General features: G+C 73.2%; 53 protein-coding genes and 3 riboswitches (1 of these 56 only partly in view). Of the genes, 20 read left to right on the forward strand and 33 right to left on the reverse strand.

Annotation, left to right across the window (positions count from 1 at the left end; all coding sequences use genetic code 11):
• Positions 1 to 104: 104 nt before the first annotated feature.
• The 3 genes from AB0O91_RS22950 to AB0O91_RS22960 all read right to left on the reverse strand — a co-directional run bounded on the left by AB0O91_RS22950 (position 105) and on the right by AB0O91_RS22960 (position 2,310).
• Positions 105 to 494 carry a DUF3040 domain-containing protein gene (locus AB0O91_RS22950; RefSeq protein WP_363436058.1) on the reverse strand — a complete coding sequence of 130 codons (390 nt, stop codon included), beginning with the start codon at positions 492 to 494 and terminating at the stop codon, positions 105 to 107.
• A 439-nt stretch (positions 495 to 933) separates the two neighbouring features.
• On the reverse strand, positions 934 to 1,686 hold the full coding sequence (locus AB0O91_RS22955; protein ID WP_363436059.1) for a methyltransferase domain-containing protein: 753 nt from the start codon (positions 1,684 to 1,686) through the stop codon (positions 934 to 936).
• A 45-nt stretch (positions 1,687 to 1,731) separates the two neighbouring features.
• Positions 1,732 to 2,310 carry an SAV_6107 family HEPN domain-containing protein gene (locus AB0O91_RS22960; RefSeq protein WP_363436061.1) on the reverse strand — a complete coding sequence of 193 codons (579 nt, stop codon included), beginning with the start codon at positions 2,308 to 2,310 and terminating at the stop codon, positions 1,732 to 1,734.
• Between the two features lie 572 nt (positions 2,311 to 2,882).
• Here AB0O91_RS22960 and AB0O91_RS22965 point away from each other — a divergent pair.
• Together AB0O91_RS22965 and AB0O91_RS22970 are read left to right on the forward strand one after the other, a co-directional pair.
• Complete coding sequence (locus AB0O91_RS22965; protein ID WP_363436063.1) at positions 2,883 to 3,500, forward strand: DUF4126 domain-containing protein; 618 nt, start codon at positions 2,883 to 2,885, stop codon at positions 3,498 to 3,500.
• 9 nt (positions 3,501 to 3,509) lie between these two features.
• A complete protein-coding gene (locus tag AB0O91_RS22970) occupies positions 3,510 to 5,003 on the forward strand; it encodes an FAD-dependent oxidoreductase (protein ID WP_363436064.1) in 1,494 nt (497 codons plus the stop codon).
• A gap of 32 nt (positions 5,004 to 5,035) precedes the next feature.
• Here AB0O91_RS22970 and AB0O91_RS22975 read toward each other — a convergent pair whose 3' ends face one another.
• A complete protein-coding gene (locus tag AB0O91_RS22975) occupies positions 5,036 to 5,902 on the reverse strand; it encodes a hypothetical protein (RefSeq protein ID WP_363436066.1) in 867 nt (288 codons plus the stop codon).
• Between the two features lie 166 nt (positions 5,903 to 6,068).
• The gene (gene metF, locus AB0O91_RS22980) at positions 6,069 to 6,983 is read right to left on the reverse strand and encodes a methylenetetrahydrofolate reductase [NAD(P)H] (RefSeq protein WP_363436068.1); all 915 of its coding nucleotides are present in this window, start codon (positions 6,981 to 6,983) and stop codon (positions 6,069 to 6,071) included.
• Positions 6,984 to 7,157: 174 nt separating this feature from the next.
• Here metF and AB0O91_RS22985 point away from each other — a divergent pair, with 174 nt between their 5' ends.
• Positions 7,158 to 8,264 (forward strand): polyprenyl synthetase family protein, encoded by a 1,107-nt coding sequence (locus AB0O91_RS22985; protein ID WP_363436070.1) that lies wholly within the window; start codon positions 7,158 to 7,160, stop codon positions 8,262 to 8,264.
• Positions 8,265 to 8,289: 25 nt separating this feature from the next.
• Here AB0O91_RS22985 and thiE read toward each other — a convergent pair whose 3' ends face one another.
• The 3 genes from thiE to AB0O91_RS23000 are packed head-to-tail and all read right to left on the reverse strand — an operon-like array spanning position 8,290 to position 10,547.
• Positions 8,290 to 8,943, reverse strand: coding sequence for a thiamine phosphate synthase (thiE, locus tag AB0O91_RS22990; RefSeq protein WP_363436072.1), 654 nt, complete (start codon positions 8,941 to 8,943; stop codon positions 8,290 to 8,292).
• Positions 8,943 to 9,308 carry an Rv2175c family DNA-binding protein gene (locus AB0O91_RS22995; protein ID WP_363436074.1) on the reverse strand — a complete coding sequence of 122 codons (366 nt, stop codon included), beginning with the start codon at positions 9,306 to 9,308 and terminating at the stop codon, positions 8,943 to 8,945. The genes thiE and AB0O91_RS22995 overlap by 1 nt, the downstream gene beginning before the upstream one ends.
• Positions 9,309 to 9,341: 33 nt before the next feature.
• Complete coding sequence (locus AB0O91_RS23000) at positions 9,342 to 10,547, reverse strand: FAD-dependent oxidoreductase (protein WP_363436075.1); 1,206 nt, start codon at positions 10,545 to 10,547, stop codon at positions 9,342 to 9,344.
• A 97-nt stretch (positions 10,548 to 10,644) separates the two neighbouring features.
• Positions 10,645 to 10,757, forward strand: a riboswitch (TPP riboswitch).
• Between AB0O91_RS23000 and thiO the strand changes: the two genes are divergently transcribed.
• From thiO to pknB, 4 genes are all read left to right on the forward strand, one after another.
• Positions 10,752 to 11,936: a glycine oxidase ThiO gene (gene thiO / locus AB0O91_RS23005; RefSeq protein ID WP_363436076.1), complete on the forward strand. Its 1,185-nt coding sequence runs from the start codon at positions 10,752 to 10,754 to the stop codon at positions 11,934 to 11,936. (Overlaps the previous riboswitch by 6 nt.)
• Positions 11,933 to 12,142 carry a sulfur carrier protein ThiS gene (thiS, locus tag AB0O91_RS23010; RefSeq protein WP_363436077.1) on the forward strand — a complete coding sequence of 70 codons (210 nt, stop codon included), beginning with the start codon at positions 11,933 to 11,935 and terminating at the stop codon, positions 12,140 to 12,142. The genes thiO and thiS overlap by 4 nt, the downstream gene beginning before the upstream one ends.
• Positions 12,143 to 12,145: 3 nt before the next feature.
• On the forward strand, positions 12,146 to 12,952 hold the full coding sequence (locus AB0O91_RS23015; RefSeq protein WP_363436079.1) for a thiazole synthase: 807 nt from the start codon (positions 12,146 to 12,148) through the stop codon (positions 12,950 to 12,952).
• 132 nt (positions 12,953 to 13,084) lie between these two features.
• A complete protein-coding gene (gene pknB / locus AB0O91_RS23020) occupies positions 13,085 to 14,863 on the forward strand; it encodes a Stk1 family PASTA domain-containing Ser/Thr kinase (protein ID WP_363436222.1) in 1,779 nt (592 codons plus the stop codon).
• 13 nt (positions 14,864 to 14,876) lie between these two features.
• Here the strand turns inward: pknB and AB0O91_RS23025 are convergent, their stop codons facing one another.
• Positions 14,877 to 15,506 (reverse strand): sulfite oxidase-like oxidoreductase, encoded by a 630-nt coding sequence (locus AB0O91_RS23025; protein WP_363436081.1) that lies wholly within the window; start codon positions 15,504 to 15,506, stop codon positions 14,877 to 14,879.
• Between the two features lie 231 nt (positions 15,507 to 15,737).
• Between AB0O91_RS23025 and bfr the strand changes: the two genes are divergently transcribed.
• Positions 15,738 to 16,217 carry a bacterioferritin gene (gene bfr, locus AB0O91_RS23030; RefSeq protein WP_363436082.1) on the forward strand — a complete coding sequence of 160 codons (480 nt, stop codon included), beginning with the start codon at positions 15,738 to 15,740 and terminating at the stop codon, positions 16,215 to 16,217.
• 28 nt (positions 16,218 to 16,245) lie between these two features.
• Here the strand turns inward: bfr and AB0O91_RS23035 are convergent, their stop codons facing one another.
• The gene (locus tag AB0O91_RS23035; protein WP_363436084.1) at positions 16,246 to 16,566 is read right to left on the reverse strand and encodes a (2Fe-2S)-binding protein; all 321 of its coding nucleotides are present in this window, start codon (positions 16,564 to 16,566) and stop codon (positions 16,246 to 16,248) included.
• A gap of 168 nt (positions 16,567 to 16,734) precedes the next feature.
• Positions 16,735 to 18,084, reverse strand: a complete 1,350-nt coding sequence (locus tag AB0O91_RS23040; protein WP_363436086.1) for a class II 3-deoxy-7-phosphoheptulonate synthase — start codon at positions 18,082 to 18,084, stop codon at positions 16,735 to 16,737.
• A 302-nt stretch (positions 18,085 to 18,386) separates the two neighbouring features.
• Between AB0O91_RS23040 and AB0O91_RS23045 the strand changes: the two genes are divergently transcribed.
• A complete protein-coding gene (locus AB0O91_RS23045; RefSeq protein ID WP_363436088.1) occupies positions 18,387 to 20,321 on the forward strand; it encodes an anthranilate synthase family protein in 1,935 nt (644 codons plus the stop codon).
• Between the two features lie 90 nt (positions 20,322 to 20,411).
• Here the strand turns inward: AB0O91_RS23045 and AB0O91_RS23050 are convergent, their stop codons facing one another.
• The 3 genes from AB0O91_RS23050 to AB0O91_RS23060 are packed head-to-tail and all read right to left on the reverse strand — an operon-like array spanning position 20,412 to position 23,222.
• Positions 20,412 to 21,092 carry a response regulator transcription factor gene (locus tag AB0O91_RS23050; RefSeq protein ID WP_363436223.1) on the reverse strand — a complete coding sequence of 227 codons (681 nt, stop codon included), beginning with the start codon at positions 21,090 to 21,092 and terminating at the stop codon, positions 20,412 to 20,414.
• Positions 21,093 to 21,103: 11 nt separating this feature from the next.
• Entirely contained in the window at positions 21,104 to 22,363 is a 1,260-nt protein-coding gene (locus tag AB0O91_RS23055) for a DUF5931 domain-containing protein (RefSeq protein ID WP_363436090.1), read from the reverse strand.
• A gap of 34 nt (positions 22,364 to 22,397) precedes the next feature.
• Complete coding sequence (locus tag AB0O91_RS23060) at positions 22,398 to 23,222, reverse strand: lysophospholipid acyltransferase family protein (protein WP_363436092.1); 825 nt, start codon at positions 23,220 to 23,222, stop codon at positions 22,398 to 22,400.
• A 175-nt stretch (positions 23,223 to 23,397) separates the two neighbouring features.
• On the opposite strand from AB0O91_RS23060, the gene AB0O91_RS23065 reads away from it, so the two are divergent.
• Both AB0O91_RS23065 and AB0O91_RS23070 read left to right on the forward strand, forming a co-directional pair.
• A complete protein-coding gene (locus AB0O91_RS23065) occupies positions 23,398 to 24,192 on the forward strand; it encodes an alpha/beta fold hydrolase (protein ID WP_363436093.1) in 795 nt (264 codons plus the stop codon).
• 10 nt (positions 24,193 to 24,202) lie between these two features.
• A complete protein-coding gene (locus AB0O91_RS23070) occupies positions 24,203 to 24,976 on the forward strand; it encodes a hypothetical protein (protein WP_363436094.1) in 774 nt (257 codons plus the stop codon).
• A 10-nt stretch (positions 24,977 to 24,986) separates the two neighbouring features.
• Here the strand turns inward: AB0O91_RS23070 and AB0O91_RS23075 are convergent, their stop codons facing one another.
• The 5 genes from AB0O91_RS23075 to AB0O91_RS23095 form a co-directional block, all read right to left on the reverse strand.
• A complete protein-coding gene (locus AB0O91_RS23075) occupies positions 24,987 to 25,736 on the reverse strand; it encodes an endonuclease/exonuclease/phosphatase family protein (RefSeq protein ID WP_363436096.1) in 750 nt (249 codons plus the stop codon).
• Positions 25,737 to 25,967: 231 nt separating this feature from the next.
• Complete coding sequence (locus tag AB0O91_RS23080) at positions 25,968 to 26,909, reverse strand: ROK family glucokinase (protein WP_363436098.1); 942 nt, start codon at positions 26,907 to 26,909, stop codon at positions 25,968 to 25,970.
• Between the two features lie 192 nt (positions 26,910 to 27,101).
• Positions 27,102 to 27,542: a DUF5304 family protein gene (locus AB0O91_RS23085; RefSeq protein WP_363436099.1), complete on the reverse strand. Its 441-nt coding sequence runs from the start codon at positions 27,540 to 27,542 to the stop codon at positions 27,102 to 27,104.
• 93 nt (positions 27,543 to 27,635) lie between these two features.
• On the reverse strand, positions 27,636 to 28,808 hold the full coding sequence (locus AB0O91_RS23090; protein WP_363436101.1) for an ArsA-related P-loop ATPase: 1,173 nt from the start codon (positions 28,806 to 28,808) through the stop codon (positions 27,636 to 27,638).
• A 24-nt stretch (positions 28,809 to 28,832) separates the two neighbouring features.
• Positions 28,833 to 29,267 (reverse strand): SRPBCC family protein, encoded by a 435-nt coding sequence (locus tag AB0O91_RS23095; protein WP_363436103.1) that lies wholly within the window; start codon positions 29,265 to 29,267, stop codon positions 28,833 to 28,835.
• A 345-nt stretch (positions 29,268 to 29,612) separates the two neighbouring features.
• Between AB0O91_RS23095 and AB0O91_RS23100 the strand changes: the two genes are divergently transcribed.
• Complete coding sequence (locus AB0O91_RS23100) at positions 29,613 to 31,406, forward strand: AMP-dependent synthetase/ligase (protein ID WP_363436105.1); 1,794 nt, start codon at positions 29,613 to 29,615, stop codon at positions 31,404 to 31,406.
• 51 nt (positions 31,407 to 31,457) lie between these two features.
• Here the strand turns inward: AB0O91_RS23100 and AB0O91_RS23105 are convergent, their stop codons facing one another.
• Positions 31,458 to 32,594, reverse strand: coding sequence for a glycosyltransferase family 4 protein (locus AB0O91_RS23105; RefSeq protein WP_363436107.1), 1,137 nt, complete (start codon positions 32,592 to 32,594; stop codon positions 31,458 to 31,460).
• A gap of 212 nt (positions 32,595 to 32,806) precedes the next feature.
• Here AB0O91_RS23105 and AB0O91_RS23110 point away from each other — a divergent pair, with 212 nt between their 5' ends.
• The gene (locus AB0O91_RS23110) at positions 32,807 to 34,180 is read left to right on the forward strand and encodes a glycosyltransferase 87 family protein (RefSeq protein WP_363436109.1); all 1,374 of its coding nucleotides are present in this window, start codon (positions 32,807 to 32,809) and stop codon (positions 34,178 to 34,180) included.
• Positions 34,181 to 34,208: 28 nt separating this feature from the next.
• On the opposite strand, the gene AB0O91_RS23115 is transcribed toward AB0O91_RS23110, so the two are convergent.
• From AB0O91_RS23115 to AB0O91_RS23140, 6 genes are all read right to left on the reverse strand, one after another.
• Positions 34,209 to 35,366, reverse strand: coding sequence for a hypothetical protein (locus tag AB0O91_RS23115; protein WP_363436110.1), 1,158 nt, complete (start codon positions 35,364 to 35,366; stop codon positions 34,209 to 34,211).
• Between the two features lie 53 nt (positions 35,367 to 35,419).
• Positions 35,420 to 36,466 (reverse strand): NlpC/P60 family protein, encoded by a 1,047-nt coding sequence (locus AB0O91_RS23120; protein WP_363436112.1) that lies wholly within the window; start codon positions 36,464 to 36,466, stop codon positions 35,420 to 35,422.
• Between the two features lie 241 nt (positions 36,467 to 36,707).
• Positions 36,708 to 37,835 (reverse strand): NlpC/P60 family protein, encoded by a 1,128-nt coding sequence (locus AB0O91_RS23125; protein ID WP_363436114.1) that lies wholly within the window; start codon positions 37,833 to 37,835, stop codon positions 36,708 to 36,710.
• A 10-nt stretch (positions 37,836 to 37,845) separates the two neighbouring features.
• Positions 37,846 to 38,002, reverse strand: a riboswitch (cyclic di-AMP (ydaO/yuaA leader).
• Between the two features lie 336 nt (positions 38,003 to 38,338).
• Positions 38,339 to 39,373 (reverse strand): NlpC/P60 family protein, encoded by a 1,035-nt coding sequence (locus tag AB0O91_RS23130; RefSeq protein WP_363436115.1) that lies wholly within the window; start codon positions 39,371 to 39,373, stop codon positions 38,339 to 38,341.
• A 199-nt stretch (positions 39,374 to 39,572) separates the two neighbouring features.
• Complete coding sequence (locus tag AB0O91_RS23135; RefSeq protein WP_363436225.1) at positions 39,573 to 40,874, reverse strand: NYN domain-containing protein; 1,302 nt, start codon at positions 40,872 to 40,874, stop codon at positions 39,573 to 39,575.
• 273 nt (positions 40,875 to 41,147) lie between these two features.
• Complete coding sequence (locus AB0O91_RS23140) at positions 41,148 to 41,411, reverse strand: hypothetical protein (RefSeq protein WP_363436117.1); 264 nt, start codon at positions 41,409 to 41,411, stop codon at positions 41,148 to 41,150.
• Positions 41,412 to 41,611: 200 nt separating this feature from the next.
• Here AB0O91_RS23140 and AB0O91_RS23145 point away from each other — a divergent pair, with 200 nt between their 5' ends.
• Together AB0O91_RS23145 and AB0O91_RS23150 are read left to right on the forward strand one after the other, a co-directional pair.
• Complete coding sequence (locus tag AB0O91_RS23145) at positions 41,612 to 42,394, forward strand: rhomboid family intramembrane serine protease (RefSeq protein WP_363436119.1); 783 nt, start codon at positions 41,612 to 41,614, stop codon at positions 42,392 to 42,394.
• A gap of 41 nt (positions 42,395 to 42,435) precedes the next feature.
• On the forward strand, positions 42,436 to 42,717 hold the full coding sequence (locus AB0O91_RS23150) for an Lrp/AsnC ligand binding domain-containing protein (RefSeq protein ID WP_030060206.1): 282 nt from the start codon (positions 42,436 to 42,438) through the stop codon (positions 42,715 to 42,717).
• Between the two features lie 10 nt (positions 42,718 to 42,727).
• Here the strand turns inward: AB0O91_RS23150 and AB0O91_RS23155 are convergent, their stop codons facing one another.
• From AB0O91_RS23155 to AB0O91_RS23165, 3 genes are all read right to left on the reverse strand, one after another.
• Entirely contained in the window at positions 42,728 to 44,092 is a 1,365-nt protein-coding gene (locus AB0O91_RS23155) for an aminotransferase class V-fold PLP-dependent enzyme (protein WP_363436121.1), read from the reverse strand.
• A gap of 51 nt (positions 44,093 to 44,143) precedes the next feature.
• Positions 44,144 to 44,261, reverse strand: a riboswitch (SAM riboswitch).
• A 142-nt stretch (positions 44,262 to 44,403) separates the two neighbouring features.
• Positions 44,404 to 45,480, reverse strand: a complete 1,077-nt coding sequence (gene trpD / locus AB0O91_RS23160) for an anthranilate phosphoribosyltransferase (RefSeq protein WP_363436123.1) — start codon at positions 45,478 to 45,480, stop codon at positions 44,404 to 44,406.
• A 119-nt stretch (positions 45,481 to 45,599) separates the two neighbouring features.
• Positions 45,600 to 46,025, reverse strand: a complete 426-nt coding sequence (locus AB0O91_RS23165) for a hypothetical protein (protein ID WP_188303996.1) — start codon at positions 46,023 to 46,025, stop codon at positions 45,600 to 45,602.
• Between the two features lie 396 nt (positions 46,026 to 46,421).
• On the opposite strand from AB0O91_RS23165, the gene AB0O91_RS23170 reads away from it, so the two are divergent.
• From AB0O91_RS23170 to AB0O91_RS23190, 5 genes are all read left to right on the forward strand, one after another.
• On the forward strand, positions 46,422 to 47,042 hold the full coding sequence (locus AB0O91_RS23170; protein ID WP_363436125.1) for a heme-copper oxidase subunit III: 621 nt from the start codon (positions 46,422 to 46,424) through the stop codon (positions 47,040 to 47,042).
• Between the two features lie 187 nt (positions 47,043 to 47,229).
• On the forward strand, positions 47,230 to 48,039 hold the full coding sequence (locus tag AB0O91_RS23175; protein WP_363436127.1) for a c-type cytochrome: 810 nt from the start codon (positions 47,230 to 47,232) through the stop codon (positions 48,037 to 48,039).
• Between the two features lie 8 nt (positions 48,040 to 48,047).
• Entirely contained in the window at positions 48,048 to 49,100 is a 1,053-nt protein-coding gene (locus AB0O91_RS23180; protein ID WP_363436128.1) for a Rieske 2Fe-2S domain-containing protein, read from the forward strand.
• Positions 49,097 to 50,755: a ubiquinol-cytochrome c reductase cytochrome b subunit gene (locus AB0O91_RS23185; RefSeq protein WP_363436130.1), complete on the forward strand. Its 1,659-nt coding sequence runs from the start codon at positions 49,097 to 49,099 to the stop codon at positions 50,753 to 50,755. The genes AB0O91_RS23180 and AB0O91_RS23185 overlap by 4 nt, the downstream gene beginning before the upstream one ends.
• A gap of 116 nt (positions 50,756 to 50,871) precedes the next feature.
• Complete coding sequence (locus tag AB0O91_RS23190; protein ID WP_363436132.1) at positions 50,872 to 51,243, forward strand: GntR family transcriptional regulator; 372 nt, start codon at positions 50,872 to 50,874, stop codon at positions 51,241 to 51,243.
• A 19-nt stretch (positions 51,244 to 51,262) separates the two neighbouring features.
• Here AB0O91_RS23190 and AB0O91_RS23195 read toward each other — a convergent pair whose 3' ends face one another.
• The 4 genes from AB0O91_RS23195 to coxB form a co-directional block, all read right to left on the reverse strand.
• Positions 51,263 to 52,519 (reverse strand): Ig-like domain-containing protein, encoded by a 1,257-nt coding sequence (locus AB0O91_RS23195; RefSeq protein ID WP_363436134.1) that lies wholly within the window; start codon positions 52,517 to 52,519, stop codon positions 51,263 to 51,265.
• A 187-nt stretch (positions 52,520 to 52,706) separates the two neighbouring features.
• The gene (locus AB0O91_RS23200) at positions 52,707 to 53,123 is read right to left on the reverse strand and encodes a cytochrome c oxidase subunit 4 (protein WP_363436136.1); all 417 of its coding nucleotides are present in this window, start codon (positions 53,121 to 53,123) and stop codon (positions 52,707 to 52,709) included.
• Positions 53,123 to 54,898, reverse strand: coding sequence for a cytochrome c oxidase subunit I (gene ctaD, locus AB0O91_RS23205; RefSeq protein WP_363436138.1), 1,776 nt, complete (start codon positions 54,896 to 54,898; stop codon positions 53,123 to 53,125). The genes AB0O91_RS23200 and ctaD overlap by 1 nt, the downstream gene beginning before the upstream one ends.
• A protein-coding gene (gene coxB, locus AB0O91_RS23210) for a cytochrome c oxidase subunit II (RefSeq protein WP_363436140.1) crosses the window boundary here: on the reverse strand, positions 54,895 to 55,488 show its 3' portion. The gene runs 261 nt beyond the window's last position; only the last 594 of its 855 coding nucleotides appear in the window; its start codon lies off the right edge, out of view; it ends in the stop codon at positions 54,895 to 54,897. The genes ctaD and coxB overlap by 4 nt, the downstream gene beginning before the upstream one ends.

Raw genomic sequence — 55,488 nt, forward strand, 5'->3', positions numbered from 1 at the left:
GCGCACTCGGCGACCACCGCCAACTACGCGGTGCTCTCCGCCCTGTTGAACCCCAGTCGATCGACTGCCCGCCCCGGCTCCCGTCACGTCCTCGGTGGGGCTGCTCAGAAACCGCCGGTCTGCTCGTCCCGACGGCGCTGCCAGCGCTGCTCCACCCGGTCCATCATCCCGGCCTTGCGACGCGGGGCGGCGGCCTGCCGGGGACCCGAGCCCTGACCCGCGGGAGCACGGCGCCAGCCGGTCACCGCGAACACCGCGCACCCGAGCATCACCAGGAAGCCCACGACGCTGACCCAGATCTGGTCCGGTACGACCATGCCGCCCATCAGCAGGCCGACCCCCACCACGAAACCGGCGACGGCCAGGTAGACCCGCCGACGGGTGAAAGTGCGCAGCCCGGTTCCCTCGAGCGCCGACGCGAATTTGGGATCTTCGGCATACAGCGCTCGCTCCATCTGGTCGAGCAGTCGCTGCTCGTGCTCCGAGAGCGGCACGGAGTCCTCCTACTCGTCGGTCGCGGGTGCGACCGGTCCGCCACCCCGGTCGGGGAGGCCAGTCCAATCAGCCTTGGGCATGCGGTCGGACGCCCGTGCGGGGGACCCGGCCCGTGTCGTCCATATGCCCCACGCATCCGGCTGTCATGCTTTCCGGCTTTACCCAGATCATACGGTCCGTGGGCCGGTTACGGAGTGGTCTGCGCCGCGTGGGCCGGGCCACTTCGACCGGGCGGGGCCGCACCCGGGTCAACGCCGGGGGCCTCGGACAAGTGCCCGACCTGTTGGAATCGGTCCGGACCTGGGGAGCACCGGGGGCGCACCGGGGCGAGCAGCAGGCGTGCGGCGGCCGTCCGGGAGACGAACCGCCGCCGCACGGTGGGTGAACCGTACGGCGGCGGGCCGGGGCTCCGGGGCCCGGGCGGAGCGGTGATCCGGGTCAGACCAGGGTGGCCAGCAGGTGCAGCTGGGTCGCGACGGCGTGGAAGGCGGGCTGCGCGGCGGCGGCCTCCTCCAGCTTCAGCAGCGCCTCCATCGCGCCCGGCTCGGTGTCCACCAGCACCCCGGGCACCAGGTCGGCGAAGACCCGGACGCCGTGCACCGACTCCACCCGCAGGCCGGCGCCCTCGGCCAGCCGGCCCAGCTCCTCGCCGGTGAACCGGCGCGGCATCGGGTCCTGCTCGCCCCAACGGCCGTCGGCGGCGGACAGCACCGTACGGGCCTCGGTGAAGTGGCCGGCCAGCGCGCGGGCCAGCACGGCGCCGTTGCGGTTGGCGGCCAGCAGGCTCACCAGCCCGCCCTTGCGCAGGGTGGCGGCCAGGCTGCCGAGCGACTCGGCCGGGTCGTCCACGACCTCCAGCACGCCGTGGCAGAGCACCGCGTCCACGCTGCCGGGGGCGATCAGCTCGGGCAGCGTCTGGGTGTCGCCCTGGACGGCGCGGACCAGGTCCGTCACGCCGGCCTCGGCGGCCCGGCGCTCCAGCGCGAACAGGGCGTCCGGACTCGGGTCGACCACGGTGACCCGGTGGCCGAGCTTGGCCACCGGCACCGCGAAGTTGCCGGTGCCGCCGCCGGTGTCGACCACGTCGAGCACCGGCTGGTCCAGCTCGGCCGCCCGGTTCTCCAGGGCTGCCCGCACCACCTCCCAGACCACGGCGGTACGCAGGGCACTGCGGGGACGCGTCGGGTACAAGGTGGGACTCCTCGGCACGTGCAGATCGATCAGGATGCCTCCACCTTAGGGCCTGGTGGCCGCGCCGTTCGCGCCCGGGGAGTCGTCGCCGACGAGCGGCAGCCGGGGCGCGGGCGGGGTCGCGCGCAGGCCGAGCAGCCGTTCGACCAGACGCAGGAAGAGGGCCGAGTTGCGGATCAGGTCGTCGGCGTCGCGGGCCGAGGCGGCGCCCCGGATCCCGGCCTCGGCGGCGGCCCGGCGGCGGGCGCCGGCACCGTAGTAGAGCGCCCATTCGGCCAGTTCGGGGGCCACCTCGGGCAGCACCTCCCAGGCGCTGCGGATGGCCTTGCGCCGTCGCGGGTTCTTCTCCGGCCGCCCGCGGACGGCCAGCACGGCCGCCACCGTGCGCAGCGCGGCGAGGTGGGCGGTGGCGTAGCGCTCCAGCGGGTCCTCCAGCAGCCGGGCGCGGGCCAGCGTGCGGTGGGCGTCGGCGAGCAGGTCGAGGGCGGCGGGCGGCGCGGTGCTCCGGCGCAGCACGGGATGGACGTCCCGCGCGGCGGGGCGTCCGCCGACCGGGCCGGGGTCGTGGGGCAGGGCGGCGGAGTGGAGGCGGGCGGTGACGGGCTCCGGATGGCTGATGGTCATGGTCTCCCCCGTTCCGAGGCAGCGCCCGGGCCGGGTGGCCCGTGCGCCTCCATCGTGAACGGCCCCACTGACAATCCGGCCCCGGGAACGGGCGTACCGGCGGCGGGCGCGGTCCCCCCGGTCCGCGCCGCCGCCGTCTGCCGTCGCCCCGCCCACCCCCCACCGGGCGGCGGAGGCGAACTCCCCCGTTCTCCCCCGTACGGTGACCGGCCTCCCCCCGGCCCGCTCCGCCGCCCCGTGCCGGCGGTGCGGGGCCCGGAACCGGCGCCCGACGGACGGACCCCCGCCCCCGGGCCCTCCGGGCCGGTGGTCGGACGGATCCGCCACCCGGGCGGCCGGCGCCCGACGCGCCGTCCTCCCGGGTGCCACCACTCTCCCGTCCCGGCAGGTCGGCGGGCCATCCGCTGACGTACTCAACCGCGGATCTGAGTACCCGTACTCAGTCGGCCGCGGCCGGGCGGGCACGGAACCGCGGCGGCGGCCCACCGCGTCCCGGGTCCGGGTACGGTACGGCGGGGCCGGGCGGTCCCGGCCGGGGCCGCGGGCCCCGGGACGACGAGGAGGGGAACCCCATGACGGTCCTGCCGCTGATCTTCACCAGCGGCCTGGCCAGCGGCATCAACGCGTACGCGGTGGTGCTGCTGCTCGGTCTGCTGGGCCGGTTCGCCGGGGCGGACTCGGTACCGCACGCGCTGGAGCGCACCGACGTGCTGATCGCGGCGGCCCTGCTGTTCCTGCTGGAGGCGGTGGCCGACAAGATCCCGTACGTGGACACCGTCTGGGACGCCGTGCACACCGTGATCCGGCCGGTCGCCGGCGCCGTGGTCGGCGTGCTGATCGCGAGCAACGACCCGGGCTCGCTCAGCGAGGTCGCGGCCGGCGCGATGGGCGGCACCACGGCCCTGGTCACCCACCTGGTGAAGGCCTCGCTGCGGATGGCCGTCAACACCACGCCGGAACCGTTCAGCAACATCGCGGTCAGCCTGACGGAGGACCTCTCGGTGGCCGGCCTGGTCACCCTGGCGATCTTCCACCCCTGGGCGGCCGCCTCGATCGCCGCCGTCCTGCTGCTGGCCGGCCTGCTGCTGGTCCGGCTGGCGGTCAACCGGATCCGGGCCTTCCGCGCCCGGCGGCGCGAGCGCAGGGCCGCCCGGGCGGCCGCTGAACGGCCGTCCGCAGGTCAGCCCTAGGATCGGGGCATGGCACGGATCGTCATCATCGGCGCAGGAATGAGCGGGCTCGCGGCGGCCTCCCGGCTGGCGACCCTCGGACACCGGGTGACGGTCTGCGAGGCGGGCGGCACGTACGGCGGCATGGTCGGCCGGTACGAGCGGGACGGCTTCGCCTTCGACACCGGGCCCGGCCTGCTCGCCCTCCCGGCGGTCTACCGCGACCTCGCGCTGAAGACCGGCCGGGAGCCGCTGGAGGAGCTGGTCGACCTGGCGCCGGTGGACCCGGAGAGCCGGCACCTGTTCCCGGACGGCACCGCCGTCACCCTGCCCAACGCCTCGCGCGGCGGCGTCAGCCAGGCCCTGGACGCCGCCTTCGGCGCGGGCTCCGGCGCCCGCTGGAGCGCGGTGATGAACCACGGCCGGACGGTCTGGGAGGCGACCCGCCGCCCGCTGCTGGAGGAGCCGCTCCCGGCCGACCCCGCCCTGTTGCACGCCGACCCGTACCCCGTCCCGCCCGGGCGCGGCCTGGCCCGGCTGCGCCGCCCCCGGCCCTGGACCCTCCGGGACGTCGCCGAGCGCGAACTCGGCGCCCACCCCGGGCTGACCGCCCTGCTGTCCGAGGCCGCCGTCCGGTACGGCTTCGCCCCCGGCCGGGCGCCGGCCGGGGCCACCGTGCTGCCGTACATGGAGCAGTCCTTCGGCGTCTGGTACGTCCGGGGCGGCCTGCGGGCCCTGGCGGAGGCCGTGTACCGGCGCTGTGAGCTGCGCAAGGTCGGGTTCCGCTTCGACACCCCGGTCACCCGGGTGGTCGTCGAGGACGGCCGGGCCCGCGGGGTGGAGACGGCGGACGGCCGGATCGACGCCGATCTGGTGCTCTCCGCGATGGACGCCGGGGCCCTGCACCGCCACGGCCTGGTCGAGTGGCCCGGCCTGCCGCCCGAGCGGTCGGAGCCACACGGGGTGCCCGGCCGGTTCAGCGTGCTGCTGGCGCTGCGCGGGCCCCGCCCGGAGGGCACCGCGCACCGCACGGTGGTGCACGCGGCCGACCCGGCCGCCGAGGAGGCGTCGCTGACCGGCTCCGCCCCGCCCTGCGAGCGCCCCACCGTCCAGGTGCTGCGCCCCGACGACCCGGCGCTCCGGCCGGACGACGCCCACGAGGCCGTGGTGCTGTCGGCGACCGTCCCGGCCCAGGGCGAGGTCGACTGGACGGCCCCGGGCGTCGCCGACCGCCACGCCGACCGGCTGCTCGCCCACGTGGACGCGGCCGGTCTGAACCTGCGCGAGCGGGTGCTGTGGCGGGTGGTGCGCACCCCGGAGGACACCCGCCGGGAGACCGGCGCCCCGGCCGGCGCGGTCGCCCGCCCGGTCCTGGCCGGCTCCTCGGGCGCGTGGCTGAAGGCCGCCAACGAATCCCCGGTGCCCGGCCTCTACCTGATCGGCGGCGCCGCCCACCCCGGTGGCGGACTCGCCCGGGTCGGCATGTCGGCCTGCATCACGGCCGGGCTGGTCGGCCCGGCGTAGGCCGCGGGGTTGTCGGGGCCGCAGCGCCGCGGTCAGCCCTGGTGCCAGGTGTTCTGCTGCTGGTAGCCGTAGTTCTGGTCGTACGCCGGCTGCTGCGGGATGCCCTGGCCGTGCTGGTCGGGCTGGGGCTGCCACTGCTGGTGGTCCTGCTGCGGGTGCTGCTGCTGTGCGTTCGGGTCCCAGCCCTGCTGCTGGTAGCCCGCGTACGGGTCCTGGGGCTGCTGCTGGTAGCCCGCGTACGGGTCCTGGGCCTGCTGCGGGTAGCCGCCGTAGGACTGCTGGTCGTAGGCGTAGGCGGGCTGCTGCTGGGGCTGCCACTGCTGCTGCTCGTAGCCGGGCTGGTAGGCCGGGGCGTACGGGTCCTGCGCCTGCTGGGCCTGCGGCTGCTCGTAGTACGAGGGGGCGTAGACGCCGTCCTGGGCGAGCTCCTGCATCTCGAAGGCGGCGGTCTGCTCGACCTCCGGGACCTCCTCGGCGACCGGCTCCGGGACGGGGGCCGTGGCGGCCGGGGTCTCCTCGACCGCGCTGACCTCGCCGACCCGCTCCTCCTCCGCCGCCGCCACGGCCGCGACCGCCGCGCCGCCGGTGAGGGCGCCGAGCAGGGGGACCTTGGCGAGCGGGCCGGGCAGGCTGCCGTCGGCCTTCCGCAGGGACCAGCCGCCCTGGTAGCCGCGCTTGACCGAGAGGGTGACGAAGGCCTGGCCGACCGCGAACAGGCCCGCGCCGGCGCCGATCACCAGGACCGAGCCGAGGCCCATCCCGGCCGCCACGGCCAGGAAGCCGGCCAGGGCCAGCGCCCGCCAGTGCACCGGGGCCCGGTTCTGCAGCAGCACCTCGGCGACCAGCCAGAGCGCCACCACCGCCAACGCGACGTACAGCAGCAGGTATCCGATGCCCATCCGCGCGCTACCTCCAGTCGCGTGCCCGCGCGCGCCGCGCGTGTGCGGCGACTGTACCGGTTCAACGGCCGGGGCACCGCATCGCGTTCCCGCCCCCGGGCGGCACCGGACGCACCCGCACGGGCCCGCCACCGCGTGGCGGTGACGGGCCCGTGAACAGCGGTGATCAGCGCTGGTGGAGCCCCAGGTTCTGGTAGATCTCCAGCGTCGCCGTCGAGTGGTTGAGCGTGATGAAGTGCAGGCCGGGCGCGCCCTCCGCGAGCAGCCGCTCGGCCATCGCGGTGGCGTGCTCGATGCCGATCGCGCGCAGCGCCGCCGGGTCGTCGACGGCCGCCCGCAGCCGGGCCTCCAGCTCCGCCGGGAAGGCCGAGCCGCTGAGCTGCGGGAAGCGCTCCAGCTGCTTGGCGTTGGTCACCGGCATGATCTCCGGGATGATCGGCGTCTCGCAGCCCGCGGCGGTGACCCGGTCGCGGAACCGCAGGTAGTCGTCCACCTCGAAGAACATCTGGGTGATCGCGTAGTCCGCGCCGGAGCGGACCTTCGCGATGAAGTGCCGGATGTCCTCGTCCCAGTCGGTCGAGCGCGGGTGCATGTTCGGCGAGGCCGCGACGCCGACGCAGAAGTCGCCGATGCCCCTGATCAGCTCCACCAGCTCGTACGCGTAGGTGACGCCGTCCGGGTGACGGACCCACTCGCCCATCGGGTCCCCGGGCGGATCGCCCCGGACCGCGAGGACGTTGCGCACGCCCTGGTCGGCGTACTGGCCGATGATGTTGCGCAGTTCGGCGACCGAGTGGTCCACGGCGGTCAGGTGGGCGACCGGGGTGAGCGTGGTCTCGGTGGCGATCCGGCCGACGATGTTGACGGTCCGCTCCCGGGAGGAGCCGCCGGCGCCGTAGGTCATGCAGACGAAGTTCGGGTCCAGCGGTTCGAGCCGACGGATGGCGTCCCAGAGCCGGTGCTCGCCGATCTCGGTGCGCGGCGGCATGAACTCGAAGGAGAAGGAGCGCCTTCCGGCCGCCAGGAGTTCGCGGACCGTCTGTGCGCGGTCCGGTCTCGTGGAAGCGATGCCGAGTGCCATGCTGGCAGGTTATCGGGCCTCCGAAGGGGGCGGACAACTCGATTCCACGATTCGGGACAAGTGGTGGACCGTTCTCCGCTTGCCCTCCCCCGCTCCCCCGGCCCCGCTCGCACAGCCGTTCCCCACCGCCCCGCTACGCTTGCTGCACCCCAGCGAACCCAGCGGAGCATCATCGTGACCTCGTCCAGCAACCGGTCGGCCAACCCCATCGACGTGGAGGACGTCCGCACGCGCGTCAACGCCGCCCTCACCGCGTTCATGGACGGGCAGTCCGCGCTGCTCGGCACGATCTCGCCGCAGCTGGTGCCCGCCGCCGACGCGCTGCGCGACTTCCTGCTGGACGGCGGCAAGCGGCTGCGCCCGGCCTTCTGCTACTGGGGCTGGCGCGCCGCGGGCGGTCCCGCCGACGGCGAGGGGATCGCCAACGCCGCGGCCGCGCTGGAGCTGCTGCAGGCCAGCGCCCTGGTGCACGACGACCTGATGGACCGCAGCGACACCCGCCGCGGCCTGCCCTCGGTCCACCGCCGCTTCGAGGCGCTGCACCGGGACAGCGGCTGGCGCGGCGACCGCGAGCAGTTCGGCTCCTCGGCCGCGGTGCTGCTCGGCGACCTGCTGCTGATCTGGTGCGACGAACTGTTCCTGCGCTCCGGCCTGGACCCGGCGGCGGTGCTGGCCGCGAAGCCGGTGTTCGACCTGATGCGCACCGAGGTCATGGTCGGCCAGTACCTGGACGTGCTGGAGCCGGTGGCCGGCGACTCGGCCGACCGGGGCGCCCTGGCCCGGGCGCAGACCGTCCTGCACTACAAGTCGGCGAAGTACACGATCGAGCGACCGCTGCAGGTCGGCGCCCTGCTGGCGGGGGCCGGACCGGAGCTGGTCGGGGCGCTCGGCGCGTTCGGGCTGCCGCTGGGCGAGGCCTTCCAGCTGCGGGACGACCTGCTCGGCGTCTTCGGGGACCCGGCCGTCACCGGCAAGCCCGCCGGGGACGACCTGCGCGAGGGCAAGCGCACCCTGCTGGTCGCGCACGCGATGCGCGCGCTGCCGCCGGCCGACGCCCGGCACCTGGACGCCCGGCTGGGCGCGCCCGACCTGGCCGCCGAGGAGGTCGCCGGGCTGCGCGGGCTGGTCGCCGGCTCCGGCGCGCCGGAGCTGGTGGAGCGCCGGATCGAGGAGCTGATGGAGCAGTCGCTGGCCGCGCTGGCGGCGGCCCCGCTGGCCGACGAGGAGGCGCGTGGGGTGCTGCTGGCGCTGGCCGAGGCCGCCACCGTCCGCAAGTACTGAGGGACGACGGCGGCCCCGGAGGCCGTCAGAGCGCCGTGCGCACCCGGCGGGCGAGCTCGGCGGCGGCCGCCCGCGGGTCCTCGGCCGCGGTGATCGCCCGGACCACCACGACCCGGCGGGCGCCGGCGGCCAGCACCTCGTCCAGGTTGCCGAGGTCGATCCCGCCGATCGCGAACCACGGCCGGTCGGTGGCCTGCGCCGCCGCGTACGAGACCAGGCCGAGGCCCGGCGCGTGCCGGCCCGGCTTGGTCGGGGTCGGCCAGACCGGGCCGGTGCAGAAGTAGTCGACGCCCGGCTCGGCGACGGCCGCGTCCACCTCGGACTCGGCGTGGCAGGAGCGGCCGATCAGCACGTCCTCGCCGAGGATCGCCCGGGCGGCCGGCACCGGCAGGTCGTCCTGGCCGAGGTGCAGCACGTCCGGCCGGGCCGCGTGGGCGACGTCGGCGCGGTCGTTGACCGCCAGCAGCTTGCCGTGGCGGCGGCAGGCGTCGGCGAAGACCTCCAGCGCCGCCAGCTCCTGCCGGGCCTCCAGGCCCTTGTCCCGGAGCTGGACGATGTCCACCCCGCCGGACAGCGCCGCGTCCAGGAACTCGGCCAGGTCGCCCTGCTCGCGCCGGGCGTCGGTGCACAGGTACAGCCGGGCGTCGGCCAGCCGGGCGCGCAGGGTGTCGGCCGCCATCAGATCAGCATCGCCTGGGCGCGGCGCTTGACCTCGGTGCCGCGGTTCTCCCGCAGCGCCTGGATCGGGCTGCCGGGCAGCGACGGGTCCTCGGTGAAGAGCCACTCCAGGATCTCCACGTCGTTGTACCCGCAGTCGCGCAGCAGGTTCAGGGTCCCGGACAGGTGCTTGACCAGCCCCTGGCCGTCGATGAACGCCGCAGGGACCTGCAGCGACTTGTTGGGGCCGCGGCGCAGCGCGATCAGCTCACGCTTCCTGACCATGTCGCGGACCTCGGTGACCAGCACACCCCACTGCTCCGAGATGTCGGGGAGGTACATCCACTCGGGGACCAGGGCTTCAACATTGCTTTCGATCTCGCTCACGCCACCAGACTGCCACCTCGCCACTGCCCGGCGCTAAACGGTGGCCCCCTTGAGCGGCACCGCGGGGTCCGCGGCGAGCGTCCGGTCGAGCACCGCGCCGCGCTCGATCAGCTTCCGGCCCTGGGTGAGGTCGCGCGGCCGGTCCACCGCCAGCAGCGCGCTCGGCACCCCGCCGCGCAGCCAGAGCACCGACCAGGCGGCGTCCGACGGGCTGCCGCGCCACAGCAGTTCGTCGCCCTCGGCGTGCCGGCCGGCGTACTGGACCATCCGCCCGAACTGCTCGGACCAGAAGTACGGCACCGGGTCGTACGGCACGTCCGCGCCGAGCACCGAGGCCGCCGCGGCGCCGCCGGACTGCAGCGCGTGGTCCCAGTGCTGGACGGCCAGCCGGGCGCCGGAGCGGGCCGACGGGTAGCTGACGCAGTCCCCGGCGGCGAACACCCCGGGCAGGCCGGTGCGCAGCCGGCCGTCCACCACGACCGCGCCGGCGGCGTCCAGCTCGACGCCCGAGCCGGCCAGCCAGCCGGTCGCGGGCCGGGCACCGACGCCGACCACCACCTCGTCGGCCGGCAGTCGGGTACCGTCCGCCAGCAGCACCGCCCCGGGCTCGACGGCGGCCACGCCGACCCCGCAGCGCAGTTCGACCCCGGCCTCGGCGTACCAGGCAGCCATCGCCGCGCCGACCTCGGTCGGCAGCGCCCCGGGCACCGGTGCCGGACCGGCCTCGACCACGGTCACCGCGCAGCCCGCCTGCCGCGCGGCGGTGGACACCTCGGCCCCGATCCAGCCGGCGCCGACCAGCACCAGCCGCAGGCCGGGGCGCAGCAGGGCGCGCAGCGCCAGGGCGTCGTCCAGGGTGTGCAGCAGGTGGGCCCGCTCGGCGCCGGGCAGGGCGCGCGGGGTGGCGCCGGTGGCGATCACCAGCGCGTCGTAGCGCAGGTCGCCGCCGTCGGTGTGCAGCACGCCCGGGGCGAGCCCGGTGGCCCGGCGGCCGGTGAGCAGTTCGACGCCGAGGCCGTCGTAGTCGATGTCCAGGGTGGTGGCGTCGGCCTTGCCGAGCAGGACGTCCTTGGAGAGCGGCGGCCGGTCGTACGGCGCGTGCGCCTCCTCGCCGACCAGCAGGATCCGCCCGGGCCAGCCGCCCTCCCGCAGCTTCAGGGCGCACTGCGCCCCGGCCAGCCCGGCCCCGACGACGACCACCTGCTGCGTTGCGCTGCTCAGCTCTGCCACGCCCGTCACTGTACCCACGGGCCCGGCGGGCCCCGGGGGCGGCCGCCCGGCCCCGTCCCACGCCTCGTACGGCCCTTCGGCCGGGCCCACCCCCGGCGTTAAGGTGGGAGCACCACACGGGAGCCCGGCGTACCGGGCTGAGAGGCGGGCTGGCACGGCCCGCGACCGTCCGAACCTGATCCGGGTCATACCGGCGAAGGGAGAAGAGCAGCTTTGTCACGCTTGTCAGCAGGCAGCCACGCGGACGTGCTGGTGATCGGCGGGGGCGTCATCGGCCTCGCCGTGGCCTGGCGCGCCGCCCAGCGCGGGCTGCGGAACGTGATCGTGGTCGACCCCCGGCACGGCGGGGGCGCGGCCGGCGTCGCCGCCGGGATGCTCGCCCCGGTCACCGAGCTGCAGTACGGCGAGGAGCCTCTGCTGCACCTCGGGGTGGCCTCCAACCGGCGCTACGAGGGCTTCGCCGCCGAGCTCACCGAGGCGAGCGGCGGCCTGGACACCGGCTACCGCCGCTGCGGCACCATCGCCGTCGCGCTGGACTCCGACGACCGCGAGGAACTGCGCGAACTGCACGCCTTCCACCAACGGCTGGGCCTGGACTCGACCTGGCTGACCGGCCGGGAGGCCCGGCGGCTGGAGCCGATGCTCGCCCCGGGGGTGCGCGGCGGCCTGCACGTCGCGGACGACCACCAGGTGGACCCGCGCCGGCTGCTCACCGCCCTGGTCGCGGCCTGCGAACGGGCCGGCGTGCTGCTGCACCGGGCCGAGGCCGTCGAGCTGCTGGTCGAGGACGGCCGCGCGACCGGAGCCCGGCTGAGCACCCTGGAGACGGTGACCGCCGAGCAGGTGGTGCTCGCCGCCGGTCCGCACAGCCACCGGCTGCCCGGCCTGCCCGAGGGGGTGCTGCCCGCGGTGCGCCCGGTGAAGGGGCAGGTGCTGCGCCTCCAGGTCCCCGAGGTCTACCGGCCGTTCCTCTCCCGCAACGTCCGCGCCGTGGTGCGCGGTCAGCACCTCTACCTGGTGCCGCGCGAGAACGGCGAGCTGGTGATCGGCGCGACCACCGAGGAACAGGGCTACGACACCACCGTCACGGCCGGCGGGGTGTACGAACTCCTGCGCGACGCCCACGAGTTGGTGCCGGGCATCACCGAACTCCCGCTGCGCGAGACCGCGGCCGGGCTGCGCCCCGGCTCGCCGGACAACGCCCCGCTGCTGGGGCCGACCGCACTGCCCGGGCTGGTCGCCGCCACCGGCCACTACCGCAACGGCGTGCTACTCACCCCGGTGACCGCCGACCTGCTCGCCGACTACCTGGCGACCGGTGAAGTACCGGACCTGGCAAGGCCGTTCACGCCCACCCGGTTCTCCCCCGCATCCCCCCTGACGAAGGCCTGCGCATGACCGAGATCGAGCTGACCGTCAACGGCGAACCCCGCCGGGTGCCCGCCGCCACCACCCTCGCGGCCCTGGTGACCACCGTCAGCGCCGCCCGCACCGGTGTCGCCGCGGCCCTCAACGAGGCCGTGGTGCCGCGCAGTTCGTGGCCCGCGACGGCGCTGGCGACCGGCGACCGGATCGAGATCCTCACCGCCGTCCAGGGAGGCTGAGCCATGGCCGACGACCAACTGACCATCGCCGGGACGACCTTCTCCTCCCGGCTGATCATGGGCACCGGCGGTGCGCCGAGCCTGGAGGTGCTGGAGCGCGCCCTGCTCGCCTCCGGCACCGAGCTGACCACCGTGGCCATGCGCCGGGTGGACGCCACCACCCAGGGCTCCGTCCTGGACGTGCTGACCCGCAACGGCATCCGGGTGCTGCCCAACACGGCCGGCTGCTTCACCGCCGGCGAGGCCGTGCTGACCGCCCGGCTGGCCCGCGAGGCGCTCGGCACCGACTGGGTGAAGCTGGAGGTGATCGCCGACGAGCGGACCCTGCTGCCGGACCCGATCGAGCTGCTGGACGCCGCCGAGACGCTGGTCGACGACGGCTTCACGGTGCTCCCGTACACCAATGACGACCCGGTGCTGGCCCGCAAGCTGGAGGACGTCGGCTGCGCGGCGATCATGCCGCTGGGCTCGCCGATCGGCTCCGGCCTGGGCATCCGCAACCCGCACAACTTCCAGCTGATCGTCGAGGACGCGGGCGTCCCGGTGATCCTGGACGCGGGCGCCGGCACCGCCTCCGACGTCGCACTGGCGATGGAGCTGGGCTGTGCGGCGGTGATGCTCGCCTCCGCGGTGACCCGGGCCCAGGAGCCGGTGCTGATGGCCGAGGCGATGCGGCACGCCGCCGAGGCGGGCCGGCTCGCCCACCGGGCCGGCCGGATCCCGCGCCGCTTCCACGCCGAGGCCTCCTCCGCGATGGCGGGCCGGGCCGACCTGGACTCCCGGGAGCGGCCGGCCTTCCGGGCCGGGTAGCCGGCGCGGCCCGTGCGGGCGGGGCAGCCCACGCGGGCCGCGCGGCCCGTGTAGACCGTGTCACAAGCCGGTCCCGGAGCGGTGTCCGCCGGGACCGGCGCCCGGGCACCCCACTAGACTCGCCGGGTGGACATGGCCTTGCACGACCCGCTGATCGGTACCCTGCTCGACAACCGGTACCGGGTCCAGCAGCGGATCGCGACCGGCGGGATGTCCACCGTCTACCGGGGCACCGACACCCGGCTGGACCGGGTGGTCGCCCTCAAGGTGATGCACCCCCAGCTGGCCGGGGACGAGGGCTTCACCGCCCGGTTCATCCGCGAGGCCAAGGCCGTCGCCAGGCTCACCCACCCCAACGTGGTCAACGTCTTCGACCAGGGCGCGGACGGCGGACACGTCTTCCTCGCGATGGAGTACGTGCCCGGCCGCACCCTGCGCGACCTGCTCCGCGACCGCGGCGCGCTGTCCGTCCGGGCCGCCCTGGACGTGCTGGAGCCGGTGCTCGCCGCCCTCGGCGCCGCCCACCGGGCCGGGCTGGTCCACCGGGACGTCAAGCCGGAGAACGTGCTGATCACCGGGACCGGCCTGGTCAAGGTCGCCGACTTCGGCCTGGTCCGGGTGCTCGGCAGCGCCGACGGCGCCCCCACCTCGACGAGCACCGCCACCGGCGGCACCGTCCTGGGCACGGTCTCCTACCTCGCCCCCGAGCAGATCCTCCCGGACGCCCCCACCGACCAGCGGGTCGACGTCTACGCGGCCGGCATCCTGCTGTACGAGATGCTCACCGGCCGCCGCCCGCACACCGGTGACAACCCCGTCCAGGTGATGTACAAGCACCTGCACGAGGACGTCCCCGCCCCCTCGCTGACCGCCCCCTCCGTCGCCCCGGCGCTGGACGCCATAGTGGCCGGAGCCTGCGCCCGGGCCGCCGACGCCCGCCCGTACGACGCGGTGGAGCTGCTCGCCGCGCTCCAGCGGGTCCGCCGCACGCTCACCCCGGCCGAGCTGGACGCCGAGCCGCCGGCCTCCACCCGGCCCAGCCCGCGCTACCCGACCAGCGAGCCGACCTCGGTGATCCAGCCGCTGCCGCGGCCCGCCGACGCCCCGCCGCCGGAGCGCACCAGCGTGCTGGACGTCCCGGCCGAGCTGATGGACCAGCTGCTGGTCGAGCCCCGCCCGTACGACGAGCCGACCCCGGTCCGGGTGCGCCGGCCGAGCCGGCTGCGCCGCCTCCCGCGCAAGCCGCTGATCTGGACGGCCGTGCTGACCGCCCTGGTCCTGGTGGTGGGCGGGGTCACCTACGGGATCTCCGAGGGGCTGTACGGCTCGGTGCCGGGCGTGCTCGGCAAGGACCGGGCCGAGGCGCAGCGGGTCCTGGACGGGGAGGGCATGCACGGCCGGTTCGTCGAGGTGTTCAGCGAGTCCGTCCCGGCCGGGCAGGTGATCTCCACCGACCCCGGGGTGGGGGCGCGCACCCGCAAGAGCGAGGCCGTGACGGTCACCCTCTCCAAGGGTCCCAAGCGGATCGCGGTGCCGGACGTCACCGGCAAGAGCGCGGACGACGCGGCCGCCGCGCTGGCCGGCGCCCAGCTGACCCGGGGCGGGGTGACCCAGACCTACAACGACACCGTGCCGGAGGGCTCGGTGATCAGCAGCGCGCCGGCCGCCGGGCAGCTGCTCCAGGAGAACGCCGCGGTCTCGCTGGTGGTCAGCAAGGGCATGGTGCCCGTCCCGGACGTCACCGGGATGGGCCGGGACGACGCCCAGCGGGCGCTGCAGGCGGCGGGCTTCACCATGAAGGCCTCCACCGACTGGACGCTCGGCATGGGCAAGGTCAGCGGCCAGTCCCCGGCGGCCGGCGAGCGGCGCCCGCAGAAGTCCGTGGTGACGGTCAACTTCTCGCTGTTCTGAGCGGGTTCGGGGTTCAGCGGAGCGGCCCGTCGGCCGGCCCCTCCTGGTAGGAGTAGCGCTGCTCGCGCCACGGGTCGGCCAGGTTGTGGTAGCCGCGCTCCTCCCAGAAGCCGCGCCGGTCGGCCCGCATGTACTCCACCGCGCGCACCCACTTGGGGCCCTTCCAGGCGTACAGCCGGGGCACCACCAGCCGGACCGGGAAGCCGTGCTCGGCGGTCAGCGCCTCGCCGTTGCGGTGGGTGGCGAGCAGGGTGTGCGGGTCGGCGAAGTCGGCCAGCCGCAGGTTGGCGCTGTAGCCGTACTCGGCCCAGACCATCACGTGGGTGACGCCGGGCGCCGGGGGCACCAGGTCGAGCAGGGCGGCCGCGGGCACGCCCGTCCACTCGTTGCCGAGCACGGAGAACTTGGTCACGCAGTGCAGGTCGGCGACCACGGTGGTGCGCGGCAGGGCCTCGAAGGCCGCGAAGTCCCAGCTGGCCTTCTCCGCCGACGCGGTGGCGCCGAACACCTGGAGGTCCCAGGTCAGCGGCTTGAAGCGGGGCACCGGCCCGTAGTGCAGGGCGGGCCAGCCGCGCTGGACGCGCTGGCCCGGAGGGAGCCTCGGGTCAGACGGCGGAAGCTGTTCTCGTTCGGACTGACCCATGGCTCCATGGTGACAGACGGCGGACGAGCATCGTCGTGCGCCCCTTCACGCGCTGTTCACGCCCTGCACGTACGGACCGGCGATCGATCGCCCCCGTCCACACTTCCCCCCAAATCGGATATTCCGACACATGTCCTAGTGAGTGTGAACTTACTGGAATTTCCTCCCGATACGGTGCCAGGATGCCCAGCGCAGGACTCACCGCAGGACGTAACGCAGGGAGGCAGCACCATGCAGGGCGACCCGGAGGTCATCGAGTTCCTCAATGAGCAACTCACGGCCGAGCTCACCGCGATCAACCAGTACTTCCTGCACGCCAAGATGCAGGAGAACTTCGGCTGGACGAAGCTCGCGAAGTACACCCGGCACGAGTCGTTCGACGAGATGAAGCACGCCGAGACGCTCACCGACCGGATCCTGTTCCTGGAGGGGCTGCCCAACTACCAGCGGCTGTTCCACGTCCGGATCGGCCAGACGGTCAAGGAGATGTTCGAGGCGGACCGGCAGGTCGAGGTCGAGGCGATCGACCGGCTCAAGCGCGGGATCGTGGTGATGCGGGCCAAGAACGACGTCACCTCGGCGAACATCTTCGAGGACATCCTCGCCGACGAGGAGCACCACATCGACTACCTCGACACCCAGCTGGAACTCCTGGAGAAGCTCGGTGAGGCGCTCTACCTCGCCCAGCTGATCGAGCAGCCGGAGTCCTAGGGCCCGCCCCTCGGATCCTTGCCGGACCCTAGGCGACCCGCAGCGGGAGCACCGGTGCGATCGGGGCCGCCGGCATCATCGGGGCCGCCGGGACGTCCACCCCGGGGGCGGCCGGCTCGGGGACGGCCCGGTCCTCCGGGTCGGCGAGGCCGAGCTTCGCCGCCAGCCGGGCGGTCGGACAGGGCCGGGCGCCGTGCTCGCCGAGCAGCGCCTGGATCCGGCGGACGCAGGAGCCGCAGTCCGTCCCGGCCTTGCAGCCCTTCGCTATCTGGCGCGGGGTGGAGGCGCCCGCGTCGATCGCCGTCTTCACCTGGGCCTCGGTGACCGCATGGCACATGCACACGTACATCGCGGTCTCTCCCTGGGTGAAGCGCGGTGAAGCGCGGAGTGGATCTTGACTAAGGCTTGCCTTAGTTCACTGAGCCTCACCTTACCTGGCGAAACGGGCACGAAGAAGCCCCTCCGGACTCGGTGACCCCGAATCCGGAGGGGCTTTCGTCACATCAGGGCCGTCGGATCACTGGCCGCGGTACATCTCCGCCACCAGGAACGCCAGGTCCAGCGACTGGCTGCGGTTGAGCCGCGGGTCGCAGGCCGTCTCGTAGCGCTGGTGCAGGTCGTCCACCAGCACCTCGTCGCCGCCGCCCACGCACTCGGTGACGTCGTCGCCGGTCAGCTCCACGTGGATGCCGCCCGGGTGGGTGCCGAGGGCGCGGTGCACCTCGAAGAAGCCCTTGACCTCGTCCAGCACGTCGTCGAAGCGCCGGGTCTTGTGCCCGCTGGAGGCCTCGAAGGTGTTGCCGTGCATCGGGTCGCAGATCCACACCGGCTTGGCGCCGGAGGCGGTGACCTTCTCCACCAGGGTGGGCAGGTGGTCGCGGACCTTGCCCGCACCCATCCGGGTGATGAAGGTCAGGCGGCCGGGCTCGCGCTCCGGGTCCAGCTTCTCGATCAGGGTGAGCGCCTCGTCCACCGAGGTGGTCGGGCCGAGCTTGACCCCGATCGGGTTGCGGATCTTCGACGCGAACTCGATGTGCGCGTGGTCCAGCTGGCGGGTGCGCTCACCGATCCACACCATGTGGCCGGAGACGTCGTACAGCTCACCGGTGCGCGAGTCCACGCGGGTCAGCGCGGTCTCGTAGTCCAGGATCAGCGCCTCGTGCGAGGAGAAGAACTCGACGGTCTTGAACTCCTCCGGCGCCACGCCGCAGGCGTTCATGAACGCCAGGGCGTTGTCGATCTCCCGGGCGAGCTGCTCGTACCGCTGGCCGGCCGGCGAGTTGCGCACGAAGTCCTGGTTCCAGGCGTGCACCTGGCGCAGGTCGGCGTAACCACCGGTGGTGAAGGCGCGCACCAGGTTCAGCGTCGCAGCGGACGCGTTGTACATCCGCTTCAGGCGCTCCGGGTCCGGGATCCGGGACTCGGGGGTGAACTCGAAGCCGTTCACCGAGTCGCCGCGGTAGACCGGCAGGGTCACGCCGTCGCGGGTCTCGGTCGACTTCGAACGCGGCTTGGAGTACTGGCCGGCGATCCGGCCGACCTTCACGACCGGCACCGAGGCGGCGTACGTGAGCACTGCGGCCATCTGCAGCAGGGTCTTCAGCTTGTTGCGGATGTGCTCCGCGGACACGCCGTCGAAGGCCTCCGCGCAGTCGCCGCCCTGGAGGAGGAAGGCCTCGCCCCGTGCCACGGCACCGAGCCGGGCGCGCAGCTGGTCGCACTCACCGGCGAAGACGAGCGGCGGATAGGAGGCGAGCTCGGCAAGGGTCTTGCGCAGAGCCTCTTGGTCCGGCCACTCAGGCTGCTGCGCCGCGGGCAGGGACTGCCAGGAGTGGCCAGTCCTCGTGTTCTCAGTCGTTGCGGTCACACGGCAAGGCTACGGGGTGCCGCGAGTGATTCGTGACCATTGCCCGAGGGATGAGACACGTCTCGGACAATGCGCGTGAGCCGGCTCACCCGGACGGCCCCATCCGCTAGGCTCGACCCCATGCACGCGCCCCACACCCACTCCTGGTGGTGGGCCTCCCCCCTGGGTGGCCCACAGATCGCGCGTTCCTAGACGAACACGACGGCCGCCCCTCGGGGCGGCCGTCGTGCGTCCGAGCAGACGGCCCTCCGGGAGCGGAACCAGCACCGCCTCGCCATCCACCCCGGAAGGAAGCCGTACTCGTGACCACCCCCGCCGAGCTGCTCGCCCGCCTCACCGCCCCCGGCGCACCCGCCTTCGCCCTGCTGCACCGCCGCACCCCCCGGCACGCCCCGGACACCGTCGAGGTGCTGCTGGGCACTGTCGACAGCTACCGGAACCTCGCCGACCTGCCGGTCCGGGCGGGCATCCCGGCCGCCGGGCCGGTCCACGACCTGCTCGCGCTGGTCCCGTACCGGCAGATCCGCGAGCGCGGCTTCGAGGCGCACGACGACGGCACCCCGCTGCAGGCCCTCGCGGTGACCGAGCAGCACGCCCTGCCGCTGGCCGAATTCACCACCGCCCTGCCGCACCTGCCGGTCTCGCTCTCCGGCGGCGCGTTCGACGTGGACGACGAGGCGTACGCGGCGATCGTCCGCCGGGTGATCCGGGACGAGATCGGCAACGGCGAGGGCGCCAACTTCGTGATCCGGCGGGACTTCCACGCCACCCTGGACGACTACTCCCCGGCCCTCGCCCTCACGCTGTTCCGCCGGCTGCTGGAGCAGGAGCGCGGTGCCTACTGGACCTACCTGGTGCACACCGGGGACCGCGTCCTGGTCGGCGCCTCCCCCGAGGTGCACGTCCGGCAGAGCGGCGGCACCGTCGTGATGAACCCGATCTCCGGCACCTACCGCTATCCGGCCGGCGGCTCCGACCTCGACTCGCTGCTCACGTTCCTGCACGACCCCAAGGAGCTGGAGGAGCTCACCATGGTGGTCGACGAGGAGCTGAAGATGATGTGCACCGTCGGCGACCTCGGCGGCCAGGTGCTCGGCCCCCGGCTCAAGGAGATGTCCCACCTCGCCCACACCGAGTACGAGCTGCGCGGACGCACCTCGATGGACGTCCGCGAGGTGCTGCGCGAGACGATGTTCGCCGCCACCGTCACCGGCAGCCCGGTGCAGAACGCCACCCGGGTGATCCGCCGCTACGAGCCCACCGGGCGCGGCTACTACTCCGGCGCGCTCGCCCTGATCGGGCGCTCGGCGAGCGGCGGGCAGCTGCTGGACTCGCCGATCTGCATCCGCACCGCCGACATCGACCCGGCCACCGGGCGGCTGGTCGTCCGGGTGGGCGCCACCCTGGTGCGCCACTCCGTCCCGGAGTCCGAGGTCGCCGAGACCCACGCCAAGGCCGCCGGGGTGCTCACCGCGATCGGCGCCCGGCCCGCCCCCGCCCGGCTGTCCCGCTCCGGCGGGCCCCGGCTCGCCGACCACCACCGGGTGCAGGCCGCCCTGGACGCCCGCCGGGCCGACCTCGCGCCGTTCTGGCTGCGGATGCAGGCGCCGTCCCGGGTCACCGAGGCGCTGCCGACCCTGGTCGTGGACGGCGAGGACACCTTCACCTCGATGCTGTCCCACCTGCTGACCTCGCTCGGCCACCGGGTCACCGTGGTCCGGTTCGACGAGCCGGGCCTGCGCGAGCTGGTCGCGGCGCACCGCGGCCCGCTGGTGCTCGGCCCCGGCCCGGGCGACCCGGCGGTCGCCGACGACCCCAAGATGGCGGTGCTGCGCCCGGTCGTGGCCGACGCCCTGGCCGCCGTCCGCTCCGGCGCCCGGACGGCCCCACTGCTCGCGGTCTGCCTCAGCCACCAGCTGCTCGCCGCCGAACTCGGGCTCGCGCTGGGCCGCAAGGCCGTCCCGTACCAGGGCGCGCAGGAGACCGTCGACCTGTTCGGCACCAAGCGGACGGTCGGGTTCTACAACACCTTCACCGCGCGCTGCACGGACGCGGACGCGGCCCGGCTCGCCGCCGAGGGCGTCGAGGTCGCCCGGGACGCCGCCACCGGGGACGTCCACGCACTGCGCGGGCCCGGCTTCGCGGGCCTCCAGTTCCACCCCGAGTCGGTGCTCACCCGGGAGGGCGTGGACATCGTCGCGGCCCTGCTCCGGGAGGCGACGGCCGTACGCGGCTGAGGAGTCGCCCGGAGCGCCGGGCAACTCCCCCGAGCGGCCCACGAGTCGCCGGGCCTCCGGGCCAACGCCCGGAGGCCCCGCGGGACTTCGTCAGAGCTCCTCGTCCAGCCCCTGCTCGATCGCGTACCGGACCAGCTCCACCCGGTTGTGCAGCTGCAGCTTGCCCAGCGTGTTCTGCACGTGGTTCTGCACCGTCCGGTGCGACAGCACCAGCCGGTCGGCGATCTGGCGGTACGACAGGCCCTTGGCGACCAGCCGGAGCACCTCGGTCTCCCGGGCGGTCAGCTGCGGCGCCGCCGGCGCCGAGGCCGGGGCCGGCTCGGTGGCCAGCCGGCGGAACTCGCCGAGCACCAGACCGGCCAGGCCCGGGGTGAACACCGCGTCGCCGACCGCCGTGCGCCGCACCGCGTCCAGCAGTTCCTCCCGCCCGGCCGACTTCACCAGGTACCCGGTCGCGCCCGACTTCACCGCCTCCAGCACGTCCTGGTGCTCGCCGCTGGCCGACAGCACCAGCACCCGCACCGCCGGGTCCTGCGCCACCACCTGACGGCACACCTCGGCACCGGACAGCAGCGGCAGGTTGAGGTCCAGCACCACCACCTGCGGCGAACAGGCCCGGGCGCGGCGCACCGCCTCCTCGCCGTCGCCCGCCGTGGCCACCACGTCCAGGCCCGCCTCGGCCAGGTCGCGCGAGACGGCGTCCCGCCACATCGGGTGGTCGTCCACCACCATCACCCGCACCGGCCGGTCGGTGGTCGGCTGATCGGTCATCGGCTGGTCGGTCATGGAGAGGCCTTCCTCGGAACGCGCAGTTCGACCTCGACGCCCTCCCCGGGCGCCGAGTACAGCTCGGCCGTGCCGCCGAGATCCAGCACCCGGCCGCGGATGGACTGGGAGACGCCCAGCCGCCCGGCCCGCTCCGCCTCGCCGAGCCGGCCGGGGGCGAAGCCCGGGCCGTCGTCGCGGATGCTGACCGTGACGGCCGCCGGCTCGTCCTCCACCAGCAGCCAGGCCCGGGCCGACTCCCCCGCGTGCCGGCGGACGTTGTCGACGGCGGCGCCGACCGCCGCGGCCAGCTCGCCCGCCGCCCGGGCGGGCAGCAGCACCGGGCCGCCCGGGGCGGAGAGCGTGATCCGCTCGTCGGTGTACCGGCGCAGCAGCGCGGTCAGGTCCGTCGGCCCGGCGGGGTCGGACGCCTCGGCGGGGTCGGACGCCTCGGCGGGGTCGGTGTCCGGCTGCCGCTGGGCGGGCAGCGGGCCGCCGGTCATCAGCGCCCGCAGCGCGCGCTCCTGTTCCCCGGCGAGCCGGCCCAGCTCGGCGAAGACCCGGCCGCCGCCGCCGTCGTCCCCACGGTCGTGCTCCCCGGCTTCCGCGCCCCGGCGCTGGACCAGCGCGAGCACCTGGAGCACGCCGTCGTGGATGTCCCGGGAGAGCCGTTCCCGTTCCCGGGTGGCCGCCTCGACCTGGAGCGCCCGGGTGAGGGTCGCCTCGCTGGCCCGGGCCAGCTCGATCACGTAGCCGATCGCGCAGCCGGCCACCAGCAGCAGCACGATGTTGTGCACGTTGTCGCCGGTCGGGCCGCCGTGGCCGAGGATGTTGGCGACCCCGATCACCGCACCGGACGCCGCCGCCGGGCGCCAGCCGCCCTTGGCGGCGAAGCCCAGCACGGTGCCGGCGGCCCAGATGGTCGGCAGGGTGGGTGCGCCGTGGCTGATCCGGGCCGGGGAGTCGGTCAGCCCGCTCATCACGATGCCGGTCACGGCCAGCGTCAGGTCGACGCCCAGGACGTACCGGTTGCAGCGCTGGGGGTTGGCGAAGGCCCGGGTGGTGGCAAGCGTCCAGAGGATCAGCGCGCCGAAGTAGATCCAGCCCGCGACCGGGTGCAGGAAGTGCAGGTACGAGTTGACGTACCGGAGCAGGGCGTAGCACAGGGCCAGCACCCGGAAGTAGGAGATCGCCTTCCACAGCGGGAGCTCGACGGACATCCCGCCGGCCGCCACCGCACCGCCCACCGCGGCGCCCGTTCTCGCGCCCTCCGTCATGCCCCGGCCCCTCCCCTGGCCCCGGCCGGGTCGGTCAGGCCGACCCGGTGCCCTGCTGGTCCTGCGATCCGGCCTGCTCGGCTTCCGCCGCCTTCTCGGCCTCGGCCGCCTCCGCCGCCTCGGCCTTCTCCGCCTTCGCGGCGGCCCGGCGCTCGGCGTCGGCCTTCTTCTTCTCGTCGGCGATCTGCCGCTTGGCGGCGGTCGCGTAGATGTCCACGTACTCCTGGCCGGAGAGCCGCATGATCTCGTACATCACCTCGTCCGTCACCGAACGGAGGATGAAACGGTCGTTCTCCATGCCGTGGTAGCGGGAGAAGTCCAGCGGCCGGCCGATCCGGATGCCCGGACGGATGCCGAAGTTCGGGACCACCTGGCCGGGCGGCTGCACCTTCTCGGTGTCGATCATGGCGACCGGGATGACCGGCGCACCGGTGGCCAGCGCGACGCGGGCCAGACCGCCGACCTTGCCGCGGTACAGCTTGCCGTCGGGCGAGCGGGTGCCCTCGGGGTAGACGCCGAACAGCTCGCCGCGGTCCAGCACCGCGATGGCGCTGCGGATCGCGGCCTCGCCGGCGCCGCGCACGCCCGAGCGGTCCACCGGCAGCTGGCCGACGCCCTTGAAGAAGGCGGCGGTCAGCCGGCCCTTGAGGCCGGGGGTGTTGAAGTACTCGGCCTTCGCGATGAAGGTCACCCGGCGCTTGATCAGCGCCGGGAAGAAGAACGAGTCCGAGAAGGAAAGGTGGTTGCTCGCGATGATCGCCGCACCTTCGGTGGGGATGTTCTCCTCACCCTCGATCCACGGCCGGAAGAAGATCCGAAGCAGTGGCGCGACGATCATCTTCATCAGTCGGTAGAACAACCCGGGCCTCCTGTTATGCGGACCGGTCGATCCTAATGCCCCGCGGCGGTCCGCCGTGCCCGGGCCCGCCGAAGGGGGTGTACGTCCCGGCGCGGGGCGTGGGACGATGCGGATTCCTGCAGCTCCCCTCCCAGCGTCCCTCCCCCAGCGCCACCCGCCCGCGAAGGAGTCCGCCATGCCGCTGCTGCCCGGTGCCGAACCGTACCGCCACCGGGGCGGACCGGTCGGGGTGCTGCTGTGCCACGGCTTCACCGGATCACCGCAGTCGCTGCGGCCGTGGGCCGACGAGCTGGCCGCTGCCGGGTTCACCGTCTCGCTGCCGTTGCTGCCGGGGCACGGCACGCGTTGGCAGGACATGCAGGTCACCCGGTGGGAGGACTGGTACGCGACGGTCGAGCGCGAGCTGTCGACCCTCGCCGAGGAGTGCGAGCAGGTCTTCGTCTGCGCGCTGTCGATGGGCGGCGCGCTGGCCCTGCGGCTGGCGGCGGAGCACGGCCCGACGGTGTCCGGGCTGGTGCTGGTCAACCCCTCGGTGCGCTCGGACAACCCCGCGGGTGCGCTGCTCCCGGTGCTCCGGCACCTCGTCCCGAGCATCCCGGGGATCACCGACGACATCCACAAGCCGGGCGTGCGCGAAGTCGGCTACGACCGGACGCCGCTGCACGCCGCCTGGTCGCTGAGCCGGCTGTGGCAGGAGGTCCAGCGGCGGCTGCCCGAGGTGACCCAGCCGGTGCTGCTCTTCCACAGTCCGCAGGACCACGTCGTCTCGCCGGCCAACTCGGAACTGGTGCTGGCCCGGATATCCTCGACCGACGTGACGGAGCGGCTGTGCCAGCGCAGCTTCCACGTCGCGACGCTGGACCACGACGCGGCGGAAATATTCGCGGCGAGCCTGGACTTCATCCGACGGCTGGCTCCCGTGCACGCGGCGGGCGCCGACAGGGCCGAATCCGACGATCACCATGGCTGAAGGGCCGGAAGTGCACGAGAGCAGCACGGCGGGCGGCGGGGACGACCAGGCCCGCGAGGACGGCGGACGGACGGACGGGGCTCGAACGGACGGAGCGCCGAAGGACCCGACCGTCCACGGCGACGGCACCGTCCAGGACGGCACGGTCCAGGGCTCCGCGGGGGCGCCCCCGGCGGGCACCGACGGCACCGCCGCCGAGGACACTGCCGGAGCGGACGCCCCGGTGGAGCCCCGCCCGCGCCGCGGCACCCCCGAGCGCACCCAGGCCGAGCAGGACGCGATCTTCGCCGCCCTGGTCGCCCAGTTCGACGACCCGGTCGACCTCACCAACCCCAACTGGCCCGAGGTCGAGAACCTCCGGGCGCAGAACGAGCTCAAGGGCGGCTACAAGGACGGGACCGGCCCCAAGGACGGCCGCGCACCGGACGACGTCGCCGACCTCGCCCCGCAGCCCCGCCCCCGCTCGGGCCGCCCGGTGCTCCCGGCCGCGGGCCCGGGCCCGCGCGACTTCGAGCTGGCCGAGGACAGCGACGAGGGCCACTTCGTCCCGCCGGAGCCCCCGCCGCTGCCGCCCGCCGACGTGACCGCCAAGTTCGCCTGGCTCGCGGTGCTCGGCGGCCCGGCGCTGCTGCTGATCGACGCGGTGGTGTGGCGGGAGATCTCCGGCTGGCCCGCGTGGGTCGGGATCACCGCCTTCCTCGGCGGCTTCGTCACCCTGGTCGCCCGGATGAAGGACCGCGACGAGGACGAACCGGAGGACCCGGACCACGGCGCCGTCGTCTAGGGGCCTGTCCCTAGACGGCCTCCGGGAGTTCGAGCACGGCGAGCACCGGCAGGTGGTCGGTCGCGGCCCGCAGGTCGGCCCCGGTGACACCGGGCAGCCCGTGCGGCACCCCGCAGCCGAGCACGGTGATCCCGGGCGTGGCGAAGACCGCGTCGATCCGCTGGTACGGGTTCTCCGGTACGGAGGTGAACTCGCCGCCCCACGGCGCGGTCGGGTGGCCGTCCTGCAGCCGGGAGGCCAGCAGCTGCCAGCCGGGCCCGTCCGGGTGTTCGTTGAAGTCCCCTGCCACGATGCCCTGTTCGGCGATCGCGAGCTGGTCGAGCAGCAGCTCGAACTGCCCGTACCGCTCCTCGGGGTCCAGGCTGAGGTGGCAGCTGGTGACGCCGAACGGCGCGGCGCCCGGCAGCCGCAGCAGCGCCGTGGCGAAGCCGCGGGCGTGCAGGCCGCGGGTCTTGGGCAGCAGCCGGTCGTGCACGCCCAGCAGTTCCACCGCTCCGGGCCGGCCGAGCAGCAGCGGGCCCGCGGCGGTCCGGCCGCCCCCGGCGAGGACCACCGTCCCGGTGCTGCGGGCCAGCCAGGCCGCCTGGCCCTCGGGGCGCCAGTAGCGCGGCGACTCCTGGATGCAGACCAGGTCGGGCGCGCAGGCCCGGACCACCCGCGCCAGCGCCCGCCGGTCGTCGCGCAGCGAGCGGATGTTGTAGCTGAGCAGGCGCAGTCGGCGCGGGCCACCCGGCGGCGGCTCGACGGGTACGGCGGTCATCTGTGGTCCTCCCCTGGGTGCGGTCACCACGGAGGACGCTAGGGCCTCCCCGCCGGATCCCGGCGGATCAGCGCGCGGGGTCGGGCGCCGGGCAGGGCCCGGACGAGGGACCCGGTGCGACGACGGCGGCGCGTCCGGGAGCGGTCGGGGCCCGGTCGCGCCGCCGTCGGCGGGTCTCACGCCCCCTCCGGGTCCGAGGACCGGCGGAGGGGGTCAGCAGGTGGGGAACGGTCAGGTGCGGGCGAGGTCCGCCGCGCCGACGATGCCGGCCGCGGAGCCCATCGAGGCGAGCACGACCTCGGCGCGCGGGCGGTGCACCCCGCCGGTCAGGTAGTGCTCGAAGGCCTTGGCGACCGGGTCGAGCAGCAGCCGGCCGGAGTCGGAGACGCCGCCGCCGAGGACGAAGACGCCCGGGTCGAACAGCGCGGCCAGGTCGGCCATGCCGCGGCCCAGCCAGTCGGAGAGCTCGGCGTAGCACTCCAGGGCGAGCGGGTCGCCCGCCTCGGCCGCCTCGGTGATGTGGATGCCGCGGATGGTCTCGGCGACACCGTCGTTGAGCTCCAGCATCCGCCGGCCGCGCACCGGGTCGGCCGCCGCCTTCTCCCGGCCGTAGCGGCGCAGCGCCCGTCCGGAGCCGTACTGCTCCCAGCAGCCCTTGCCGCCGCAGCCGCACTGCAGGCCGTCCGGGACCATGTTGAGGTGGCCGATCTCGCCGGCGACGCCGAAGCGGCCGCGGTGCAGCCGTCCGTCGAGCACGATGCCGCCGCCGATGCCGGTGCCGACGGTGATCAGCACCATGTCCTGGTGGTCGGCGGCCGCGCCGAACCGGAACTCGGCCCAGGCGGCGCAGTTGGCGTCGTTCTCGACCACCGCGGACAGGCCGGTGAGCTCCTCGATCCGGCCGCGCAGCGGCTCGTTCTCCCAGTCGATGTTGGGCGCGAAGATCACCGTGGAGCGGTTGCTGTCGACGAAGCCGGGGGCGCCGACGCCGACGGCGTTGACGCCGGGGTGCTGCTCCTTGAGTTCGCGCACGGCCTGCGCGATGGCGTCGACCGCCCACTGCGGGTCGGCCGGGGTGGGCACCCGGGTCCGGGCGAGGATCGCGCCCGCCTCGTCGACCACGCCTGCCGCGATCTTGGTCCCGCCGACATCGACGCCGATGGTCAGAGCCATGTGTCCCTCAGCTATTCACTCGTTCCCGCTGGACGGAACGGTACCGCCCAACCCTGCCCCCGTACACAGCCTCGCATACATTATCCGAAGCCAATTCCGGGAAAGCCGGGCCGTGAAGCTTCAAAAGTCGTATCTAATCTCCATCTTCGTGACGTAAGAGAGCAACGCGATCACGCTCCGAAAGTTACGGATTCACTGCTTGGCGGACGGCCCGTCAGCCCCGTCGGCCCCGTCGACGTCGGCGGCCGCCGCCCGGCCCGGTGCGTCGAGGTCGATCTTCTCCACCGGCGCCCCCTCCCCGGAGGTCCAGCGCTGCTCGTGCCCGGCCACCGCGGCGCGGTAGGCGGCCAGCAGTTCGGCGCCCGCGGCGGCCAGCCCGGAGCCGGCCGCGGCGAGGTGGGTGTAGACCTCCGGCTGCTGGGTGCGCAGCCGGTCGGCCAGCCCGGACAGGCCGATCAGGGTGGTGGCGCCGGCCTCCTGGGCCTTCTCGCCGACGGCGGTGGCGAACCGGCGGACCTCGTCCACCAGCGGGCCCAGCTCCGGCCCGAACGGGTGGGACGCCCCGCCGCCCTCCTGCTGCGCCCCGCCGTCCTGCTGCGTGCCGGGCTCGGTACGGTCGTCGGTGCTGGTCATCGCGGGCGCCTCCTCAGCCGTGGCCGCACCCCGCGGCCCTTCGGCCCGACGCTACCCGACCGGCCGGGTCACCCGAAAAGCCCGGAACGCCCGTCAGCCCTGCGGCCAGAGCGCCGGGTCGGGTGCGAACCGCACCGAGAGCACGCCCTCGTGCAGTCCGGCCCCGGCGACGGTGCAGCGGCGCAGTGCGGCGGGCAGCGGGAGCACCCGGCGGTGGGCGCCGAGGCCGACCACCAGGTCGTCGCCCCGGCGGACCAGGTCCAGACCGGCGCGGTCGGCGCCGGGCAGGTCGAGGTGCCAGACCAGCAGGCCCTCCTCGGCGAGCCGGTCCTCGACCGGCCAGGGCTGCGGTTCGAGCCGCTCGGGGCCGGGCGCGTTCCCGTACAGGCGGTCGGCGACGGCCTCCAGGGTGCCCTCGGCCGGGCCGGTGACCAGCACCGGGGCGTCCGTCACGGCGATGAGCCGGTCCAGTTCCTCCTGGCGGCGGCGGGCCAGCCCGGCCAGCCAGGGGTCGGGCGAGGCGAGGGCGGCGGGCGGCAGCGCGCCGTGCACCACGACGGCGTCCGGCCGGTGCCCGTACAGCGCGAGCCCGGCCCGGACCCGCCGCAGCTGCTCGTACGGGTGGCCGTCGGCGGAGACCACCAGGCGCACGGTGGTGCCCGGGTCGCCGATCGCGGCGCGGGACTCGGCCAGCACCGCGGCGGCCCTGGTCCGCCCCTCGTACAGCCACTCGGCGGGCATCGGGACGCCGGCCAGCCCGGCCAGCAGCGGGCGCAGCGCCCGGGCGGCCTGGCGCTGCTCGGGGACCAACCGGTCCAGGTAGCGGGCCAGCTGCTCGGGCAGGGCGAGGGTGGCGATCAGTTCGGCGGGCGACGGCGCGAGCACCACCAGGACGTCCTGGTCGGCGGCGGGCAGGGCGCGCAGCAGGGCGAGCCGGGCGATGCCGGGGAGGGCGGTCAGCTCCTCGGGGTCGAGCTGTTCGGCGCCGAGCAGGTCGAGGGCGGGCTTGAGCCGGCCGGTGAGCTCGCCGACGGCGTAGCGGAAGGCGGCCTGCTCGTCGATCCGGGAGACCGTCAGGCCGGGCGCGTAGCCGTACGGTTCGGGTTCCAGGCGGACGCCGAGCGCGGTGTCCAGGGCGCGGTGCGGGTCGTCGGCGGCCAGCAGCCAGGTGCGGTGGCCCTGCCCGGCGGCGTGCAGGGCGGTGGCGGCGGCCACCGCGGGCGCGCCCGCGTCGCCGCTGACCAGGATGGTGCGTTTCGCCGTCATGCCGTCAGCCCCCGTTCCGCCGCGTCAGCCCTCGACGCGCTTCTTCAGCCCGGCCAGCGCGCGGTCGATGATGACCTTCTCGGCCTTGCGCTTGATCATGCCGAGCATCGGGATCTTGACGTCCACGGCGAGCTGGTAGGTGACCTCGGTCCGGCCGCCGGCCAGCGGGGCGAGGGTGTAGGAGCCGTCCAGTGAGCGGAGCATCTGGCTGCGGACGAGGGTCCAGCCGACCTCGCGGTCGCCGTCCCAGGTGTAGGCGAGGACGTGCTCGTCGCGGATGGCGCCGGCGTCGAGCAGCAGGCGGACCTTGGCGGCACGGCCGTCCTCGCCGGCCTCCAGGACCTCGATCTCCTTGACCTCGCCGGTCCAGGCCGGGTAGGCGGCGAAGTCGGCGATCACGGCCATGACCGTGGCCGGGGTCGCGTCGATGGTGATGCTCGACCTGGTGTGCTCCGCCATGGAATGGCCCTCCGCGTCGTCCCTCTGGCTGCCGGTCCGGTCGAGGCGCGCTCGATCCGATCCGCCCGGAGCAGGCTATCGCGACCGGCGATCGACTCGGCCGCACGGGCACCGGCGACGGCGGCCGGGGCACCGGCCACGGGCCGTGCGGGCCCGGCGGGCGGGCATGCTACCGGCCGGTCACCACGGGGCTGTCGTAGGGTGCCAGTCGAACGACCCGGTCACGGCCTGGTCCGACCCGGCCGGGTGTGACACTTCGAACACCGGGGCCGACCCCTCTGGTCGAAGCTGCCTACCGGGCAGTAACGTCCTGCCGTCCCGCAGCGTCGCGAACGAGGAGCAGTCTTGCTCGACTTCAGCCTTCCGGCCCTCTATCAGGTACCGAGCGGCGGTAACCTCGCCGACCCTGTGCACCGGAACGCCGAGGAGCACCCGGACGTCGCGGTGCTCAGCCGGAAGGTGGACGGCCGCTGGCAGGAGTTGACCTCGGTCCAGTTCCTCGCCGAGGTGCACGCCGCCGCGAAGGGCCTGATCGCCGCGGGCATCGCACCCGGCGACCGGGTGGGCGTCATGTCCCGCACCCGGTACGAGTGGACGCTGCTGGACTTCGCGATCTGGACGGCCGGCGCGATCACCGTGCCGGTGTACGAGACCTCCTCCGCCGAGCAGGTCGAGTGGATCCTCGGCGACTCCGGCGCGGTCGCCGTGATCACCGAGAGCGCCCAGCACGACCGGGTGGTCGACGAGGTCCGCGACCGGCTGCCGGAGCTGAAGCACACCTGGCAGATCGAGGGCGGCGCACTGGCCGCGCTCGCCGAGGCCGGGCAGGACGTCCCGGAGGCGACGGTCCGGGAGCGCCGCTCGATCGCCGGCCCCGACGACATCGCCACCATCGTCTACACCTCGGGCACCACCGGCCGCCCGAAGGGCTGTCAGCTGACCCACGGCAACTTCCTGGCCGAGTGCGGCAACGTGGTCGAGCGCCTGGCCCCGCTGTTCCGCACCGGCGAGAGCTCGGTGCTGCTCTTCCTCCCGCTGGCCCACGTGCTCGCCCGGATCGCCGAGATCGCCCCGGCGATGGCCCCGATCAAGCTGGGCCACGTCTCCGACATCAGGGACGTCACCGCCGAGCTGGCCGCCTTCAAGCCCACCCTGATCCTGGGCGTGCCCAGAGTGTTCGAGAAGGTCTACAACACCGCCCGCGCCAAGGCCCAGGCCGACGGCAAGGGCAAGATCTTCGACAAGGCCGCCGACACCGCGATCGCCTACAGCCGGGCGCTGGACGCCGGCGGCGCGGGCCTGGTCCTGCGGCTCAAGCACGCCGTCTTCGACAAGCTGGTCTACAGCAAGCTGCGCGCCGCCCTCGGCGGCCGGGCCACCCACGCGATCTCCGGCGGCGCCCCGCTCGGCGAGCGGCTGGGGCACTTCTACCGGGGCATCGGCTTCACCGTCCTGGAGGGCTACGGCCTGACCGAGACCTGCGCGGCCACCGCCTTCAACCCGTGGGACAGGCCGAAGATCGGCACGGTCGGCCAGCCCGTCCCCGGCGCCTCCGTCCGGATCGCCGAGGACGGCGAGGTCTTCTTCAAGGGCCCGCACGTCTTCACCGGCTACTGGAACAACCCGCAGGCCACCGCCGACGCCCTCAAGGACGGCTGGATCGCCACCGGCGACCTGGGCGCGCTGGACTCCGACGGGTACCTGACCATCACCGGCCGCAAGAAGGAGATCATCGTCACCGCGGGCGGCAAGAACGTCGCCCCGGCCGTGATCGAGGACCGCATCCGGGCCCACGCCCTGGTCGGCGAGGTCATGGTGGTCGGCGACCGCAAGCCCTTCATCGCCTGCCTGGTCACCGTCGACCCGGACTTCTTCCCGAAGTGGAAGGAGCTCAACGGCAAGCCCGCCACCGCCACCGTCGCCGAACTGGCCGACGACCCGGACCTGCTGGCCGCCCTGCAGTCCGCGGTGGACGACGGCAACGCGGCCGTCTCGCACGCCGAGGCGGTCAAGAAGTTCCGCCTGCTGGACACCGAGTTCTCCGAGGAGAGCGGCCACCTGACGCCCTCGCTCAAGCTCAAGCGCAACGTCGTGCTGAAAGACTTCGCCGCCGAGATCGAGGCGCTCTACAAGAAGTAGGACCGCTACGGCGAGGGGCCCCGGGGAACTCCCCCGGGGCCCCTCGCCGGGTCAGCCCGCGAGCAGCGAGGTCAGCCGCCCGGCCAGCAGGTCCCAGCGCCAGGAGCGCTCCACCCAGCGCCGCCCGGCCTCACCGAGCCGGCGGCGCAGCTCCTCGTCCCGCAGCAGCCGGACGATCCGCTCCGCGGACGCCTCGGCCGAGCCGCCCGGCACCACGTACCCGGTCTCGCCCTCCAGCACCGCGTCCGGCGCCCCGCCGGAGTCCCCCGCGACCACCGGCAGGCCGGTCGCCGAGGCCTCCAGGTAGACGATCCCCAGGCCCTCCACGTCCAGCCCGCCGCGCCTGGTCCGGCAGGGCATCGCGAAGACGTCCCCGGCCCCGTAGTGGGCGGGCAGCTCCGCCCAGGGCACCGAGCCGGTGAACCGCACCGAGGCCCGCACGCCCTTGGCGTCCGCGAGCTTCTCCAGGTCCGCCCGGTACGGCCCGCCGCCGACGATCAGCAGCACCGCGTCCGGCACGTCCGCCAGGATCCGCGGCATCGCCTCGATCAGGGTGTCCTGGCCCTTGCGCGGCACCAGCCGGGAGACGCAGACCACCACCGGGCGGTCCGCCAGCCCCAGCCGGCGGCGCACCTCGGCGCCCCCCGAGCCGGGGTGGAAGGTCGTCTCGTCCACGCCCGGCGGCAGCTGCACCATCCGGGCCGCGGCCCGCGGCCCGACCGCGGCGGCGATCCGCGAGCGGGTGTACTCGCCCAGGTAGGTCAGCACGTCGGTGCCCGCACCGATCCGCCGCAGCAGCTGCCGGGAGCCGGGCAGCTGCGCCCAGGCGGCCTCGTGCCCGTGGGTCATGCCGAGCAGCCGCCCGGCCCCGGCCCGGCGCAGCGCGGGCGCCATCAGGCCGAGCGGGGCGGCCGCGCCGAACCAGACCGAGTCGCACTGCTCCGCGCGCAGGATCTCGGCGGCCCGCCGGGTGACCCGCGGTGTGGGAACCATCACCTTCGTGCGGTCCCGGATCACCGGGAACGGCTGCTCGGCGTCGAAGCGCCGCACCTCGGTGCCGTCCCGCCAGGTCGAGGCGTACACCACGATGCTCCCGGCGGGCTGACGGACAGCCATGTTGTGCACGAAGGCCTGGATGCCTCCCGGGCGGGGCGGGAAGTCATTGGTGACGATCAAGGTTCTGTGCATCAGGCCACGGCTCGCTCGGTCGGGGGGTGCTCGGTGTACCGCTGGGTGATCCGTACGATAGGTCAACACCATGACCCGCCGGGAACGGAACCGCGCACGGCAACCGTTTGACCCCCGGGTCAGTCCTAGTACCTAGGCCGCGGACGCGGCGGCCCGGGCGTCCGTCCGTACGACGCCTCCGGTGAGGACGTCGAGACGAACGAGGGAGCGCAGTGGAGTTGGCCCCGGCCACCGAGTCCGGTTCTTCGCGCGGCCGCCTCGGGCGCCCGCTCGGGGCGCTGGCCGCCCTCGGGGCGACCTGGGTGGCCACCCGCACCGTGCTGGTGCTGCTGATGACCGGCGTGCTGAAGTCGCCCGGCGGCGACGTCACCGCGGACGTCTGGATGATCTACCACGCCTGGTACGGCGTGCTGCAGACCGGCACCTTCCCGTTCGACGACGTGACCTGGCAGTACCCGCCCGGCGCCGCGCTGGTGATCCTGCTGCCGGGCCTGCTGCCCTGGTCGTACCTGACGTCGTTCTGGGTGATCTGCGGGATCGCCGACGCCGCCGCGGCCGCGCTGCTGATCCGCACCGGGCTGCGCCGGGGCCGGACGCTGACCGGTGCCTGGCTGTGGGTGGTCGCGGTGCCGCTGCTCGGCCCGATGATCTACAACCGCTTCGACATCCTGGTCACCGCGCTCACCCTGGCCGGGCTGCTGGCACTGATCCGCCGCCCGGCGATCGGCGGGCTGCTGCTGGGCCTGGGCGGTGTGATCAAGATCTGGCCGCTGCTCGGCCTGATCGGCACCCCGTCCGGCCGCCGCACCCGCCGCGCCTGGACGCTGGCCGCGGCCACCGCCGTCTCGGTGGGCTTCCTGCTGGCGGCCGGAATGAACGGCGCCTTCGGGTTCCTGGCCTTCCAGGGGGCCCGCGGCATCGAGGTCGAGTCGGTCGGCGCACTGCCGCTGCACATCGCCCGGATGGCCGGGGGCTGGGACGGCAAGGTCACCATGAACTACGGCTCCCCCGAGATGCTCGGGCCGTGGGTCCCCGTGATCAGCAAGGTGATGATGGCGGGCACCGTGCTGGGCTTCCTGTGGCTGCTGCTGTGGCGCTTCACGGCCCGCCGCCGCAACGCGGCCACCATGTACGACGCGGCGCTGTGCGCGCTGCTGATCTTCGTGGTGACCAGCCGGGTGATCAGCCCGCAGTACCTGGTCTGGCTGATCGGCGTCGCGGCGGTCTGCCTGACCGTGCGCGGCACCAGCCAGCGGCCGGTGGCACTGCTGATCCTGCTCGCCTGCCCGCTCACCCTGCTCGAGTTCCCGACCCTGTTCACCCAGGTGCTCAACAGCGAACCGCTGGCGATCACCGTGCTGGGGCTGCGCAACCTGCTGCTGCTGACCGCCGCCGTGCTCTCCGGCATCCGGCTCTGGCGCTCCACCCGCGCCGCCGAGCCGCTGCCGCCCACCGTGGTGCTGCCCGAGCGGCCGGCCCTGCCGCCCGCCTCCGCCTACCCGGTGCGCCCGGGCATCGCCTACGAGCAGGACCTGCTGGACGGCATCGACCACCCGGCGGGGGTCCGGCCCTCGAACGGCCGCTGAACCCGGCCGTGAGACCCTCTCGCAGTCGTCAGCCCTTCAGGGCCGCCACCTCGGCCAGCCAGAGCCGGGTGAACTCCGCCGAGCCGGTGCCCAGCACCTCGCGCAGCAGCCGGTCCGTCCGCTGCTCCCGGTCCGCGCCCTGGCCGTCGTCCCCGCCGACCGCCCGGTAGAAGGCGACCAGCCGCTCGGTGCCGTAGCGGCGGGCGATCAGGTCGCAGGCGAGCCAGGACTGCTCGTAGGCCTGGGCGATTCCGGTGGCGCCCGCGGCGAAGTCCGCGTCGGCGGGCAGCGCGGTGGGCAGCCTCCCCGCCTGGACGTCCCGGGTCAGCTCGGGGGCGATCTGCTGGGGGCGGCGCCCGGAGTCGCGGTAGGCGGTCCAGTCGGCGACGCCCTCGGAGAGCCAGAGCGGGGTCCAGGCCCGGGTGTCGGCCCGGGTCGCGACGTGGGTGGTCTCATGGGTGACCACCACCTGGCGGCCGAAGTCGCTGAGCCGTCCGAACGCCTCGGGGTTGATCACCACCCGGTCCGCCGGGGTGTGCCGGGGCGCACCGGGGGCGGCCACGGTGACCGCCGCCATGCCCGTCCAGCCCGCCGGGTCGGCGTCCAGCAGCCGGGCGAACTGCGGCTCGGTGGCGGGCAGTTCGAGCAGCAGTCGGCCGGGCCAGGCGCCGCCCCAGACCGCGTTGACGGCCGGCACGGCGCGGTCCCCCACCGGGACCAGCCCGGCCGGGTCGGGGCCGTCGGCGAGGCCGAGGACCAGGCAGTGGGCGCCGGAGGCGGTCCGGACCGGGCCGAGGTCCCAGAGCGCCGGCGGCCCGCCGGCGGCCTCCTCGCGCTCGACCCGCCAGCCGCCCGGGTCCCGGACCAGCTCGATCCGGCGCGGGTACACCACCGGGTACTCGTCGTACCCGGCGATCCGCAGCGCCAGCTCCGCGGACGCGGTCAGCCGCTCCGGCCCGCCCGCCGACGCCGGACCGGACGGGACGACCAGGTTGCGGTACACCGCCTCGGCGCCCGCGAGCCCCGACCGGGCGGGCAGCGAGCGCGCCCGGTCGGCCAGCACCCCGGCCACCTCGGCGCGCCGGTCGACGGCCCGCCCGCCCGGCGCCGCCGGGGCGGCCGGGGGCAGCGACAGCTGGGCCAGCCCGCCGGCCGCCAGCAGCAGCGCACCGCGCCGGGACAGCACCCGGCGCGGCCGGTCTATCGGGAGGGGACCGTCGGCGCCGGCCGGGTTCGCGCTCAGAGCCGGACCACCCCCGAGACCGGCATCGCGTTGACGCTCTCGTACCGGACCCTGGCGCCCGGGTACGGGGCGTGCACCATCACCCCGCCGCCGGCGTACATCCCGACGTGGTGCATGTCCCGGTAGAAGATCACCAGGTCTCCCGGTCGCGCTTCGGAGAGGCTGATCCGCTGCCCGGCGTACGCCTGGGCCTGCGAGGTCCGCGGCAGGGTCACTCCGGCCTGCCGCCAGCTGTAGTACATCAGACCGGAGCAGTCGAAGGCGCGGGGCCCGGTGGATCCGTAGACGTACGGCGAACCGACCATCCGCACCGCCGCGGCCAGCGCGGCCGCCCCGCGCTCGGAGGCGGCCGGGGCGTTGCCGAGGTCCAGCCGGTCGGTGCCCCGGGTGGCGCGCTGCTCGGCCTCCCGGGCGTCCTGGGCCGCCATCCGGACCCGCTCGGCGGCGCCCAGGCCGTTGAGCAGCTTCTGGGCCTTGGCCAGCCGCTGCTGGATCTGCTGCTTGTTCTCGGCGAGCGTGCGGCGGGCCTGGTCGAGTTCGGAGAGCTTGGCCGCGGTCTCGGTGCGGCGCTGGTCGAGCCGGCGCTGACGGGTGACCAGCTCGTGCAGCGTCTCCTGCTGCCGCTCGGCGGCCTGGCCCAGGGTGCGGGCGCGGGCGAGGTAGCCCTCCGGGTCGGTGGAGAGCATCAGCTGGGCGGTCTGGGTCATCCCGCCGCTGCGGTACTCGGCCCCGGCCACCGCGGCCAGGTCGCCGCGCAGGTCGTTCAGCTGCTCCTGGGCCGCGGCCACCTCGCCCTGGAGGGTGGTGGTCTCGCCGACGAGCCGCTTCTGCGCCTCCTGGGCGGCGTTGTACTTCTCCGAAGCCTGTTCGGCCTCGTCGTACAGCTGCTCGACCTGCGCCTTGACCTCCTTGCGGTCGGGCGCGTCCGGCGCCCCGGGGGCGGCCTGGGCGCTTCCGGCGGTCGCCACGCCCAGGGCCGTGGTGGCGGCCGCGGTCAGTACCAGCGCACGGGCGAGCAGTTGGGAACGGCGGTGCACGGCCATGCGGCAGCGGCTCCAGTCCTGCGGCGCGGCCCCGCGGCCGCGCCCCGGTGGGCGGCCGTCGAGCGGGAGTCCGGTGGCAGACGTTAGCGAGTCCGGGCAAGTGAGTCCAAACCCCTCCCGACCCGAATATTTGACCCCTATTCGGACATCTGACCGAGGCGCCGGAAAAGCCGCAGGCCCGGCCCTCCGTACTGGAGGACCGGGCCCGTGGAAGCCTGGCCGGTCGGACGACCGAGCGAGGTCAGACCCGCACGATGGAGGCCAGCGGCATGTTGGAGACGGCCTCGTAGCGGACCGACGCACCCGGCTTGGGAGCGTGCAGCACCTGACCGTTGCCGGCGTAGATGCCGACGTGGTGGGCGTCGCCGTAGAAGATCAGCATGTCGCCGGGCTGCGCCTGGGAGATGTCCGAGCCGATCCGGGTGCCGGCGCCGGCCTGCTCCTGCGAGGTGCGCGGCAGCGACACGCCGGCCTGGTTGAACGCCCAGACCATCAGGCCGGAGCAGTCGAAGGAGCCGGGGCCGGTGGCGCCCCAGACGTACGGGCTGCCGACCTTGGTGGCGGCGGCGGCCAGCGCGGCGGCACCGTGCGAGCTGCCCGGGGCGACCTTGACCGGCGCGGCCGAGGAGCCCGAGCCGAGGTCGCCGCGGCTGCTGTCGCGCGAGGCGCGGTCGGAGCCGGCGGACTGGGAGGCGGCCTTCGCGGCGGCGTCGGCCTTGGCCTTGGCGTCGGCGGCGGCCTTGTCCTCGGCGGCCTTGAGCGCCTGGCGCTCCTGCTCGGTCAGCGTGTTGAGCAGGTCCTGGGCGGCCTTCAGCTTGTTCTGGACCTCGTCCTTGGAGGCCTTCAGCTGAGTGGTGGTCGACTCCAGCTCGGCGAGCTTGCCCTGGGCCTCGGTGCGGTCCTGGTCCAGCTTGCGCTGCTGCTCCTGGAGCTGCTTCAGCTGGTTCTTCTGGGTGCTGCCGGCCTGGTTCAGCGCACCGGCCTGGTTGAGGAAGTTGTCCGGGCTGGAGGAGAACATCAGCTGGACGGTCGGGGATATGCCCCCGTTGCGGTACTGCTCGCTCGCGATCTCGGCGAGACCGCCCTGGAGGTCGGTCACCTGCGACTGCTGCCGGGCCACCTGGTCCTGCAGGCCGGAGACCTGCTTCTCCAGCTCCTGCTGCTTCTCCTGGGCGGCGTTGTACTTCTCGGTCGCCTGCTCGGCCTGCTCGTTGAGCTGGTCGACCTGCTCCTTGACCTGGTCCTTGGTCGGCTGCGGGTCGGCGTGCGCGCCGGACTGCGCGGAGAGGGCGACGGCCGCGGCGGCGACGCCGGTGAGGATCGAGACACGGGCGCGACTGGCGGGCTTGGGACGACGATGGGACGCCACGAAGGCGGACTCCTTCTTCCTACGTCCGCCTACCGGGTGAGCTGACGGGTTCGGGCCGGAAGCATGCCCTACGACGCCTCACCGGCCCCAACCGCGGCCGACCTGGCGCCGATTCACCCCGGAGGAACGTGTGGTTCCCCGGCTCCGCTCCGCAGCGCCCCCGACTACTGGGCTCCCCTGTCGGGCAGTCGCTTCGACCTGCCCCGCTGTTTCGCGAACTCGGCGGTAACCACCGCCGCCACCCAGGCTGGGTGATCGACAGTGCGGTGGCTCGGAGCACGACCCTAGTAACTGAACCGTGATCCGTTCAAATCCTTGTCAGAAAAAAGACGGAAGATTACCCAGTTTCTTTTGTGAAAATGACTGATGGTGATCGTCGGCGCACGCAAAGCTGATCAGGTCTCACCGACCGACCGGCGCGTCGCGCAAACCGAAGCGCCACCCCCGATCGGGGGTGGCGCGGATCACAGGGCCGGAACGGGCTCCCGCGGCGTGTCGGTCCGTCAGATCCGGCGGATGGTGTTGATCGACATCGCGTCGGCCTTCATCACCTTCACCACGTCACCGGTGTGCGGCGCGTGGACCACCATGCCGTTGCCGATGTACATCCCGACGTGGTGCATGTCCCCGCCGTAGATCACCAGGTCGCCCGGCTGGGCGGTGGCCAGCGTCACGGCCGTCCCGATGTGGCCCTGCTCCTGCGAGGTGCGCGGCAGCGAGACACCGGCCTGGCCGTACGCCCAGACCATCAGACCGGAGCAGTCGAAGGTGCTCGACCCGGTGGCGCCCCACACGTACGGCGAGCCCTGCTTGCTCATCGCCTTCGCCACGGCCACCGCCGCGTAGCCGCTGGCCGGCGGCAGGTTGCCGAGGTCGACCCGGTCGCTGCCGCGCGAGGCGCGGTCGTCCTGCTGCTGCTGGGCCCGCAGCGCGGCCCGGTCGGCGGCGCTGAGCGAGTTCAGCAGGTCCTGGGCCGCCTTCAGCTTGGTGTTGACGTCCGACTTGGCCTGGTTCAGGTCCTTGGTGGTGGAGTCCAGCGAGGCCAGCACGGCGGCCGCCTCGGCCTTCTCCTGGTCCAGCCGGCGCTGCTGGTCGAGCAGGCCCTTGAGCGCCTCGGTCTGGCTGGCGCTGGCCTGCTGGACGCTGGACGCCTTCTCCAGGTAGCCGGACGGGTCGGAGGAGAGCATCAGCTGGACGGACGGGTCGATGCCGCCGGTGCGGTACTGCTCGCCCGCGACCTGGGCCAGGCCCACCTGCAGCTGGCTCATCTGGTCCTGGCTGCGGGCCACCTGGTCCTGCAGCTGGTCGGCCTGCTTGCGGAGCTGGTCGGCCCGCTCCTTGGCGCCGTTGTACTTCTCCGCCGCCTGCTCCTGCTCCTGCTGGAGCTGGTCGATCTGCGCCTTGACGTCCGTCTTGTTCGGCTGCGGCGCGGCGTGCGCGGCCACCTGGGCGGAGAGCGCGACCGCGGTCGCAGCGGCCGCGGTGAGCACGGAGACCCGCGCGCGGCTCGGCTGCTTGGGACGGCGGTGGGAGGCCAAGGGACCGGCTCCTTCTTCCATCGGACTCACCTGATCAGGTGAGATTCCGGAAAATAGGTTTGACGCCAGACCCTAGTGAAGATCTATCCGTTTTGCCACTCCCCCGAAGGCGTGAACTCCGGTTCCCCCACGGACTTCACCGGATCCGCACACCCGCCCGGCCACCGCCCCGACCTGCCGTCACCCCCTCCGGCCCCGGTCAGGGCCGGGCCAGCCGGTTCAACAGCAGCACCGAGGCCACCGGGCGCGCACCCGCCTTCCGCACGCCCTCCGCAACCTCCCGGTCGGTGGACACCACCACCACCGGACGGCCCTGCGGCTCGGCCCGGACCAGACGGCGGATCAGCTCGTCCGCGGTCTCCCCGGTCCGGCTGAACCGTACCCGCACCCCGCGGGGCGGCGCCATCAGGACCGGAACGTCCAGGTCCTGCCCGTCGAACACACAGGTGACCTCCGCCTGGGTGCGCTGGGCCAGCATCGCCAACCCGCCCAGCAGCCGGATCCGCTGCTGCTCCAGCGGCAGCGTCGGGTAGCCGGTCTTGGTCACGTTGTAGCCGTCCACCACCAGGTGCACCTGCGGGATCGCCAGCAGCTGGTCCAGCAGCGCCGGATCGTCCTCGGCCAGGCCGCGCCGGGCCACGTCGTGCGGCGAGGCCGCCCCCGGCACCACCGCCTCGACCAGGTCCGCCGGACGGATCTGGGAGACCGGCAGCGCCAGCTCCCGCTGCAGGCCCTGCGCCGACTGCAACACGGTGTCCAGCAGCAGCCGCAGCCGCATGTCCTCGACGCTGCGCCCCTCCCGGGCCGACCGGCGGCCCTGCTCGGCCGCCGTCTCCAGCTCGGACACCCGGTGCTTCAGCCGCCGCGCCTCGCCCTCGGCCGCGCTGCGCTCCCCCGCGGCCTGCGCCTTCGCCGCCTCCAGCTCCCCGGCCACCCGCCGGGTCTCGGCCTGCGCCCGGCGGGTGTCGCTCTCCAGCGACCGCACCTTCTTGCGCAGCGACTCGGCCTCCCGCCGGACGCCCTCGAACTCCGCCCGCTGGCGGTCCAGGTCCGCCCGCGCGGCGGCCCGCACCTCGGCCAGCTCGGCCTGCAGCTTCTCCACCAGCCGGCCGGCCTCCGCCGCGGCGTCCTCGGCCCCGGCCCGCTCGGCCTCCTCGCCGGCCTCGGCGACCAGCCGGCTCCAGCCCGCCGAGCGCACCAGGTAGGCGGCGGCCGCGACGTCCATCGGATCGGCGGCGCCGGGGACGGTGCCCGACTCCAGCGCCTTCACCAGGTCCGGCTGGCCCAGCCGCAGCCGCTCCGCTATCCGCACCCGGAAGGCCGGCTCGGACTCCAGCGCCGCCGCCAGCGCGGTGGCCGCGTACTTGGCCCGACGCGCGGGGGTGAACTTCACGTACTGACGCAGGCTCTGCGGCAGCTCCCCGGGCGGCAACCCGCCCAGCGCGTCCGAGGCCAGGCCGACCACGCGCCGGCGCACGCCCTCGGGCAGCGGCCGGTCCAGCTTCTCCGCCGTGCGCTCGACGCCGCCGGCCGGCTCCGGGAGCGGGGTCTCGGACGGGGCCGTCTCGGCATCCGGCGCCGGTGCCTGCGCAGCGGGCTGAAGCCCCTGCGCGTCGGCGGGCTCCCTCGCTGCGTCCACCACGTCCTCGGCTCCGATCCTGGTCCAGCGGGTGCGGCCCGCGGCCGCCCCTGTCGTCACGCTCCGTGCGTCTTGTCTGTATTGTCCCGTGCGGCGGACGGGCGCGTCACGCGCCGCCCACCGCTCCGGCCGGGATCAGCCCTGCTCGGCGGAAGCCTCCGGGGTCCCGGCACCCGGGCGGGCCACCAGCTCGACCTGGTCCACCGCGTTGCACCAGCGGCAGCGCACCGACTCGACCGTCTCGCTGTGCACCTCGGTCTCCTCGACCGCGGACTCACCGGCCAGGTCGAAGTGGAGGAACTCGGTGACCCGCGCGGTGCGGGTCACGTCGAAGCGGGTGAGGTTGCCGCACAGCGTGCAGCGCCAGCGCGTCTCGGCGGTCAGGGCGGGGACGGTCATCGGGGATCCTCTCGGCTGGTCCCAGGTGGGCTAGGCGCTCCCCCCGGAGCCCCGGCATCGGCGGCGGGAGACGGGATTGCCCGGCCCAAGCCTATTGCCTGGGGCAACCATCACGACCACCGGTCAGGGGAACTTGATGGCTAGTCCACCTGCCGTAAACCGTCGTGTCATGTGCGGCGTCCGGAGGAATGCTTGGCCGCATGGCGCTCGCGGCCCCCGACCACACCGATGCGCGGGACGGCCGCCCGGCGGCGCCCGCCCCGGCCGTCACCTACGCCCTGATCGCACTCAACACCCTGGTCTTCCTGCTCGGCCCGGCGGCCGGCCTGAACCCGCTGTACGGCACCGGCCAGGCCCGGATCTGTGCCGAGCAGCGCTACGAGCAGCGCTGGGGCGCCGTCCCCGCCGAACTGCTGACCGGCCACCCGCTCACCGCCGAACAACTGGCCGAGGCCCCCGACCCGGTCCCCGGCTGCCCCGCCGCCCCGACCCCCGGCAAACACCCGGCCGTGTCCGCCCTCACCGGCCTCTTCCTGCACGCCGGCTGGCTGCACCTGCTGGGCAACCTGCTCTTCTTCCACGTCTTCGGCCCCACCGTCGAACGCCGGGTCGGCCGGGCCAGGTTCCTCCTCTTCTACCTGGCCGCCGGCAGCCTGGCCTCGTACGGCTTCGCACTCGCCGAGGCGCACTCCCCCGACTCCACCCGGGTCCTGATCGGCGCCTCCGGGGCGATCTCCGCCGTCCTCGGCGCCTACCTGCGCTTCCACCCGCGGGCCCGGGTGACCACCCTGGTCCCGCTGCTCCTCTTCCTCCCGCTGCGCTTCCCGGCCTGGCTGGTCCTCGGCCTCTGGTTCGCCCTGCAGTGGTGGTCGGTGCACTCGGCCGGGCCCGGAGTGGCCTACCTGGTGCACGTGATCGGCTTCTCGGCCGGCTTCCTGTACGCCTGCACCGTCGTCGGGCACCCCCCGAGACGCCCCGGCTGAGGCCCGATACGCTGACCGCACCCCATGAAGGAGCCCGCACAGTGATCACTGCCATCGTCCTGATCAAGACCAGCGTCGACCGCATCCCGGAGATCGCCGAGGCCATCGCCGCGATCGAGGGCGTCAGCGAGGTGTACTCGGTGACCGGCGGCTACGACCTGGTGGCGATGGTCCGGGTGCGCCGTCACGACGACCTGGCCGACGTCATCCCGGGCCGGCTCAACAAGGTCCCGGGCGTGGCCCACACCGAGACCCAGATCGCCTTCCGCACCTACTCCCAGCACGACCTGGAAGCGGCCTTCGCCCTCGGCCTGGACGAGTGACGAGCGGGCCTCAGCCCTCGCGACGGGTGTCGGCGACGCAACGGCCGCCCTCGTTGCGGTAGTTCCACGCCGCGCCCTCGGTGACCAGCTCACGGACGGCCGTCAGGAATCGCTCGACGTGCTCGTCCGGCGTGCCCGCCCCGAAGCTCACCCGGATCGCGTTCAGGCTGCGCTCCCCCGGCAGCGAGGGCTCGGGCGCCCCGCACTCGGACGGAGCCACCTCCTCCTCCCCGAGCAGCGTCCGCACCAGCGGGTGGGCGCAGAACAGCCCGTCGCGCACCCCGATGCCGTACTCGGCGGACAACGCGGCCGAGAAGTGCGAGCTGTTCCAGCCCCGGACCACGAAGGACAGCACGCCCACCCGGGCCGACCCGGCGCCGAACAGGTTCAGCACCCGGACCTCCGGGATCTCCGCCAGCCCCGCCGTCAGCCGGTCGACCAGTTCCCGCTCCCGGGCCTCCAGCGCGTCGAAGCCGGCCTCGGTGAGCGCCCGACAGGCCGAGGCGATCGCGTAGGCGCCGATGACGTTCGGCGAACCGGCCTCGTGCCGGGCCGGGCCGGTGTGCCACTGCACCGCCACCGAGCCGTCCAGCTCCCGGGCCACCGTCCGGGTCGCCCCGCCGCCGGCCAGGTAGGGCTCGGCAGCGTCCAGCCAGTCCGACCGCCCCGCCAACACCCCGGCGCCGAACGGCGCGTAGAGCTTGTGGCCGGAGAAGGCGATCCAGTCGACGCCCAACTCCCGCACCGAGACCCGGTGGTGCGGGGCCAGCTGGGCCGCGTCCAGCACCACCCGGGCGCCGTGGCGGTGCGCCGTCGCGGTCAGCTCCGCGACCGGCCACAGCTCGCCGGTCACGTTGGAGGCGCCGGTGACGCACAGCAGCTTCGGCCCCTCGGGCGCCGCGGCCAGCGCCTCCTCCAGCGCGGCCACCGCCTCGGCCCGCGAGCGCGGCGCCCGCAGGTAGCCGACCTCCAGTCCGGCGTGCGCCCACGGCAGCAGCGAGGCGTGGTGCTCGGTCTCGAACGCGAACACCCGGGTGCCGGCGGGCACGGCGGCGGCGAGCAGGTTGAGCGAGTCGGTGGTGGCCCGGGTGAAGACCACCTGGTCGTCCGCGCGCAGGTCGAGGAAGTCCGCGACGGTCCGCCGGCTCTGCTCGAACAGGTCGGTGGACAGCTGCGACAGGTACCCGGCACCGCGGTGCACGCTGCCGTAGTACGGCGCGTACGCGGCGACGTCGTCCCACACCCGCTGGAGCGCCGGGGCGCTGGCCGCGTAGTCGAGCGCCGCGTAGCCGACCTTCTCACCGCTGGCGAGCGGCACCTGGACGTCCTGGCCGAGGACGGCGAGCGGGGCGCGGAGGTCAACGGAGACGGACATGAGGATGCACTCCTTCAGGGGTAAGGGACCCCGGGAGTGCTGATCGTCCGGTGTCCGCGCTTGTCGCACGGACGACTTGCCCGGCGACCCGGTCCTCACCCAGGGCACCCCGCCACGGACGGAGGGTTGCCGGACAGCCAGCTGGGGCTTGACGCTGTCGCTCATGACCTGGCCAAGACTCTAGGTCGGGCACGTCGGACGGTCAAACAGATATCCACCATCCGGACAGGACATTCGCCTTGGACTGAAGGGGTGCAGGCAAAGCCGAGGGCCCGGGTCGGCGGAACCGACCCGGGCCCTCGACCGCCGTCTCAGATCCGGCTGGTGGCCTCCGACCAACGCCGCAGCAGGTCCTGCGCCCGGCCCGAGTCGATCGCTTCGGCCGCCCGCTCCATGCCCGCCGCGAGCTGCTCCGTCAGCGGCGCGTCGCCGAGCTCGAGCGCGACCAGCGCCGCCGCGGTGTTCAGCAGGACGGCGTCCCGCACCGGCCCGCGCTCCCCGGCCAGCAGCCGCCGGGCGACCTCCGCGTTGTAGGCCGCGTCGGCCCCGCGCAGCGCCTCGATGCCGACCAGCTCGATGCCCACGTCCCGCGGGTCGAAGGTGGTCTCGGTGACCACCCCGTCGCGCACCACCCACACCCGCGAGGTGGTGGTGATGGTCAGTTCGTCCAGCCCGTCGTCGCCGCGGAAGACCAGCGCCGTCGCCCCGCGCCGGGCCAGCACCCCCGCGATCAGCCCGGCGAGCCGGGTGTCGAAGCAGCCGACCGCGTGCGCGGTGACCTTGGCCGGGTTGGTCAGCGGGCCGAGGATGTTGAAGGCGGTCGGCACCCCGAGGTCGCGCCGCGCGGTGGCGGCGTGCCGCATCGACGGGTGGAACTTCGCCGCGAAGCAGAAGGTCAGCCCGACCTCCTCGGCCACCTGGGCCACCCGCCGGGCCGACAGGTCCAGCGCCACCCCGAGCTTCTCCAGCACGTCCGAGGAGCCGCTGGCGGAGGAGGCCGAGCGGTTGCCGTGCTTGACCACCTTGGCCCCGGCCGCGGCCGCGACGATCGCCGACATGGTGGAGATGTTGACGGTCTTCGCCCGGTCGCCACCGGTGCCGACGATGTCGACCGCCGGGCCGGGGATGTCCAGCGGCTCGGCGTGCTCGTACATCGCGTCGACCAGACCGGCGATCTCCTCGACCGACTCGCCCTTGGCCCGCAGCGCCACCATGAACCCGGCCACCTGGACGGGGGACGCCTCGCCGCTCATGATCCGGTCCATCGCCCACGCGGTGGACGAGCGGTCGAGGTCCTCCCCCTTCAACAGCACCGTCAGGAGGTCCGGCCAGGTGCGGACCACCTGCGCGGGGTCGGTACCACCGTTCGCAGGGTTCACGTTCACCATGGCTGACTCCAGCTGTTGTCGGTTCCCCCGGTCCGGGGGACGTCCGTACGGATGGAGCCAGCCTATCGAGCGGCGGGGCCCTCCCGACCCCCTCTTCTCCAGTACTGAGACGGCACCGCTCAGCGCGTGGCCGGGGCCCGCTTGGCCAGCCGGGCCCGCAGCAGGGTGGCGACCGCCTCGGCCAGCGCCACCGGGTCGACCGGGCGGGAGATCGCGGCATCGGCCCGGCTCCAGGCGGCGAGCCAGGAGTCCTGCGGCCGGCCGATCAGCACCAGCACCGGCGGGCACCCGTAGATCTCGTCCTTGAGCTGGCGCCCGAGCCCCAGTCCGCCGGCCGGCACCGCCTCGCCGTCCAGCACGCAGAGGTCGACACCGCCCTTCTCCAGCGCCTTGAGCACCGCGGGGGTGGTCGCGCACTCCAGGTAGGACAGCTCCGGAAGATCCTCGGCGGGCCGACGGCCGAGAGCCGTCAGCACCTGCTCACGGGTGTTGCGGTCGTCGCTGTAGACGAGGACGGTGAGCGTCTCGTCGGTCGTGTACGCCATGGACCCTGCTCCCTCAAGTGTGATCCGGACCACGTTCACCTGATCCGGATGCTACTCCCGTTTCCCCCGTCGCCGGTCCCCCTCGGGCACGTTCCCCCTCAAGCCGCCGCGCCCACCGCTCACCCGACCGGAGGACGGCCCGTCACCCGGTCCGGCCCGGTCCACCCGGACGGCCGATGCGGCGCCCCCTCCCCTACAACCCGCCGCTGCGCCGTCCGGGCAACGACGCGCCGGGCAAGGGGGTCGTGGGCCCGCCAGAGGAACCGTCAGAAAAGGGACACGCCGCTGCTCAGCCCCCGCCCGGGCCTCCCACGGCCGCCCAAGCGGGCATACCGCACGCACCGGACACTCCGAGGGACACCCCCCGACGTGAAGACGGAATAAGGGACCGACATAATGTCCGTCGTGGCGACAGCAACAGCAACAGAAACCGGGCACGCGCACGGATCGGTCAATCGACCGAACATGGTCAGCGTCGGAACGATCGTCTGGCTCAGTTCCGAGCTGATGTTCTTCGCGGCCCTCTTCGCGATGTACTTCACGCTCCGCTCCGTCAAGGGAGCCGAGTTCTGGGCCGAGAAGGCGCACGCCCTCAACGTGACGTTCTCCTCGATCAACACCACCGTCCTGGTGCTCTCCTCGCTCACCTGTCAGCTCGGCGTGTTCGCCGCCGAGCGCGGTGACGTGAAGAAGCTCCGGATGTGGTTCATCATCACGTTCGCGATGGGCGCCTTCTTCATCGGCGGCCAGGTCTACGAGTACACCGAGCTGGTCAAGAAGGACGGCCTCTCGCTGTCCTCGGACCCGTACGGCACGGTGTTCTACCTGACCACCGGCTTCCACGGTCTGCACGTGACGGGTGGTCTGATCGCCTTCCTGCTGGTCCTGGGACGGACGTACGCAGCCAAGCGCTTCACGCACGAGCAGGCCACCGCCGCGATCGTCGTGTCCTACTACTGGCACTTCGTCGACGTCGTGTGGATCGGCCTGTTCGCGACCATCTACCTGATCAAGTAACCAGCTGATCAGGTCGCTGGCCACCGGCTGCGGCCCCCGCCCTCACCGGCGACGGGCCGCTTCTGCCGGTGCCGACGCTCCCACCGACCGACCGCGCGCGCAGCCTTGGACAGGCAGCCTCGTGCCGGCCAGACCGGCCGCCGGGTGCACCCACCAGTCGACCAGATCCTGACACCGGGGTTATTCCGTGAAAAAGCTCTCCGCACGACGGCGCCACCCATTGGCGGCGCTGGTCGTCCTACTTCTCGCCCTGGCGGCAACCGGGGGGCTGTACGCCGCGTTCGCGCCCGCCGACAAGGCGCAGGCCGACGTCGCCGCGCAGTCGCTCGCGATCGATGAGGGCAAGAAGCTCTTCGCCGTGGGCTGCTCCTCCTGCCACGGCCTGAACGGCCAGGGCAGCAGCGACGGTCCCAGCCTGGTCGGCGTGGGCTCGGCCGCCGTCGACTTCCAGGTCGGCACCGGCCGCATGCCGGCCCAGCAGCCCGGCGCCCAGGTGCCGCGCAAGAAGGCCATCTACACCCAGGGCGAGATCGACCAGCTCGCCGCCTACGTCGCCTCCCTCGGTCCCGGCCCGGTGACCCCGGAGGAGAAGCAGTACACCTCGACCAACCCGGACGACATCTCCAAGGGTGGCGAGCTGTTCCGCACCAACTGCGCCCAGTGCCACAACTTCGCCGGCCAGGGCGGTGCCCTGACCAAGGGCAAGTTCGCCCCGACCCTGGAGGGCGTGGACGCCAAGCACATCTACGAGGCCATGCAGACCGGCCCGCAGAACATGCCGTCGTTCCCGGACAGCACCATGCCCGAGGAGCAGAAGAAGCAGATCGTGGCCTTCGTCCGCCACACCACCAACGATGAGCCCAACCCCGGCGGTCTCACCCTGGGCAGCCTCGGTCCGGTGACCGAGGGCCTGTTCGGCTGGATCTTCGGCCTCGGCACGCTCATCGCGGTCGCGATCTGGGTCGCCGCCCACACCACCAAGGCCAAGAAGTCATGAGCCACGACATGTCAGAAGAGAAGCTCCCGGAGCCGCACGGCTCCGCAGGCGAGGTGGCCGGCCACGGCGACCCGTTCGCCGACCCGGGCCTGCCGGCCCACGAGCCGCGTCGCACCGACATCGACGAGCGGGCCGCCAAGCGGGCCGAGCGCCAGGTCTCGCTGATGTTCGTGGTCTCGATGCTCGCCACCGTCGGCTTCATCGCCTCGTACGTGGCCATCGACCCGGACAAGATCGTCTACATCTTCCCGCTGGGCCACGTCAGCGCGCTGAACTTCGCGCTCGGCCTGACCCTGGGCGTCGCGCTGTTCATGATCGGCGCGGGTGCGGTCCACTGGGCCCGCACCCTGATGTCGGACGTCGAGCTGCCCGCCGAGCGTCACCCGATCGAGGCCTCCGACGAGGTCCGCGCGGACGTCATCGAGCAGTTCAAGACCGGTGCCGCCGAGTCCGGCTTCGGCCGCCGCAAGATGATCCGCAACACCCTCATCGGGTCGATGGCGCTGGTCCCGCTCTCCGGCGTGGTCCTGCTCCGCGACCTGGGGCCGCTCCCGGAGAAGAAGCTCAAGGAGACCGGCTGGAAGGAGGCCACCCCGGCCGCCCCGCTGGCGCTCGTCAACATGAGCACCATGCAGCCGATGAAGCCCGAGGACCTCGTGGTCGGCTCGCTGACCTTCGCCATGCCGGAGGGTCTCACCACCCACGACGAGGACTTCCAGCAGCGCATCGCCAAGGACGCCCTGATGCTGGTGCGCATCGCGCCGGACGACATCAAGGACGACAAGTCCAAGGAGCTGGGCTTCGAGGGGATCCTCGCCTACTCCAAGATCTGCACCCACGTCGGCTGCCCGATCAGCCTGTACGAGCAGCAGACCCACCACGCGCTCTGCCCCTGCCACCAGTCGACCTTCGACCTGGCGGACGGCGCGCGCGTCATCTTCGGCCCGGCCGGCCACCCGCTGCCGCAGCTGAAGATCACCACTGACGACAAGGGCCACCTGGTCGCCACCGGCGACTTCGCGGAGCCCGTCGGCCCGAGCTTCTGGGAGCGTGCTCGATGAGTAGCGCGAGCAGCACCAAGACCGGTGCCGCCAAGCCCTCCAGCACGCGCGCCAACCCCGCCAACAAGTGGGAGTCCGCGGCGGACTGGACGGACGGCCGGCTGGGGATCTACTCCCTCGCCAAGGCCAACCTGCGGAAGATCTTCCCGGACCACTGGTCCTTCATGCTGGGCGAGATCTGCCTCTACACCTTCGTCATCATCATCCTGACCGGTGTCTACCTGACGCTGTTCTTCAAGCCGTCGATGGCCGAGGTCGTCTACAACGGCTCGTACGTGCCGCTCAAGGGCATCGGGATGTCCGAGGCGTACGCCTCGACGGTGGACATCAGCTTCGAGATCCGCGGCGGTCTGCTGATCCGCCAGATCCACCACTGGGCCGCCCTGGTCTTCGTGGCCGCGATGCTCGTGCACATGATGCGCGTGTTCTTCACCGGCGCGTTCCGCAAGCCGCGTGAGATCAACTGGGTCTTCGGCTTCCTGCTGCTGGTCCTGGGCATGTTCGACGGCTTCTTCGGCTACTCGCTGCCCGACGACCTGCTGTCCGGCACCGGTATCCGCTTCATGGAAGGCGCGATCCTCGCGGTCCCGCTGGTCGGCACCTACATCCAGATGTTCCTGTTCGGGGGCGAGTTCCCCGGCCACGACATCGTGCCGCGGTTCTTCACCATCCACGTGCTGCTGATCCCGGGCATCATGCTCGGCCTGCTGGTGGCGCACCTGATCCTGGTCTTCTACCACAAGCACACCCAGTGGGCGGGCCCGGGCAAGACCGAGAAGAACGTCGTCGGCATGCCGCTGATGCCGGTCTACATGGCCAAGGCCGGTGGCTTCTTCTTCCTGGTCTTCGGCATCATCGCCGCCATCTCGGCGATCGCCACGATCAACCCGATCTGGGCCTACGGCCCGTACCGTCCGGACCAGGTGTCGACCGACGCCCAGCCCGACTGGTACATGGGCTTCTCCGAGGGCCTGATCCGCGTCATGCCGGGCTGGGAGATCAGCCTGTGGGGCCACACCCTGAACCTGGGTGTGTTCGTCCCGCTGATGATCTTCCCGCTGGTCCTGGTCGCCATCGCGGTCTACCCCTTCATCGAGGGCTGGATCACCGGCGACAAGCGCGAGCACCACATCCTGGACCGCCCGCGCAACGCCCCGGTCCGCACCGCCCTCGGTGCCGCCTGGATCAGCCTGTACCTGGTGCTCCTGGTCGGTGGTGGCAACGACCTGTTCGCCACCCACCTGCACCTGTCGATCAACTCGATCACCTACTTCGTGCGCGCCGGCTTCTTCGTGGTGCCGGTCGTCACCTTCATCGTCACCAAGCGCTGGTGCCTCGGCCTCCAGCGCCGCGACAAGGAGAAGGTGCTGCACGGCCGCGAGACCGGTGTCATCAAGCGCCTGCCGCACGGTGAGTTCGTCGAGGTGCACGCCCAGTTGCCCGCGAAGGACCTGCACACCCTCACGGCGCACGACCAGAACCAGCCGGTCGAGCTGCCGGCCCAGACGGACGAGAACGGCGTGGCCCGCAAGGCCGGCGCGCTCACCCGCACCCGGGCCAAGCTCTCCCGCGGCTTCTACGGCGAGGGCAGCCAGATCCCCAAGCCCACCGCCGAGGAGCACCACGAGATCACCAGCGGCCACGGCCACCACTGATCCCGTACGCACCCCGCGTCACCCCCGAGGGCCGCTGACCAGAGTTCATCTGGTCGGCGGCCCTCGGGCTTTGTCCGTCTGCCAGCCCCGTACCCGCGCCGCCCCAGGAGCCACCCGTGCAGCTGTCCGTCGACCCCGCCGCCGCCACTCCCCCGTACGAGCAGATCCGCGCCCAGATCGCCGAGCAGGCCCGCGCCGGCGCACTGCCGACCGGGCTCCGGCTGCCCACCGTCCGGGCGCTCGCCGAGGAGCTGGGGCTGGCCGCCGGAACCGTCGCCCGGGCCTACAAGGAGCTGGAGGCGGACGGCGTGGTGGAGACCCACGGCCGGCGCGGCACCCTGATCGCCGCCACCGGGGACACCGCCCACCGGCTGGCCGCCGAGGCCGCCGCCGAGTACGCGGCGCGCGCGAGCCGGCTGGGGCTGTCCCGGCCGGACGCCCTGGCCGCCGTGGTCACCGCCCTGGGCCTGGCCTACCCCGGGGCCTGACGGGCCCCCGGCGCCCCGCTCAGACTTCCGGGCGGGCCATCCCCGCGGCGGGGGCCTGGGAGGACGGCACGGTGGTGCTCACGGGCTGTCCCAGGGCGCTGTGCTTGACCCAGTCCGTCCAGGACACGTTCCAGTCCCCGAAGCCGTTGCCGAAGGGCTCCATGGTGTCGCCGCGGCTGTTCACCACCGTCACCAGGTCGCCGATCCGGGTGTTGTCGTAGAACCACTTGGCGTTGTCGGTGCTCATGCCGGTGCAGCCGTGGCTGACGTTCTCGTAGCCCTGCGAGCCGACCGACCAGGGCGCCGCGTGGACGTACTCGCCGCTCCAGGTGACCCGGGTCGCCCACAGCACGTCCAGGTCGTAGGACTCCGAGCTGCCGGCCTTTATCCCGATCGTCTCGCCGTTCATCCGGACCGAGCGCTCCTGGCCGAGCACCACCTTGATGCCGTTGCGGGTGTCGAAGCCGGGCTTGCCGGTGGTGACCGGGATGGTCCGGACCACCTCGCCGTCACGCTTGAGGGTGAGCTCGTGGGCGGCCGCGTCGACCACCGATTCGACCCGTGCGCCGATCCGCAGCCGCAGCGAGCTGCGGTCACCGCCGTAGAGGCCGTCGGAGATCCGGCTGCCGGTGCCGTCGAAGGCCAGCCCCACGGTCGTCCCGGCCGGCCAGTACTCCTCCGGGCGGAAGTGCACGTGCGTGTCGTCGACCCAGTACCAGGCGCCGGTGACGGCCGGCTGGGAGGTCACGGTGAGCGCCCGCTCGACCTCCTGGCGGGCCTGGGGGTCCTTCACCGCCTCGGAGAGCTTCACGGTGAGCGGCTGGCCCACCCCGTAGACGCCGCTGCCGGAGGTCTCCGGGCCGAGTTCGGCGGTGAGCAGGCGCTGGGCGGCCAGGGTGCTGAAGTTCTGGGTGGTGTCCCCGCGGCCGTTGCGGCCGTCGTCGGCGGCGATCCGGACGGCGTACGCGGTACCGGCCTTCAGCCGCCCGGTGGTCTGCCAGCTGCGCTGGTCGTCGGCGAGCCGGCCGGCCACCACCCGGCCGTCCGGGCCGACCACGGTGACGTCGGTGAGCCGGCTGCCCGCCACGGCGGTCACGGTGACCGGCTTCGACGGGTCGACCTTGCCCTCGGCCGACAGGTGGACGAGCGGCCCCGCGTCGATCCGGTGCGGGCCGGCGGGTTCGTCCTCGCCGTGCGAGCACGCGGCCAGCGGCGCCAGCACTGCCAGGGCCAGCGAGATACTGCCGATGCCTGCGATTCCGCGCCTGTCGGCCATGACCGCCTCCGAGGGGTCCGCACTATTCGCACGATTGCTCAGATCGTAGGAACGGCCCGGATCGAGCGACATCCGAGCGACGTTCCGTTCACCCGGCTGAGTGAGGCCGTCACTCTCCGGACGCAGCAGGGCCGGTCCCCCCGTGCGGGAAGACCGGCCCTGGTGTCGGTGACGGAACCTGTGGAACCTACTGGTTCTGGTTCTCGCCCCGGTAGAACTCGAAGACCCATCCGAAGATGCCGATCAGGATGATCGGGGCCGCCCAGAACATCAGCCACCAGCCGAAGATCACGCCCAGGAAGGCGAGCGCGCCACCGAGCGCCAGCGACAGCGGCTGCCAGCTGTGCGGGGCGAAGAAGCCCAGCTCGCCGGCGTCGTCCGCGACCTCGGCCTCGGGGTTGTCACCCGCGCCGCTGTCCACCCGGCGGGCGGTGAAGGCGAGGTAGTACCCGATGAAGGCGCACAGGCCGAAGGCCAGGAACAGCGCGGTGGTACCGGCGGCCTCCAGGCCCGGGCCCGAGTGGTTGGTCCACAGGCCGTAGGTGATGGCCATCGCCAGCACGAAGACCGACAGGCCCAGGAAGATCTTTCCCTGTTCCTTCATCAGGCGTCACCCTCCTGCTTGCCCTTGCCCAGCTTCGGGGCGTCGTACTTCGCCGGGGTCACACCGGCGAGGTGCTTGGCCGGCTCACCGTGGTTCTCCAGGTAGTCCAGCGCGGCGATCTCCGGGTGGTGGAGGTCGAAGGCCGGGGATTCGGAGCGGATCCGGGGCAGGGTGAGGAAGTTGTGCCGCGGCGGCGGGCAGGAGGTCGCCCACTCCAGGGAGCGGCCGAAGCCCCACGGGTCGTCCTGCTCGACCTTCTCGCCGTACTTGGCGGTCTTCCAGACGTTGTAGAGGAACGGCAGGATCGACAGGCCGAGCACGAAGGAGCCGATGGTCGAGACGGTGTTCAGGGTGGTGAAGCCGTCCGAGGCCAGGTAGTCGGCGTAGCGACGGGGCATGCCCTCGGCGCCGAGCCAGTGCTGCACCAGGAAGGTGGTGTGGAAGCCGAAGAACAGCGTCCAGAAGGTGATCTTGCCGAGGCGCTCGTCCAGCATCTTGCCGGTCATCTTCGGCCACCAGAAGTGGAAGCCGGCGAACATCGCGAAGACGACGGTGCCGAAGACCACGTAGTGGAAGTGGGCGACGACGAAGTACGAGTCCGAGACGTGGAAGTCGATCGGCGGGGAGGCCAGCAGGACACCGGTCAGACCACCGAAGAGGAAGGTGACCAGGAAGCCGACCGTCCAGAGCATCGGCGTCTCGAAGCTCAGCGAGCCCTTCCACATGGTGCCGACCCAGTTGAAGAACTTCACACCGGTCGGGACCGCGATCAGGAAGGTCATGAAGGAGAAGAACGGCAGCAGCACCTGCCCGGTGACGTACATGTGGTGGGCCCACACCGTCACGGACAGACCGGCGATCGCGATGGTGGCCGCGATCAGGCCGGAGTAGCCGAACATCGGCTTGCGGCTGAAGACCGGGATGATCTCCGACACGATGCCGAAGAACGGCAGCGCGATGATGTACACCTCGGGGTGGCCGAAGAACCAGAACAGGTGTTGCCACAGCATCGCCCCGCCGTTGGCGGGATCGAAGACGTGGGCCCCGAACTTGCGGTCCGCCTCCAGGGCGAACAGCGCGGCGGCCAGCACCGGGAAGGCGAGCAGGACCAGCACCGAGGTCAGCAGGACGTTCCAGACGAAGATCGACATCCGGAACATCGTCATGCCCGGAGCGCGCATGCAGATGATCGTGGTGATGAAGTTGACCGCACCGAGGATCGTGCCGAAGCCGGAGAAGGCCAGACCCATGATCCACATGTCGCCGCCGACGCCGGGCGAGTGCACCGCGTCGGAGAGCGGGGAGTAGGCGAACCAGCCGAAGTCGGCGGCGCCGTTCGGGGTCAGGAAGCCGCAGACCGCGATGGTCGAACCGAAGAGGTACAGCCAGTACGCGAACATGTTCAGACGCGGGAAGGCCACGTCCGGGGCGCCGATCTGGAGCGGCATGATCCAGTTCGCGAAGCCCGCGAAGAGCGGCGTCGCGAACATCAGCAGCATGATCGTGCCGTGCATCGTGAACGCCTGGTTGAACTGCTCGTTCGACAGGATCTGGGTCCCGGGACGAGCCAGCTCGGCGCGCATGACCAGGGCGAGGATGCCACCGATCAGGAAGAAGGCGAACGACGTACCGAGGTACATCGTGCCGATCGTCTTGTGGTCAGTGGTGGTCAACCACTTGATGATGGTCGAACCCGGCTTCCGGGTCCGCTGCGCCCCGACCGTGACGGCCTCGGCGCCCCCGCCGGCCGCGGCGGGCTCGTTGAGGATGGTCACTTCGCTTCACTTCCCATGGTGATGACGCCGGAGGGCACCGCGCCTTCCTGACCCTTCGCGCGAAGCTCGGCCAGGTGCTTGTCGTAGTCGGCGCGATCGACGACCTTGACGTTGAAGAGCATGCGCGAGTGGTCGACGCCGCAGAGCTCGGCGCACTTGCCCATGTACTCGCCCTTGACGGTCGGCGTGACCTCGAACTTGTTCACCACGCCCGGCACGACGTCCATCTTCATCATGAAGTTGACGGGCCAGAAGTCGTGGATGACGTCCCGAGAGGTGAGCCGGAACTGCACCGTCTCGTTGACCGGCAGCCAGAGCGTCGGAGCGTCCTTGGGCGTACCGACGTCGTACGCGGCGTCCTTGTTGGCCGGGTCGGGGGTCTCGGTGTTCTCGTAGTTGAACGCCCAGCTCCACTGGAAGCCCACCACGTTGACGTAGTGCTGCGGCTTGGCGGAGACGGCGGTCAGCTTCGACTCGTCACGGGCGACGAAGTAGAAGAGGACCGAGACGATGATGATGGGGACCGCGGTGTAGAGCGCCTCGATGGGCACGTTGTACCGGGTCTGCGGGGGGATCTCCACGCCGGTGCG

It is taken from the genome of Kitasatospora sp. NPDC089797 (assembly GCF_040684795.1).
In the GTDB taxonomy this organism is placed as follows: Bacteria; Actinomycetota; Actinomycetes; order Streptomycetales; family Streptomycetaceae; genus Kitasatospora.

What these genes read in the sequence shown, in the direction of transcription:
- AB0O91_RS22960 (WP_363436061.1), bottom strand. Translation starts at nt 2,310, where the DNA reads ATGACCATCAGCCATCCGGAGCCCGTCACCGCCCGCCTCCACTCCGCC.
- AB0O91_RS22965 (WP_363436063.1), top strand. Translation starts at nt 2,883, where the DNA reads ATGACGGTCCTGCCGCTGATCTTCACCAGCGGCCTGGCCAGCGGCATC.
- AB0O91_RS22970 (WP_363436064.1), top strand. Translation starts at nt 3,510, where the DNA reads ATGGCACGGATCGTCATCATCGGCGCAGGAATGAGCGGGCTCGCGGCG.
- AB0O91_RS22975 (WP_363436066.1), bottom strand. Translation starts at nt 5,902, where the DNA reads ATGGGCATCGGATACCTGCTGCTGTACGTCGCGTTGGCGGTGGTGGCG.
- metF (WP_363436068.1), bottom strand. Translation starts at nt 6,983, where the DNA reads ATGGCACTCGGCATCGCTTCCACGAGACCGGACCGCGCACAGACGGTC.
- thiE (WP_363436072.1), bottom strand. Translation starts at nt 8,943, where the DNA reads ATGGCGGCCGACACCCTGCGCGCCCGGCTGGCCGACGCCCGGCTGTAC.
- thiS (WP_363436077.1), top strand. Translation starts at nt 11,933, where the DNA reads ATGACCGAGATCGAGCTGACCGTCAACGGCGAACCCCGCCGGGTGCCC.
- AB0O91_RS23015 (WP_363436079.1), top strand. Translation starts at nt 12,146, where the DNA reads ATGGCCGACGACCAACTGACCATCGCCGGGACGACCTTCTCCTCCCGG.
- pknB (WP_363436222.1), top strand. Translation starts at nt 13,085, where the DNA reads ATGGCCTTGCACGACCCGCTGATCGGTACCCTGCTCGACAACCGGTAC.
- AB0O91_RS23025 (WP_363436081.1), bottom strand. Translation starts at nt 15,506, where the DNA reads ATGGGTCAGTCCGAACGAGAACAGCTTCCGCCGTCTGACCCGAGGCTC.
- bfr (WP_363436082.1), top strand. Translation starts at nt 15,738, where the DNA reads ATGCAGGGCGACCCGGAGGTCATCGAGTTCCTCAATGAGCAACTCACG.
- AB0O91_RS23035 (WP_363436084.1), bottom strand. Translation starts at nt 16,566, where the DNA reads ATGTACGTGTGCATGTGCCATGCGGTCACCGAGGCCCAGGTGAAGACG.
- AB0O91_RS23050 (WP_363436223.1), bottom strand. Translation starts at nt 21,092, where the DNA reads ATGACCGATCAGCCGACCACCGACCGGCCGGTGCGGGTGATGGTGGTG.
- AB0O91_RS23055 (WP_363436090.1), bottom strand. Translation starts at nt 22,363, where the DNA reads ATGACGGAGGGCGCGAGAACGGGCGCCGCGGTGGGCGGTGCGGTGGCG.
- AB0O91_RS23065 (WP_363436093.1), top strand. Translation starts at nt 23,398, where the DNA reads ATGCCGCTGCTGCCCGGTGCCGAACCGTACCGCCACCGGGGCGGACCG.
- AB0O91_RS23075 (WP_363436096.1), bottom strand. Translation starts at nt 25,736, where the DNA reads ATGACCGCCGTACCCGTCGAGCCGCCGCCGGGTGGCCCGCGCCGACTG.
- AB0O91_RS23080 (WP_363436098.1), bottom strand. Translation starts at nt 26,909, where the DNA reads ATGGCTCTGACCATCGGCGTCGATGTCGGCGGGACCAAGATCGCGGCA.
- AB0O91_RS23085 (WP_363436099.1), bottom strand. Translation starts at nt 27,542, where the DNA reads ATGACCAGCACCGACGACCGTACCGAGCCCGGCACGCAGCAGGACGGC.
- AB0O91_RS23090 (WP_363436101.1), bottom strand. Translation starts at nt 28,808, where the DNA reads ATGACGGCGAAACGCACCATCCTGGTCAGCGGCGACGCGGGCGCGCCC.
- AB0O91_RS23095 (WP_363436103.1), bottom strand. Translation starts at nt 29,267, where the DNA reads ATGGCGGAGCACACCAGGTCGAGCATCACCATCGACGCGACCCCGGCC.
- AB0O91_RS23105 (WP_363436107.1), bottom strand. Translation starts at nt 32,594, where the DNA reads ATGCACAGAACCTTGATCGTCACCAATGACTTCCCGCCCCGCCCGGGA.
- AB0O91_RS23120 (WP_363436112.1), bottom strand. Translation starts at nt 36,466, where the DNA reads ATGGCCGTGCACCGCCGTTCCCAACTGCTCGCCCGTGCGCTGGTACTG.
- AB0O91_RS23140 (WP_363436117.1), bottom strand. Translation starts at nt 41,411, where the DNA reads ATGACCGTCCCCGCCCTGACCGCCGAGACGCGCTGGCGCTGCACGCTG.
- AB0O91_RS23145 (WP_363436119.1), top strand. Translation starts at nt 41,612, where the DNA reads ATGGCGCTCGCGGCCCCCGACCACACCGATGCGCGGGACGGCCGCCCG.
- AB0O91_RS23155 (WP_363436121.1), bottom strand. Translation starts at nt 44,092, where the DNA reads ATGTCCGTCTCCGTTGACCTCCGCGCCCCGCTCGCCGTCCTCGGCCAG.
- trpD (WP_363436123.1), bottom strand. Translation starts at nt 45,480, where the DNA reads ATGGTGAACGTGAACCCTGCGAACGGTGGTACCGACCCCGCGCAGGTG.
- AB0O91_RS23165 (WP_188303996.1), bottom strand. Translation starts at nt 46,025, where the DNA reads ATGGCGTACACGACCGACGAGACGCTCACCGTCCTCGTCTACAGCGAC.
- AB0O91_RS23170 (WP_363436125.1), top strand. Translation starts at nt 46,422, where the DNA reads ATGTCCGTCGTGGCGACAGCAACAGCAACAGAAACCGGGCACGCGCAC.
- AB0O91_RS23180 (WP_363436128.1), top strand. Translation starts at nt 48,048, where the DNA reads ATGTCAGAAGAGAAGCTCCCGGAGCCGCACGGCTCCGCAGGCGAGGTG.
- AB0O91_RS23185 (WP_363436130.1), top strand. Translation starts at nt 49,097, where the DNA reads ATGAGTAGCGCGAGCAGCACCAAGACCGGTGCCGCCAAGCCCTCCAGC.
- AB0O91_RS23195 (WP_363436134.1), bottom strand. Translation starts at nt 52,519, where the DNA reads ATGGCCGACAGGCGCGGAATCGCAGGCATCGGCAGTATCTCGCTGGCC.
- AB0O91_RS23200 (WP_363436136.1), bottom strand. Translation starts at nt 53,123, where the DNA reads ATGAAGGAACAGGGAAAGATCTTCCTGGGCCTGTCGGTCTTCGTGCTG.